Source organism: Arachnia propionica (assembly GCF_003932785.1).
Taxonomy (GTDB): domain Bacteria; phylum Actinomycetota; class Actinomycetes; order Propionibacteriales; family Propionibacteriaceae; genus Arachnia; species Arachnia propionica_B.
This window is the reverse complement of the sequence record NZ_RQYT01000005.1, coordinates 55774-111771: the sequence shown is the minus strand read 5'-3', so window position 1 is coordinate 111771 and position 55998 is coordinate 55774. Positions and strand designations below refer to the sequence as shown.

Here is a 55998-nt window from a genome sequence, read left to right as displayed (position 1 = left end):
GCACCTTCTCCCATGGCCAGATCTCCCAGGCACCATCCTTGAAGACACCGAGCTCGTCCACACCGGCAACCACCCAGCATCCGTCATCCCCCTGGGCGAGGGCGAGAATGTGGGGCTCATCACCGATGAGGGCACGGAGATCTGCTCGGAGCTCCTCGGGGAGCATTTTCCTGGACATGGGCCCCATTGTGCCGTCCAGATGTCTCCAACGGCAGCCCAGGTGTTGTCAATGTAGGGGCAGGTGTTGTCGGTTGTCCCCACTGACCTGTCCGACGGTCTCGAGGGCTGCGAACCTCCCGTCATGGACATCAAACACACGACATTCGCGCAGGATCTGCTGGATCCCGAGGAGGAGGTCGCCCTGTTCCGGTGCCTCGAAGCGGCGACCTACGCCTCACATCTGCTGTCCGGGAACCCGGGACGTTGGAACCGCGAGGAGCTGCAGGCCGCGGTCGAGGCGGGAATGCAGGCCCGACGGCGGCTGTTCTCCGTGAATCTGCGGCTGGTGATGAAGCTGGCCTCCACGGAGGCCCGCAGGTGGCGGGCAGAGCTTGACGACCTGTTCCAGGAGGGCTGTCTCGCCCTTGGCGAAGCCATGGAGCGTTTCGACCACGCCCGGGGCACCCGGTTCAGCACGCTCGTCCACCGCTATGTCACACGGGCAGTGCGACGAAGGGCCCGGCTGACCAGTGTCTCGCGGGATGTCGCCAGGCTGAGGGACGGTTCGAGGGTCAGGGTCCTCTGGACACCACTCGATGTACTCCCCGAGGGCCACGTGGCGGTCGAGGGTGGCCTGGAGCAGGTGGAACGCGTCTCATGGGACGTGCTCGACCTACTGGGGCGTGCCGGGTGGGTGCTCCGGATGCGGTACGGGATCGGGACCGGAAGGGCCCCGTTGACCCGTTCAGCGTTGTCCCAGCAATTGGGCGTATCCCCCTCCACCATCCGACGTCTCGAGGAGAACGGCCTCGCCACGATGCGGGACATGCTCGAGGGCGAACGGTGTCGCCTCCCGGGCATCCCGCACGCGGCCTGATCCCCCACGCTCGCCGGGGTGGGTTCAGCTGCCCGTCACCAGAACCCGCGGCTTCTCAGTCCCGACGGGTCCGCTCGAGGAGATGTCGGCGCTGCATCTCCATCCTGGTGAGTTCGGTGAACATGGCCTCGTGCTCCTCCGGGTACTTCAGCGGATCGGTCCGTTGCAGCCTCGACTTGAGCTCGGAGATGCGTCGTGCCAGGTCGACGATGTGCATGCGGTCGGTGTGTTCGAGGACGTACTCCTCATCCGGCTCCTCACGCAGCAGCGGCTCCACGAAGAGCATCCGCATCAGCGAGGCCAGCTCAGGGGTCGGGGCTGCCTCGACGAGCTCCGTCGCCCAGGTCTCGGAGGGTTCGTGCGGGGCGACGATGCCGAACAGGGCGGCGTAGGCGGGATGGCTGAACTCATCCTGCCGCAGGGAGTTCCACGAGGCGTCGAACGTGAAGGGACGCTGCAGGAGCAGCTTGATGGTGTCGCGTTCCAGCTGCAGACGCGGGTCCGCGGGATCCGGCCACCCCTCCGGGCCGGTCGGGCCGGCCGCGGTTCGGGCGGGGCGGGCGTGACGCTGACCGCGACCGCCGACCTCCCGGCGCACCTCCTCCAGGTCCATGCCCAGCATCGAGGCCAGCTCGCGGAGGTACTCCCCCACCAGCGACCGATCCCTGATGGAACCCAACAGCTTTCCCGCATCCCGGAGCGCACCGAGCCTCCCCTCGGCCCGCTCGAGGTCGTACCCCTTGAGCACGTTCGTCATAACGAACCGGTACAGCGGGATCCGCCGTCCCACCAGTTCCCGTACGGCCGCCTCCCCGTCCCGCAGCCACAGGTCGCAGGGATCGAGGCCGGAGGGCTCGACCGCCACATAGGTCTGGGCGATGAAGTTCTGGTCCCCCTGGAACACCTTGAGGGCAGCCTTCTGCCCCGCCTCGTCGCCGTCGAAGGTGAACACCACCTCCCCATGCAACCCGTCGTGGGTACCGAGAAGCCGCTGCAACCGCCGCGCATGGTCATCGCCGAAGGCCGTACCGCACGAGGCGACCGCCGTGTCGACGCCGGAGATGTGGGCGGCCATGACATCGGTGTATCCCTCGACGACGACGGCCTGGGCACGTTTGCCGATCGCCTGCCTGGCGAGGTCGAGCCCGTAGAGCACCTGAGACTTCTTGTAGACCGGGGTCTCGGGGGTGTTGATGTACTTGGCGGGAAGCCGGTCGTCGTCGTGGATGCGTCGGGCGCCGAAGCCGAGCACGGCGCTGGCCGAGTCCCGAATCGGCCACAGCAGTCGGCCGACGAAGAAGTCACGTCCCCCGTCCCGGATGAGTCCCGCGGCCTTGAGGGTCTCGTCGTCGAATCCCTCGCCCCTCAGGTGGTTGCGGAGCACGAATCCCCCACGTGGCGCGTAGCCCAGCGAGAAGTGCCCCGCATGGTCCCGGTTGAAGCCTCGCTGGTCCAGGAACTGCCGGGCGACGAGCGCATCCGGGGTGCCGAGCTGGGTGGCGAAGAACTGGCAGGCGGCCTCATTGGCCTCGAGCACCCGTTTCCTGAGTCCGGCGGGCTGACCCGGCCCCTGCCCGTCGTCGACGGTGCGTAGGGTCACCCCGAACCGGTCCGCGAGAACCTGGACCGCCTCCACGAAACCGAGGTTCTGCTGTCGCTGCAGGAAGGAGATGACGTCCCCGCCCTCGCCACATCCGAAACAGTGGTAGAAGCCCCGGGCCGGGGAGACGGTGAAACTCGGGGTCTTCTCGTCGTGGAAAGGGCACAGCCCCTTGAAGGAACCGCCACCGGCGGGTCGCAGCGCGACGTAGTCCCTCACGACATCGTCGATCCTGGCCCGCTCCCGGACCAGGGCGATGTCCTCCTCGTGGATCCTCCCGGCCATGCGGCGCAGTCTAGGCCCTGGCGCGAAACCTGCGTCAAGGGCGGGGGCACCGACGGCGATCCGGATCCCGCTCCCGGTGCCGCTCACAGCCATCCGCGTTCCAGGGCCACCCGGGCCGCCTCGACCCGATTGGAGGTTCCCGTCTTGCCGATGGCGCTGGAGAGATGGTTGCGCACCGTCCCCTGGGAGAGATGCAGCCGGGCCGCGAGCTGCGCGATGGGTTCCCCCGTCCGGGCGAGCCTCAGCACGTCCTGTTCTCGCTCGGTCAGCGGGTTGGGTCCGGCGAACAGGAGGTCGTTGGCCAGTGCCGGATCCACGGTCCGCAGCCCCTGCTGGGCGCGTCGGACCGCCTCCGCCAGGGTCCGGGCGGGAGTGGTCTTGACGACGAAACCGATGACGCCCGCGTCGAGTGCCCTGCGCAGGTATCCGGGTCGGTCGAAGGTCGTGACGATGATGGTGCGCACCCCGGGCAGCTCCTCACGGATCCGGGCCGCCGCCTCGATCCCGTCCATCCCGGGCATCTGGATGTCCAGCAGGCACACCTCGGCCCCTGCCGCCCGGGCCGTGGGGACGACCTCGTCGCCCCGGGTGACCTTGGCCACGATCTCGATGTCGGGCTCGAGCTCCAACAGGGCGCCCAGCCCCTCCAGGACCAGCACCTGATCGTCGGCGAGCAGCACCTTCACCACGTGACCCTCACCTCACATCCCCCATGCGGCGGGGAGAGGATCTCGAAGCTCCCCCCGGCGGAGGTCACACGGCTCCTCATCCCGGGAATGCCCCGACCCTCGCCCCCGCCGGGACCGACACCGTCGTCGACGATGCGCAGCGCCGTCGGCGACACATGGATGCGGACCCGACCGGCCCCGGCGTGGCGCAGCACGTTCGTGGTGGCCTCCCGTAGCACCCACCCGAGCACGGGATCCCAGGACTCAGGGATCCGATCGGGCTCCCCCTGCAGCTCCACGGTGATCCCCGCACCCTCCAGGTCGCGGCGCGCCACCTCGAGTTCCCTCGAGACCGGTCGCTGCAGGATCCCGTTGATGCTGAGACGCAGTTCCTCCTGCGCCCTGCCGAGATGCTCCTGGGTGGCCAGCAGTTCCTCTCTGGCCCGGGCAGGATCGGTCTCCAGGAGCCGCTCGGCCAGCTGCACCTTCAACATGGCGACGGTGAGGGTGTGACCGACGAGGTCGTGGACGTCACGGGCGAGTCGTTCCCGATCCTCGCTCAGCAGTTGCTCCTCCCGTTGCTGGGCGGCCTCGATCTCGAGCTCCGTCCCACCGACCCCCACGGCCCCGCTGAGACCCACCAGTGCGGTCGCGCCGAGGGGGATCAGCAGGTGCAGACCCCAGCCGCTCAACCCCAACACGGCGGTCCCGGCGGCCAGGACTCCCAGGGAGGCGATCCCCCGCAGTGGGGGCCACAGCCCCCACACGGTGTAGGCCATCAGGAAGGGGGCCATGCCGAGGGCCAGTCCCAGAGCACCACCCGCCCAGGCGATCGTCGCGGTCAGGAGCAGCAGGAGGAGGCCCCGGACCAGCTGCGCCCGGCGCGACCGGCCCTCCAGGAGGATGCCGAGCTGGATGAAGGAGGAGACGTAGGCCGGGACGAACAGGAGGATTGCCGCGAACCCCAGCCACCGTCGGAACACATCAGGCTGCAGGTTCAGGGTGAGGATGGGAAAGATCAGGAACACCAGCCAGACCGAGGCCATGAGCATCCCCATCCAGCGCCCGAACAGCAGCTTCCTCATCGGCTCGTCACAGCCTCGTGCGGGAACGTCGCTGCCCGAACAGGGCCAGCACGGTGAAGACCAGGCCCCACGCCACGACGTTCGCGATCAGGACCCACACGGAGTCGGTGATGGTCTCGCCCGTCGGTTGCAGCACCTTGCCCTCCAGCTGTGGCCATCTCATCAACCCAACATAGCCGTACATGGGGGTGAATCGGGCGATCTGCAGCATGATCCCCTCCAACGGGTTGAAGACGTTGCCGAAGAAGGCGAGGAAGACGATGGCTCCGGAGGCGATGCCGACGGCGTTCTCCGAGCGCATGAGCAGGGCGGTTCCGAGCCCGTAGAGGGCGAACAGCGCCGAGCCGACCAGACCGATCAACCAGGTGAGCACCCACAGCCACCAGGAGTCGGCCTTGGCGCCGCTGAGGGCACCGACCACGAACACCAGCCCGGAGGCGATGCCCCCCATCGTCACCCCGGTGAGGACCTTCATGGCGATGAACCCCGACGGACGCAGCCGGGTCAGGCCGAGTTGCCGCCCCCAACCCAGCGTCGCCTCGGTGGCGGCCAGGGCCGCCGTGGCCGTCGCGGAGATCACGGCGGCGTAGCCCCCCATGGAGGCCATCACCTGGAAGGCGACGTTGCCGTTGCCGAAGGGCCGTTCGGCGTATTCGGAGGTGCCGAACAGCAGGTACATCATCACCGGAAGGACGAAGGTGAACAACAGGTTGCTCACGTCCCGGAAGCTCCGGGCCAGTTCGATACGGAACCAAGTGAGGTTCATCGGTTCTCCCCTTCGGTGGTGAGGGCCACAAAGGCCTCCTCGAGGCTTGGTGCGGTGACCTGGAGATCACTGCACCCTCGATGCAGCAGTTCCAGCGCCAGCGCATCGGAGTCGGCGACGGTGGCGTGCAGTCGCCCTGCCTCGACCGTGTGATCCTCCCCAAGCAGGGAGGCGATCTCCGTCAGGAGTTCAGTGGCCCCGCTGTCCGGGAGCAGGGCAGTGACCCGGCGACGATTCGTCATCTCCCGGATCTCGCCCGTGGCACCGTCAGCGATCACTCGGCCCCGGTCGATGACAACGGTTCGGTGGGCGAAGTTCTCGGCCTCCTCCATGAGGTGGGTGGCGAACAACACCGTCCGGCCCGCCCCGGCATGGGCGTGCATCGCCTCCCAGAAGTCGCGCCGGGAATTGACGTCGAGTCCCGCCGTCGGCTCGTCAAGGATGAGCAGATCCGGGTCGGTCAGCAGGGCCAGCGCGAATTTGATCCGTTGCTGCTCCCCACCTGAACAGCGGGAGACCCTACGCTTCTCCAACTCCGTCAGGTTCGCCTCCCGCATGACCTCGGTGACGCGGTCCAGGCTGCCCTGGATGGAGGCGATGATGCGGATGGTCTCCCCAACCGTCGTGTCGCTGAGCAGCCCACCGGTCTGCAGCAGAGCCCCGACCGATCCCTTGAGCACGGCCTGGCGAGCCGTTCCCCCGAGCACCGCCACCCGGCCGGAGGTCGGTTGGGTCAGGCCCAGGATCATGTCGATCGTGGTGGTTTTTCCCGCTCCGTTGCGGCCGAGGAAGGCCACCACCTCACCTCGCTCGATCCCCAGATCGACGCCGTCGACGGCCTTCACCTCCCCGCCGGCGGTGTGGAAGTGCTTGCACACTCCCGTCAGTTCAATCGCGTTCATACCTCCATGGTCGAACCGCGGGACCACGCGCACCCAGAGGGATCTGTCACCTCTTCACCATGACATTCGTCACCCCCGCTCAGGCGCCTCGCCCGATGCCGCGGGGCAGTTGCTGCGGATCCCAGCCGAGCAGACGCTCCGCGTGCTCGAAGGCGAACCGATCGGTCATCCCTCCGACATAGGTCACCACACCACGTACGGCGTCGTCCTGGCGGAACTCCGACGGCAGGGCGTCCGGGTGATCCAGGAACCACTCGACCAGGCCCTGCAGGACCTTCACGACGGTGCGGGACTGGGCGACGGACTCCGGGCGGGTGTAGATGCGCTCGTAGTTGAACGCGCGCAGTGCGGCCAGGGCCGCCGCCGTCGCCGAGTCCATGCCGACGACGCCTGTGGTCATCGTCGTGACGATGACGGCCTCGATGAATCGGGCGAGCTGCACCCGTCGTTCGACCCCGACCACCTCCCGCACGACCTCGGGAACCTCGCCCGGGGTGACGATGCCGGCGTCGATGGCGTCCTCGAGGTCGTGGGCGCAGTACGCAATCCGGTCCGCCCAGGAGACGAGTTCCCCCTCGAGGGTGGCGGGTGCCGGGCGCGACCAGGAATGGTTGCGGATCCCGTCGAGGGTCTGGGCGGTGAGGTTGAGACCCGCCAGGACGACGTCGGCTCCCCACGGTCCGTGGTCGTATCCCTCGGGGATGTAGGCGTCGAAGGCGTCCTCGGAGGCGTGCCCGCCCGGGCCGTGCCCGCAGTCGTGCCCGAGCGCCATGGCGTCGGTCAACGCCACGTTGGCCCCGATGCCCCGGGCCATCGCGACGGCGCACTGCGCCACCTCGATGGCGTGGGTGAGCCGGGTTCGCTGGTGGTCGCGGGGGTAGACCACCACCTGGGTCTTGCCCGCGAGGCGCCGGAACGACGCGGAGTGGACGATGCGGTCCCGGTCCCGTTCGAAGCAGGTGCGGAACTCGCAGGGCTCCTCGGCCCGGGCCCGCTCCCCCGCCCCGTGGGAGAAGGTCGCAGCGGGGTTGAGGGTGAGACGTTCCAGCTCCTCGCGTTCCTCCCGACGGCGTTGCGGCGCCGGGGAGACACGGCCCCGGGAGTCGCGATGTGCGGTGACGATGTCGTCACCGTGGCCGTGCATGGTTCTGGCCCATTCCCGGGCCCGTGGCAGTACCTCGTTCATTGCGGATCAAGAGTATGCTCACCCGCTGTGAACCACGGGAACCCGGGCACGGGTTGAGAGAGGGCTGCTGCCGCCTGAAACCGATCGAACCTGATCTGGACGCCATGCCAGCGTAGGAAAGGACACCCTGTGACCGTCACCGTGACGGAGGCCCCTGCCCAGTTGCCCGCTGCCGGGAGGGCGGCGTTGCGTGGTGGTGTGTGGGGCAACTACGTGGATCAACTCCACATCTTCCTGCCCGTGACCGCCCTTGGACCCGCCCTGCCGATCCTCGCCGGCGGTGATGCCGTCGCGGCGACCGTGTCCTTGGTCGTCATGGCGACCTTGTTGGGCAGGCCGGTCGGAGCCATGGTCTTCGGCCGGATCTCTGACCGGGTGGGGCGGACGGTGACGACGAAGATCGCGATCGCCGGTACTGCCGCCTGCACCCTCGGGATCGCCGTGATCCCACCCCACCAGGTCCTGGGTGCCTGGACGATGTGGCTCATCATCGCGCTGCGTTTCCTCGGGGGTGCCTTCCTGGCCGGGGAGTACACCTCCGCGATTCCCTTGGCCATGGAATGGTCCCGACCCCGCCATCGTGGCCTGGCCTCCGGGCTCATCATGTCCATGGCGCCGTGGGCCCAGGCCACCATCGCCTTCGCCACGCTCGGGCTGCTGCTCCTGCTGGGCCCGGACTCCTACGCGGTGTGGGGGTGGCGGGTCTCCTTCGCGGCGGGTGGGGCCGCGTCGCTGGTGATGCTGGCCTACTACACCGCCAAGGTGGCCGATGCCCCGGTCTACCGACGTCACGCTCGTCGCACGGATGTCCCCGCGGGCCTGCGCGAGGTGTTGTTCGGCGGGTGGCGTCGGGCCTTCTGGCAGATGTTCGGTCTCATGACCGGGTTGTGGTTCATGACGAACATGGTGGTCATCGTGCTCGCGAAGCGGCTGGGCACCCAACTCGGGTTCTCACCGGTCGCGGTGTCGCTCGTGATGGGTGGCGCCGCGGTGGCCCAGGCGATCTTCATGGCGGTCTCGGGGCATCTGTCGACGGGCCTGGGCAGGCGGCGTTTCTTCGTCGTCTGGGGACTCGTTGCGGCAACGGCCGGCCCCGTGGTGTGGTGGCTGCTCATGCATTCCTCCGCGTTGGCCGTGGTGGCGGTGCTGGCGGCGTTGCTGCAGGTGGTGACGGTGTGCACGTACGGTCCCATCGGCGCCTATCTCTCGGAGCGGTTCCCGACACGGATCCGGGCGACGGGTTACGGCACCGCGTACTCGTTGTCCATCGTCGTCCCGGCGCTGTATCCCTACTACCTGCCGACCCTGGAGGGCTGGCTCGGCAGGGACACTGCCCCCATGAGCCTGCTCGTGCTGGGCGGACTGCTCGTGGTCGGGTGCGGGATGCTCGGGCCGAGGCTCTCCCCGCAGGAGCTCGACGCGGACGTGGAAGCGGTCGCGGATCGGCAGTCCCGATGATCGTCACGGCTGTTCGACAACGACGTCCCCTCGTCCACTGCATCACCGCCGCGGTCACGATGAACCTGGTGGCCTCCGGGCTGCTGGCATCCGGCGCCCGCCCGATGATGACCGAGACCGACGCCGAGGCCCCGGTCATCACCGGCGGGGCCTCGGCCCTGCTGATCAATCTGGGGACGCTGAGCACGGATGCCATGACGGGCATCCCGGCCACCTACGCGGCGAACCGGGAGCTGGGGCTGCCCGTGGTCCTGGACCCGACGGCGATCGGTCGGGCCCCGGTGAGAACGCGTCTGGCCCGGGATCTGGTGCGGCGGGGAGTGACTGCCGTCAGGTGCAACGCCTCCGAGGTGGCGGCACTGGCCGGCGGTACCGGGGGCAGCGGTCCCGACGCGACCATCCCCGTCGGGGATGTGGCCGAGGCCGCCCGCCAGGTCGCACTGACCCACCGGACGGTCGTCGCCGTCTCCGGCCCGGAGGACCTCATCACGGACGGGTCCAGGACGCTTCGGCTGCCGGGCGGCTCGCCGCTCCAGCCCCTGGTTCCGGGGACGGGTTGTCTCCTCGGTGCGCTCGTGGCGGCTTGCATCGCCGTGTCCCCGGATGACGTGTTCACCGCCACCGCGACCGCCCATGCCTGGCTGGCGGCCGCCGCGGAGCAGGCGCATCCGCTGAGCGCCGGCCCGGGAGAGTTCGCCTGGCGCCTGCTCGACGGACTCCATCTCGTGACCGCCGCGGAGGTCGCTTCCGTGATGGCCCGCATCCGCCCCCACGAGGAGGAGACCCCATGAGAACGCCGATCGACCTGCGGCTGTACGTCATCACCTCGGGTGCCGACCAGTCGGTCCCCGCCAAGGCCGCCGCCGCAGCCGCAGCCGGGGCGGGGGTGGTTCAGGTGCGCGCCAAGGACCTCACGGATCGCGCCCTCCTCGAACTCGTGAGCGCCGTCGCGGAGGCCGTCGCCCGGGCCAACGGCACGACCCGTGTCGTGGTGGACGACTCCGTCGCCGTCGCCAGGGCCGCCATGCTGCGGGGCTGTCACGTGCACGGGGTGCATCTGGGTCAGGACGACCTGCCGGTGCCGGATGCCCGACGCATCCTCGGACCGGACGCGGTCATCGGTCTGACCACCGGCACCCTCGACCTCGTGCGTGACAGCTCACGGGTGGCCGACGACGTCGACTACCTGGGTGCGGGTCCCTTCCGTCTCACCCCCACGAAGGATTCGGGGCGCCCTCCCCTCGGGCTGACGGGATACCCGCCGCTGGTCGCCGCAACCCGGCTCCCGATCGTGGCCATCGGGGACGTGACTCCCGAGGATGTCGGCGACCTGGCCGGGACGGGTGTCGCCGGGGTGGCCATGGTGCGCGCGGTGATGGCGGCTGCCGACCCCGGTGCCGTCGTCCGGGCCTGCCTCTCGAGGTGGGAGGCTCAGCGCTCCTCGTAGGGAACCCATGAGGTGACGCGGTTGCCGACGTACAGCTGCCGTGGACGATGGATCCGTCCGGCGGTGTCGTCGACGATCTCCTTCCAGTGGGCGATCCAACCTGCGGTCCGCCCGATGGCGAACAGCACGGTGAACATGTCGAGCGGGATCCCGATGGCCCTGAGAATGATCCCCGAGTAGAAGTCGACGTTCGGATAGAGACGACGTTGGACGAAGTAGTCGTCGGCCAGGGCGGCCTCCTCGAGTTCCTTCGCGATCTCGAGCAACGGGTCATCGATGCGCATGGACTCCAGCAACTCGTGCGCGGCCACCTTGAGGATCCTGGCGCGCGGATCGACGTTGCGATAGACCCGGTGGCCGAAACCCATGAGGCGACGCCCGAGACGTCGATCCTTGATCTGATCGAGGAACCGGGCGACGGGGATCCCGTCGTCCTGGATCTCCTGCAGCATCTCGATCACCGCCATGTTCGCCCCGCCGTGGGAGGGTCCCCACAGCGCCGCCACCCCGGCCGAGACGGAGGTGAAGAGGTTCGCCCCGGAGGAGGCGACCATGCGCACCGTCGACGTGGAGCAGTTCTGCTCATGGTCGGCATGGAGGACGAAGAAGAGGTTGAGGGCGTTGGCCACCTCCGGGGTGGCCTCGTAGTCCCGGTAAGGCAGCGAGAACATCATGTGCAGGAAGTTCTCCGCGTAGGGAAGGTCGTAGCGCGGGTAGGCCAGGGGCTGCCCGAGGTGCGCCTTGTACGAGGCGGCCGCGATGGTGCGGGTCTTGGCGAGCAGCATGGCCGCGGCCCGACGGAAGTCCGCCTCCTCAGTGATGTGGATTCCGGGGAGGTCGTAGGCCTGGATGGCGTTGATCATCGCGGAGAGGATCGCCATGGGGTGGGCATTGACGGGGAATCCGTCGAAGTGCTTCCTCATGTCACGGTGCAGGGCTGAGTTCTCCGTCAACAGCTGCCGGAACTCCTCCCGCTCCTGGGCATCGGGCAGATCGCCGAAGATGAGCAGTTCCGCCACCTCGATGAAGGAGGAGCGCCCCGCCAGCTCCTCGATCGGCACCCCCCGGTAACGCAACACCCCCTGTTCCCCGTCGATGAAGGTGATGGCGGATCGGCAGGATCCGGTGTTGCCGTACCCGTCGTCCAGGGTGATGAGCCCGGTCGCGGCACGCAGCCCGGAGATGTCGACTGCACGTTCACCCTCCGTGCCGTGGATGATCGGCAGGCGGTACTGGATTCCGTCGAGGGTGAGGGTCACGGTTTCGGTCATGGCGACTCCTGGTTGAACCTCTCGGTCTCGCACCGAGTTCGGTCCGAACACCGTAGCCCTCGATGCCCTGCCCCGCGGGTGACGATCGTCTGGTGGACGAGGCGGGTCACCCGCCGCTGACGTCGTCCTCGGCTGCGCTGAGGTCGAGGTCACAGCCACTGGTGTCGTCGTACCAGCCGTAGGGAAGGATCACCCTGCCCCGTGGGCTTCCCTGACGACCCCTCGGGGTACCCAGTTCGGAGACGGGGAAGGGCTGATCGGCGTCGAGCAGGCCCACCAGGTCGTGGAGCTCCGCCAAGGAGGACACCATCGCGAAACGACGACGCAGCTCGCCGACCGGGTACCCCTTGAAGTACCACGCCATGTGTTTGCGCAGGTCCACCACTCCACGCTCGCCCATGAGGGCGACGAGCAGCTCGGCGTGACGGATGAGCATGGCACCCACCTCCCCCAGCGTCGGTCTGGCCCGGTGGGGTTCCCCTGCGAAGGCCGCGGCGAGGTCGCCGAACAGCCATGGACGCCCGAGGCAGCCCCTGCCGATGACGACGCCGTCACATCCGGTCTCCGCCATCATCCTCAGGGCGTCCTCGGCCTCCCAGAGGTCCCCGTTGCCGAGGACCGGAATGGAGACGGCCTCCTTGAGCTCTGCGATGCGGCTCCAGTCCGCCTGGCCGCCGTAGGCCTGCTGGACGCTACGGGCGTGGAGGGCGATGGCGGCGGCCCCCTCCTGTTCGGCGATGCGTCCGGCATCCAGGAAGGTCTCGTGCTCGTCGTCGATGCCGATGCGTGTCTTGACGGTGACGGGCACCCCGAACTCATCGGCGGCGCTCACCGCAGCCCGGATGATCGACCTCAACCGGTCCCGCTTGTAGGGAAGCACACCGCCTCCGCCCTTGCGGGTGACCTTGGGCACGGGGCACCCGAAGTTGAGGTCGACGTGGTGGACGGCGTGCTCGGTGATGAGGACCCGGGTGGCCTGGGCGACCACGTCGGGGTCCACGCCGTAGAGCTGGACGGACCGGATCTCCTCCGACGGGTCGAAGGTCAGCATGGCGCGGGTCTTGTGGTCACCCACGATGATGCCCCGCGAGGTCATCATCTCGCACACGTAGAGCCCCGCCCCCTGTTCGAGGCACAGGGCACGGTAGGCCGCGTTGGTGATGCCGGCCATGGGCGCGAGCACGACGGGCAGGTCGACCACGACGGCGTCGCGGCGACTCGGCGCATGCAGACGAAGCGGTTCGACCATCATTCCTCCCGGATCGGACCGGGAGATTCTACGCATGGTTGGATGGGGGGCATGAATCCGCTCCTTGCACCCTCGACGTTGCCCTTTCAGCTCCCGGACTACGCCCACCTCGCCGATTCAGACTTCCGGGAGGCAGCCTTGGCCGCCATGCAGGAGCAGCGGGATGCTGTGGAGGATCTCATCGCCGATCCGGACCCCGCGACGGTGGGGAACGTCCTGGTGGCCCTGGAACTGAGCGGGCGGACCCTCGATCGGGTCCTCAGTGCCTTCTGGGTCATGGTGGCGGCCGACGCCACCCCCGAGCGACGCGACATCGAGAGCGAACTCGCTCCCCTGCTGGCCAGCCACTGGGACGCGGTGCGCCTCGACCCGCGGCTGCACACGCGTCTGCTCGAACTGCGGGAACGGGCAGCCTCCGGGGAGGTGGAGCTCGATGAGGAGGACCGATTCCATCTCGATGACCTCATCGAGGACCTGGAACGCTCGGGCATCAACCTGGACGCAACCACCCAGGAACGCCTGAAGGTGCTCAACGCCGAGTTGGCCAGCCTGTCCGTCGACTTCGAACGACTCCTCCTGGACGGGCGTGGGGCAGCCGCCGTCGTCGTCACCGACGCCGCGGAACTGGAGGGGCTGAGCGATGCGGCACGGGAGGCGGCCCGGTCCGCGGCCGCCGAGCGCGGTGTCGACGGGTGGCTGCTGGAACTCACCAACACCACGACGCAACCCATCCTCGCGGAGCTGCGGAACCGCGACCTCCGGCGCCGCGTGCTGGAGGCCTCACTGAGTCGGGGACTCGGCGGGGAGCACGACACCCGCCAGGTGGTGCTGGACATCACGCGTCGCCGCGCCGAGCGGGCCCGGCTGCTCGGACACGAGCATCACGCCTCCTGGGTCGCCGCCCAGGGCTGCGCCGGAACGACGGCGGCCGTGACCGCGCTGCTGCAGCAGGTGGCCCCGGGAGCGGTCGAGCTGGCTCGACGCGAGGCCGAGGATCTCCAGCGTCTCCTGGGGATCGACGAGCCAGGGGCGAGCCTCGAGGCATGGGACTGGCAGTACTACGCCGCGAGGCTGGCTGCGGAGCATGCCGTGGACGAGACCAGGCTCAAGCCCTACCTCGAGTTCGAGCGGGTGCTGGTCAAGGGCGTGTTCGCCGCCGCAACGGGCCTGTACGGGATCACCTTCCACGAGCGCGACGATCTCATCGGCTACACCCCCGAGGCACGGGTGTTCGAGGTGCGTGAGTCCGACGGGACCCCGGTCGGTCTGTTCATCATCGACCCCTTCACCCGCCCCACGAAACGCGGCGGCGCCTGGATGACCTCCATCGTGGAGCAGTCACGCCTCACTTTCGACCTGCCCGTGGTGACGAACACCTGCAACTTCCCGCCGCCCGCCGACGGGGAGCCCGCCCTGCTCTCCTGGGACAACGTCATCACCCTGTTCCACGAGTTCGGTCACGCCCTCCATGGCCTGTTGTCCAACGTGAAGTACCCGTCCCGGGCCGGGACCAGCGTGCCCAGGGACTTCGTCGAATTCCCCTCCCAGGTGAACGAAATGTGGGCGTGGGATGACGGGCTGATCCAACAGTTCGCCCGCCATCACGCCACGGGTGAGGTTCTCCCCCACGATCTCGTGGCCGAACTGCGCGCGTCGCGTTCACAGGGTGAGGGCCACGCAACGCTCGAGACGGTGGCGGCCATGCTGCTCGACCAGGCCTGGCACACCGCCACCACCGACGAACTCCCCACCTCGGTGGACGGGGTGGTTCCCTTCGAGGAGCAGGCCCTGGCGCGTGCCGGTGTCCGCTGCGAGCTCGTCCCGCCCCGGTACCGGACCTGCTACTTCAGCCACGTCTTCGGCAGCATGTACGCGGCCGCCTACTACGGCTACCTGTGGGCCGAGGTGTTGGATGCCGACGCCGTCGCCTGGTTCGAGCAGCAGGGTGGGTTGAACCGGGAGGCCGGGGAGGTCTTCCGCCGCGAACTGCTCGGGCGGGGTGGCTCCATCGCACCGATGCGGTCCTGGCAGCGGTTCCGCGGCTGCGACCCGGACGTCGTCCACCTGCTGCGCCGCAAGGGCCTGGACAGCTGACGGAGTCACCCACGATCCGGGATGGTGTCCAACTCCTGCTCCTCCAGGTAGGCCGACGGCTCGTCAACGGCCGCCAGCAGCACCGGGGTGAGCAGGAGCTTGGCATCGGTCCCTGAGAAGGAACGTCGATAGCTCCCCACGTCCCGCCAACGACTGACCAGGGCCCACAGTGAGCCGTCGTCCAGGTTCCTGACGAGGTCGACGCCAACGCACCCGCTGCACCCCCGCCAGTACTCGGCCACCCGGCGCAGCCCGTCGAGGAGATCCGGGTCCACGTGGCTGAACCGAGAGATGGCGAGCATAGGGGAGACTCTATGCCATCGGTTTGAAAACGATCTGCAGTTCTGTGATAGTCATTCTCATGAAGTCTCGTCTCCTTGCAGTGGCTGCGGCGGCGGCGCTGGCCCTCGCAGCCTGCGCCCCGAGTGGGCAGCCGGAAACCTCCACCACCACGAGCCCCGGGAACACGGCGGCAGCCGAGACGATGGCAGCCTCCGATGGCCTCAACGTCTCCGTCGCCTTCTACCCGATCGAGTTCGCCGCGACGAAGGTCGGCGGCGACAGGATCAAGGTCTCCTCACTGACCACCCCGGGGACCGAACCCCATGACCTGGAACTCACCCCGCAGCAGATCGCAGGGCTCGACGAGGCCGACCTCGTCATCTACCTCGGCGGCTTCCAGCCCGCGGTCGACAAGGCCGTGGCGGGCTCCAAGGCCAAGCACAAACTCGACCTTGCCACCGTCATCAAACTCCACCCCATCGCCGATGACCATGGGCACGACCACGGAGATGACAAGGGTCATGACCACGGTGACGACAAGGACCACGCCACCGAGGAGGGCCACGACCACGCAGATGACAAGGGCCACGACCATGATCACGGCGACTTCGACCCCCACTACTGGCTCGACGCCACGATGATGGCCACCTCGGTCGAGGCGATCGCGAAGGAACTGGGCGAGATCGACGCCGCAAACAAGGACACCTACACCGCAAACGCCAAGACCGCGACCGACGAGCTCACCGCCCTCGACGAGGAGTACAAGCAGGGCCTCGGCTCCTGCACGGTCAAGACCATCATCACCAGCCACGCCGCCTTCGGCTACCTGACGGAGCGCTACGGGCTGGAGCAGATCGGCATCTCGGGCCTGTCCCCGAACGAACAGCCCTCCCCCGCCCGGATCGCCGAGGTCCAGGAGGAGGCCAAGGAGCACGGCGTCACGACGATCTTCTTCGAGACCCTCACCTCGCCGGAGGTCGCCGAGTCCATCGCGGGTGACCTCGGTCTCAAGACCGCTGTCCTCGACCCGCTGGAGGGCGTGACCGACGAGTCGCCGGGCACCGACTACCCGTCCATCATGAAGGCCAACCTCAAGGCGATCCAGGAAGCGAATGGCTGCAGCTGACGGAACCCGCCTCCTGACCGCCGAGGGCCTGTACGTGGCCCTCGGCGGTCTGCCAATTCTCCGCGACATCAGCATCCACGTCGACGCCCGCGAGGCGGTGGCCATCCTCGGCCCCAACGGATCCGGCAAGACCACCCTGCTGCGCACCCTCGTCGGTCTCATCCCGTTCCGTCAGGGAGAGCTGTCCCTCTTCGGTTCCCCCATCCAACGGTTCCGGGACTGGCATCGGATCGGCTACGTACCGCAGCATTCCGCGCTCCACGTGCACAGTGCCACGGTGCTGGAGGTGGTGCTCATGGGTCGACTCGCCCACCACCGTCCATTCGCCTGGTTCACCCGCGAGGATCGCCGAGTGGCACTGCGCGCCCTGGAGACCGTCGGCCTGGCCGACCGCGCCCACTGGCCCTTCGCCCCTCTGTCCGGAGGCCAGAAGCAGCGGGTGCTCGTCGCCCGGGCCCTCAGCACCGGCCCGGACCTGCTGGTCATGGACGAACCGCTGGCGGGGGTGGACCTCACCAGCCAGGCCGCCCTGGCCGAGTTGCTGGGCTCGTTGCGGGACCAAGGAATGGGGTTGGCGATCGTCCTCCACGAGACCGACACGATGGCGAACGTCCTCGACCGGGAGATCCGGCTGTGTGATGGCCGCGTCGTCACCCACATCGACCCGCTGTCCGCGAGTCCCCTACCCACCCCGGGTGTCTCCGGGACAGGCCTGACGGATCCCCTGGGAGGCGACGAATGACCATCTTCAGCCACGCATTCATGCAGCGGGCCATCATCGCGGCCGTGCTGAGCGGGCTCGTGGCCCCGGCCATCGGGATGTACATCGTGCAGCGTCGGCTGTCCCTGCTGGGCGACGGGCTCGGCCACGTCGCCATCATGGGCGTGGGGCTGGCCATGCTCACCGGGTGGGCACCGCTGCCCATGGCCGTCATCACCTGCGTCATCGCGGCGGTCATCGTCGAACTGCTGCGACAGAGCGGGAAAGCCTCCGGCGACCTCGGGCTCGCCGTCCTCTTCTACGGCGGCATCGCCTCCGGCGTCATGATGGCCGGCATTGCGGGAAAGGGTCCGGCCGGGTTGTCGGCCTACCTGTTCGGTTCGTTGACCACGGTGAGCCAGGACGACCTCGTGGTGATCGCCGTCCTCGGGGTGGTGATTCTCCTCTTCGCCCTTGGCCTGTGGCCCCGCCTGTTCGCGATCTGCGCCGACGAGGACTTCGCCCGGGTGCTGGGGCTCCGGGTGAGGCTCCTCAACCTCCTCATCGTCGTCGTCGCCGCCGTCACCGTCACCATTTCCATGCGCACCGTGGGCCTGCTGCTCATCAGCGCCCTCATGGTGATCCCCGTGGCCGCGTCCCAGCAGCTCTTCGTCGGGTTCCGATCCGCTCTCCTCGGGGCGATGGGAATCGGTTTGGCGGCCGCCATGATCGGCACGGTGGGCTCCTACCACCTGGACACCGCGACGGGGGCGACGATCGTGGTCACCGCCATCCTGCTGCTCGGCCTCGCGACCGTGCTGGGCACCGTCATCCAACGCCGCCGACGTCACGTCCCATTCGCCCCTGACCACGGTCAGGGGGAGCACATTCGTGCGGATCATCCGCCCACGGGGCGACCCGCTTCCGGTAGGGTGTCGGTCATCCAGCACGGGGACCACCTCGACGAGATCGTTGGGGTCCACCGGCATGCCCGGCACGGAGACCACTATGACGAGCACTAGCACCCGCAACACCTGGCAGCGCACCGCCATCCGTTCCCTCCTCGCCAACACGGAGGAGTTCCGCACGGCAGCCCAGATCCATGCGGAGTTGCGTCAGGTGGGGGACAAGGTGGGGCTGGCCACGGTGTATCGGGCGTTGCAGTCCATGAGCGACAACGGCGATCTGGACATCGTGCGCACCCCCGAGGGTGAGGCCGCGTACCGGATGTGCTCGAACAGCCACCATCACCACCTCGTGTGCCGGTCCTGCGGCATGGCCGTGGAGATCGCCGGGGAGGCCGTGGAGAACTGGGCCAATGAGGTGGCCCAGGAACACGGTTTCACCGATGCCGGACACAACCTCGAGATCTTCGGGCTCTGCCGGAACTGCACGGACAGCACCACCGTCGCCCGATGACCTCGGACCTGCTGAACCACGTCCAGAACCAGCTGGCCACGATTCGCGACCGGGGACTGTGCGCTGACCCGGTGTACCGGACACGCCTGTCCCGGCCGCCGATCCCTGCCGACGAGATCAGCCACTTCGAGCGGGGGCACGGTGTCAGGCTTCCCTCGGGGTACCGGGACTTCCTCACCACATGTGGGTTGCCCGAGTTCAGTCCGGGACGGGAACTGTTTCTCCCCACTGATCGACACCCGTTGATCCCTTCTAACGGGGGACGCGACGTCATTGACCTCACCGCGGAGTTCCCCTTCACTGACGCATGGGACGACGATGAGGTCCACGACGCCGTGGAGGAGCAGGCCCCGGATCTGGACGACCGGTTGGAACACTACTTCTCGACCTCATGGGTCAGGGGGACGCTGCCCCTGCTTGATCTGGGCTGTGGTGATCTGCTGATCCTCGTGCTGAACGGCCCCGAACGCGGCAACGTCTGGTTCGACGGACGGGCCAACTGGAGCGGGATCTTCCCAAAGACCCTCACCAGGCAGTCCCAGACCTCGACGTCGCAACGACCGCGTCTCACCTTCCTCGAGTTCTACAGCGCCTGGCTCGGCGAGGTCATCGCCGGGGTCCCCCGGGTCGAGCAGTTCGTCTGAGCCGCTCTCAGCCACCCTCCAGGAAGGGCAGGGACCGAAGCGATCGGTCGAGGTTCCAGGCCGCGAAGGCCGCGACGATCCCGTGCGCCCGGTGGCGCAGTCCCGGATCGCTGGCGCACACGTGCTCCCAGTCCCCCGCCAGGAGTGCCCCGATGAGCGCGAGAAGTTCGGGGCTGGCCGACGCCGAGCCCTGGGCCCGACAGGCGGGGCACACCGCTCCGCCGAGTTGCGGGGAGAACCATCGCAGCTCCTCGGTCTGCCCGCATTGGACGCAGGCCTGAACCGTCGTGGCCCAGCCCGCGGCCGCGAGGGCCCGCAGGAGGTAGGAATCGACGATGGCGGTCATCGGCAACCCTCCTCGCCCCAAGGCGATGAGGGCGCCGAGCAGCAGCCGGTATTGGGTCAGCGACGGGGAGCGGTCCTCCGCGACGATCCGGTCGACCGCCTCGACGAGCACCTCCGCGGCGCAGAACCGGTCGTAGTCGGAGCCGAGCATGGGAGGGTGGAGCGACTCCACCTGGGTGACGGTGTCCAACGCACCCCGTCCCGCGGCCAACTGCACGTCGATGTGTCCGAAGGGCTCGAGTCGGGCGCCGAACTTCGACCCGGTCCGCCGCACCCCCTTGGCCACGGCACGAACCTTGCCGTGCTCGCGGGTGAACAACGAGATGATGCGGTCGGCCTCGCCGAGCTTCCAGGTGCGCAGGACGACGGCCTCAGTGCGGTAGGTGCGCATCAAGGCTCACGACTCGTCGTGTTCGTGGGACGACTGGACCTCCACCACGCCCGGGATCTGGGCGAGCGTGTGGATGAGTGGGGTGAACGCACCGCCGTGGCTGTGCAGTTCGATCCGTACCCGTTGCGTCGGGAAGGACACATCCGGCGAGTCGTGGGGCAACACCTTGAGGTGATCCATCATCACGGCGTGGTCGCCGATGGCGGTCATGATGTCGCGCAACACCCCCTTGCCGTCACGATAGGTGATCCACACCGTCTCCACGGTGGAGCGGGCATGGGGCAGGCGACGACGCAGCGGCTGCAGCCCGACCACAGCCACCATGTAGAGCACCGTCCCGGCGATGGCTATGTCGATGGTCCCGGCTCCTGCCGCCATCCCGACCGCCGCCACCAACCAGACGCAGGCCGCCGTCGTCAAACCTCTCACGAAGTCCCGGCGGACGAAGATGAGTCCTGCCCCCATGAACCCGATCCCGGAGACGATCTGGGCCGCCACCCTGGAGCCGTCCACATTGGTGATGGTCAGCCCGGGCAGCAGCCACTCGCCGTGCCGCGAGACCGCGGTGAACAGCGCCGATCCCAGCCCCACCAGGGCACAGGTCCTGATCCCCGCCGGTTTCGAGTTGAACTCCCGTTCCAGCCCGATGGCTGCCGACAGCACGGTGGCCAGGGTCAGCTCAGCGATGACCATCCAGTGCACTGCTGTCCTCCTCGTCCGACCAAGGGAACAGTCTATGGGGCCGGTCCGCTCAGCCCTGACAGAGCGTGGTCTCCAGTGTGTCCTCCAGCTGCTCGAACAACGACATGATCCGTTCCCCGTCGGTCTGATCCTCGACGAGGGAGGGCGGTATCGCCGTGGTCACCAGGGTCATGGCGGTGCCATCGGGTCCGACGGCGTTGACGCTCTGGTAGCCGTGGATGGTGCCACCGTGCCCCCAGGCCTCACCGCAGCCCAGCGGCTTCTTGATGATTCCGAGACCGTACTCCTGGCCACCTTGTCCCATGTCGATGGTGTTCCTCATCTCGGCCAGCGCCTCCTCCGAGACCAGGGAGCCCTCCAGCAGGGCCTGGAAGAAGGTGTTGAGCTCGCCGGGGGTGGAGACCATCGCCCCGGCGGCCCAGGCCCATCCCGGGTCCATCTCCGTGACATCGACCACCTCTCCCGAGGCGTCCCGGTGGTAGCCCTGTGGGTGCGTGCCACGCAGGAAGCGTTCCCCGGGGTTGGGCATGTAGGTGTTGCGCAGCCCGAGGGGTTGCACGATCCGCTGGTCGATCTGCTCGTTCACCGTGCGTCTGGTCACCTTCTCGACGAGCATCCCCAACACGATGTAATTGGTGTTGGTGTAGGTGAACCTGGTACCGGGCTCGAAGGCCGCTGGTTTGGCCAGCGCGATGTCGAGCAGGTCACGGGGCCCGTGGTGGTCCTTGCGGATCTCGATGAAATCCTGCACCTGGGCCACGCTGTCGGTGTACTCGGGCAGCCCCGAGGTGTGCTGGAGCAGCTGCCTCACGGTGATCCGTGCCCCGTCGATGCCCTCACCTCGCAGCAGACCCGGCAGATAGGTCTCCACCGGTTCGTCGAGCTGCACGCTGCCCTCGTCGACCAGTTGCATCACCACCACGGCGACGAAGGTCTTGGTGTTCGACCCGATCCTCACCTGACCGTTCACCGGGGCCGGTGTCCCGTGGTCCCTGTCCCCGGTTCCCACGGCCACCGCCGTGGAACCACCGTGGGCATCCGTGACGGTTCCCAGCACGGCCGGGTACCCCACCTCCAGCAGGTCGGCCAGCCGCGTCCTCAGGGTGTCACTCGGTGGTGATGCCACGCTCGGTACGGCGATCGCCCCGACGCTGAGGGCACCGACGAGCGAGGCCACCACCAGCCGGGACGAGAACTTCTGGTACATCGTGTGATTCATCGTGTTCATGGCCTCAAGCCTTCCCGAGACCTCATCTGGACACCATGGGGCCACCCGGACAACATCCGCTCCGGGTGACCCCACGAGACAGTCACTAGGCTGTGCCCATGGTTCATCGCTCCCCCACCCCCCATCCGTCAGGAGCCAACCCCCCGGTGATTCCTCCTGCCTCGCTGCCACGGCACGTCGCCATCGTCATGGACGGCAACGGACGTTGGGCCAAGCAGCGTGGGTTGAAGCGCACCGAGGGGCATGCCAGAGGTGAGGCCGCACTGCTCGATGTGATCCACGGCGCCATCGAACTGGGGATTCCCTACCTGTCGGTCTACGCGTTCTCCACCGAGAACTGGAAACGTTCTCCCGACGAGGTCCGGTGGCTGATGGGCTTCAACCGTGACGTGATCCACAGGCGGCGCGACGAGTTGCACGCCCTTGGTGTGCGGATCCGTTGGGCCGGACGTCGCCCCAGGTTGTGGGGGTCGGTGATCCGGGAGCTCGAGGAGGCCGAGGCGCTGAGCGACAAGAACTCCGTGCTCACCCTGCAGTTCTGCGTCAACTACGGCGGCCGTGCGGAGATCGTCGATGCAGCCCGTGAGGTCGCCCGGCTGGCCAAGGAGGGAAAGCTCGATCCGGGCCGCCTGACCGAGGAGCGGTTCCGTCGCTTCCTCGACGAGCCGGACATCCCCGACGTCGACCTGTTCCTGCGTTCCTCCGGGGAACAGCGCACGTCCAACTTCCTGCTGTGGCAGTCCGCCTATGCGGAGTTCATCTTCCTGGATCGGCTGTGGCCGGACTTCGACCGCCGGGACCTGTGGGCGGCGGTCGAGCAGTACGTGACGCGGGAGAGGCGCTTCGGGAGCGCCTGACCGGTCACTCAGAAAAGGACGGTGGACAGGCGACGCCTGGCCCGCAGCACCTCCGGCGAGGTGCGACCAACGACCTCGAAGAGTTCGAGCAAACGCACCCGGATCGTTTCCTTCTCCTCCGGCCCCACCTCGGCCGCCAGCCCCAGGAGGCGGTCGAACGCCGCCTCCCCCGCCCCCTGGATGACCTCCAGGTCGGCCGCGTCCAGCTGGGCCGCGACGTCATCGGGACGTTGGGAGGCGGCACTCACGACGGCGGCCCCGTCGAAACCGGTGGACCGGGCCAGCAGAGCCGCCTGGGCCCGTCCCGCGATCACCTCCGGGTCGCCAGGCGTGGCGGCAAGGAGCGCATCGAACTCGGCAACGGCCTGGGCGTAGTCGCCTGCCGCCAGAGCAGCGTCGGCCTTGTCGAACCTGGGGTCGGCCACCGGTTGCGCCGACTGCTCGGCGGGCGAGGCGAGGGCGATCGGCTGGGCGCGTCCCGTCATCCCGTTGGCCACGGCGATCTGGGCGATCTGGTCCAGCATGGCGGCGATGTCCGCGCGCTCTCGGGTGCCCTGGAACAGCGGCGCGAGCTGCCCGCCGATGAGGGCGACGACGGTCGGCACGGCCGCGATGCCGAGGGCCTCGGCGAGTCGCGGCTCGGCATCGATGTTGACCCGGGCGAGCAGGAATCGACCGTCGGCGGCGTTGACGAGTTCCGCCAGCGCCGATGCGACACCCTGACCGCTGGTGTCACGTTCGGAGTGGAACTCCACGATGACCGGATGCTGAACGGACAGGCCGACGAGCTGCTGGAAGCCCGTCTCGGTGACATTCGTGACGTAACTGACCCCGCTGGCAGGGGTCTGACCCGTCTGCGCGGAGGTGAGGGTGGACAGGTCAACCGCGCCTGGGCGGGAGAAGTTCGGGTCGGTCATGTCACCATCTTGTCGGTCCGGGCCGATTCGGACAACCAAGGGTGCGAGGATGGACCCATGGCACACGAGCGCGCGGGCCAGGTGGCCCTGGAATCGGATCTCATCGACGTCGAGGCACTGTTGGCGGCCTATCACGACCTCACCCCCGACCCGGCCAACCCTGACCAGCGGGTCAGTTTCGGGACGTCCGGGCACCGGGGGTCCAGCCTGGACGTGGCATTCAACGATCTGCACATCGCGGCGACGACCCAGGCCATCGTCGAGTACCGCACCGGTCAGGGCATCACGGGTCCACTGTTCATCGGCAAGGACACCCATGCCCTGTCCGACCCCGCATGGCGCACAGCGATCGAGGTCCTCGTCGCCAACGGCGTCGCGACCCACGCGGAGCGGGAGGACGAGTACACCCCGACCCCGGCGGTGTCGCGGGCGATCATCCGGCACAACCGGCGGCATCCCGACCACCCGGCCGACGGCATCGTCGTCACCCCGTCCCACAACCCGCCCCGCGACGGCGGCTTCAAGTACAACCCGCCGACGGGCGGTCCGGCCGACACCGACGCCACCAGTTGGATCGCCGCCCGGGCCAACGAACTGATGGCTGCCCCGGCCGGAATCCGCCGGGTGGCGTACGCCACTGCAGCAGCAGAGGTCCTGCGCTACGACTACCGCACCCCCTACTGCGAGGAACTGGCTTCCGCCGTCGACCTGGAGGCCATCGCATCGGCCGGGGTCCGGATCGGCGCGGACCCGATGGGCGGGGCCTCCGTGCAGTACTGGGAGTACCTCGCCGAGCACACCGCACTGGATCTCACCGTCGTCAATCCGGCGGTCGACCCCACGTGGCGGTTCATGACCCTCGACACCGACGGCAAGATCCGCATGGACTGCTCCTCCCCCAACGCGATGGCATCACTCATCGCCAATCGCGACCGTTTCGACATCGCGACGGGCAATGACGCCGACTCCGATCGGCATGGGATCGTCACCCCCGATGCCGGGCTCATGAATCCCAACGCGTTCCTCGCCGTGGCGATCGACCACCTGTTCTCCCACCGTCCGGGCTGGAACGCCGAGGCAGGCGTGGGCAAGACCCTCGTGTCGAGTTCCATCATCGACAAGGTGGCGGCACGCCTGGGTCGCCCGCTCGTGGAGGTCCCCGTGGGCTTCAAGTGGTTCGTGCCGGGTCTCACCGATGGCTCGCTCGGTTTCGGTGGCGAGGAATCCGCCGGCGCCTCCTTCCTCGACCGTTCAGGGAGCACCTGGACCACCGACAAGGACGGCCTCCTCCTCGCGTTGCTCGCCAGTGAGATCACGGCCGTCACGGGCAGTTCCCCGAGCCAGCTCTACGCCCGGCTCGAGGCCGACTTCGGGACGTCCTGCTACGCCCGTGTCGACGCCGACGCCGACCGCCAGCAGAAGGCGAGGCTGGCGGCTCTCTCCCCCGACGACGTGACCGCGACGCAACTTGCCGGGGAGCCCATCACCGCGATCCTCACCACCGCCCCCGGTAACGGTGCCCCGATCGGGGGTATCAAGGTCACCACCGAGTCCGGCTGGTTCGCCGCCCGCCCGTCGGGGACGGAGGACAAGTACAAGATCTACGCCGAGTCGCTGCGTGACGCCTCGCACCTCGAACGGATCCAGGCAGAGGCCCGACAGGTCGTGGACACCGCTCTGGGCAGCTGAACCCGTAGGGCCGCGGGGCTCAGGTTCCCGCGGCCTCCTCGGCGTCCTCCTCCTTCATCTCCATCTTCTTGCGGAGGCCGGAACGCTGGATGACCTCCTGGATCTTGAGGTCACGCTTGGCCGGGGCGGCGACGAAACGGATCTCTCGCAGCCCCTGGGCCTGGGCCGCGGACTCGAAGACCAGATGACCGTAGTCGAAGATCTTGCCCCAGAAGGGTTGCTCCAGGGAGATGTCGAGGATCCGCGTCATGGGCATCGTGGCCAGATGCGTGTTGAAGACCCCGTGGATCCGGAACACCCGCATGTTGGTGATGACGAACCGATCCATGTGGGCGACGTGGGCCTTCCACATCCCGTAGCTGAGCACCCCCAGCCCGAACATCATGGGGATCCAGAACAGCCCACCCACGTAGATCATGAGTATGAACATCGGGATGCTGGAGGCCATGAGCAGTGCCCACGGCAGCACCACCACCCAGTGCTTCTGGACCTGATCGATCACCTGCTCCCCCTCCCTCTTCAGCAGGTGACGCTCCAGGTCGGGCTCGAGGATCCCCGCGATGAGCCCCACGGCCACACCTAGCTGGCGAGCTGCGTGAAGAAACGCGCGATCGACTCGAACGCGCCGAAGAACGCCCGAACCGCGTTCGCGGCATCCTCCGGGCGAGTGAACAGGTAGAAGACCACGAAGGCAACGCCAAGTACGACAAGTACCTTCTTGACCCAGCCAACCATGATGCCTCCAGGTCTCAGGGGGGAAGAGGGCTGCAACCAATGCGTACCAGTGTGCCTGATTCCCCGCCCAATCAGTCAATCGACGCGCCGCCAGACCTTCGGGTGACCCCACGGCAAACCCGTCACCCGGGGGTGGAAGAATGACATGCCATGGAGAATCAAGACCTGTTCATCTGCATCGATCACGTCGGCCTCGCGGTCCCGGACCTCGACGAGGCCATCAAGTTCCACACCGAGACGCTCGGCTGGCGGGAACTGCACCGCGAGGTCAACGAGGAGCAGGGCGTGGCGGAGGCCATGATCGGCACCGGCACCCAGGGTGAGGAGAACGCGAAGATCCAGCTGCTCGCCCCGCTCAACGACGAGTCCACCATCGCGAAGTGGCTGGGCCGCAACGGCGGGCCGGGCATCCAGCAGCTCGCCTACCGGGTGCATGACATCGACCACGTCTGCGCTGTCCTGCGCGAGCGTGGGCTGCGCCTGCTCTACCCGGAGCCGAAGCGCGGCACCGCCAACTCCCGGATCAACTTCGTCCACCCGAAGGATGCCGGCGGGGTGCTCCTCGAGCTCGTCGAGCCCGCGAAGGATGCCGCCCACTGAGGCTGCTCGCAGGTGCGGCCGGTGGATCCGTGGATCCGCCGGCCGTGTCGTTCCCACCTCGGGGTAGGCTCAGTACCGTTCGTTCCAAGCCAGGAGAGACACATGACCGACGCCCGTACCGATCACGAGGATTCCACCGGGCTGAACCTGTTCGATGACCACCCCGGCACCTCGACGGGGTTCCCCACCGCGATGCTCGGCTACGACCGCCAGGCCGTCGATCAGTACGTGCGTGAGACGGAGAACCGAATCGTCGAGCTGAAGGTCCAGCTGAGGGAGCAGAAGCTCACCACCAATCATGTGCAGGAGCAGGTCGGCTCCACCGATTTCGGCAGGCTCGGGGCACACACCCGGAGTCTGCTCGAGGCGGCGGAGGCCCAGGCCGCCGAACTCGTCAGGCTCGCGGAGGGCGAGGCGGAGCGGATCCGCACCGAGGCCCGCCGAGCTGCCGCGGAGGCCCGGGAAACCGCCCAGCAGGAGGCCGACGACGTCCGTCTCACCGGGCTGGCCAGCCTGAGGAAGCTTCGTCAGGAACAGGCCGAGGCCGGCCAAGCCGCCCTCGAGGCCGCTCGACGGGACGCCAACCTCATCCGGGTCGAGGCCGAGGCCCGGGCCAAGTCGCTCATCGAGGAGACCGAGACCCGTGTCGCCGCCCAGAGCGAGGCCGCCCGCGTGGAGGCCGCCCGGGTGCGTCAGGAGGCCGAGCGGGACGCGGTGGCGACCAGACTCGCCGTGGAGCAGGACACCGCTGAGGCCCTGCGCAAGCAGCAGGACGCCGCCGACGCCGCCGAGACCACCGCCACCGCGCACCTGGAGAAGGCCCGTCGACTCGCCGACGAGGCGGTCAAGCAGCTCGAGACGGCCCGCCTGGAGTGCCTGACACTGCGGGAGAACGCGATTGAGGAGGCGGAGCAGCTGCGCGTCGCCGTCACCCGGGAGTGTGAGGAGAGCCTCGCAACGATGCGTCAGGAGCTGAGCGATCGCCGCGAGGAGATCGAGGAGAAGATGTCCTGGCGCAAGGAGCAGCTGGAGCGGGAGATCGCCGCCCTGACCGCGCGGAAGGCCTCGATCGTCGCCTCCATGCAGAACCTGCGTGCCATCGCCGCCGAGGCCGCCCAGGGTGAGGACGAGGAGACCACACAGCACGAACGCGAGGACGAGAAGACGGCGCCACAGCCACGGGACAACGAGAAGGCCAAGTGACGACCCCGGCACCAGTGCCTGCCCCGGACCCCGAGGAACCCCTCACCGACGGCGGGCACGACTCCCCCGTCGACCCACCGGCTGTCCGGCCCGAGAGCGCGGCACCGGTGAAGCGTCGCCGCGGCTTCTTCGGACGCCGGCGGGCCAAACGCGAGGACGCGGAGCGTCAGGGGAGGCTGAGTTCCTGGGGCAGTCGGGCCAAGGGGCACCTCGAGGGATTCATCGGCGACGCCAGCCGAAACGCCAAGCAGTTGCTGACGCCCACGCCTGAGGAACGACCCACCCCGGTTCCACCCATCATCGTCAACAACGACTCGTCGAGGCTGCTCTCCCACTCCCCGTTCAGCATCGGCTTCCTCGGAGCCCTGGGGGTCCTGGTCGCGATCGGGCTCATCAGCGCCGCCGCCCGGGTGCAGCATGTGCTGGTTCTGGTCGTGCTCTCCCTGTTCCTGGCCCTGGGCCTCAGCCCCGCTGTGGAGTTCTTCACCCGACGACGGGTGCCACGCCCCGTGGCGGTGTTCATCGTCACCCTCGCACTGTTCGCGGTGCTGGTTCTCGGCCTCACCGCGATCGTCCCCGTCCTCACGGAACAGGTCCAGTCCCTCACCATCAGGGCCCCCTACTGGCTGGAGGCCCTCAACACCAACGAGCAGATCGCCCGGTGGAACCGTGAGTACGACATCATCGACAAGGCGCAGAAGTACATCACCTCGGGTGAGATCGTCCAGAACCTGTTCGGCGGGATCTGGGGTGCGGGTGTCCTGCTGGCGAACCTGATCTTCTCGCTCATCATCACCCTGGTCCTGACGATCTACTTCCTGGCGTCGCTGCCGCTCATCAAGGAGGCCATCTACAAGATGGCCCCTGGCTCACGACGGGAGCGGGCCAAGTACCTCGCCGACGAGATCTTCCGCGGCATCTCCGGCTACATCACGGGCATGTTCCTCATCGTGACGGTGGCGTCGGTGTGCTCGTTCATCTTCATGAACATCGTGGGGCTGGGTTCCTACTCCCTGGCCCTCGCCTTCGTCGTCGCCATCTTCTGCTTCATCCCCCTGGTCGGGTCGTCGATGGCGATGATCGCCGTCGCCCTGGTGGGTTTCGGCACCTCACCGACGATCGGCATCGCCACGATCATCTACTTCCTCATCTACCAGCAGTTCGACGCCTACGTCCTCTACCCCACCGTGATGAAGCACGCGGTGAAGGTCCCCGGCGCCCTCGTCGTCCTCTCCGCCGTCATCGGCGGCCTGCTGCTCGGCGTGATCGGCGCCCTCATCGCCATCCCGACGGCTGCTGCGATCCTCCTGCTGTACCGGGAGGTCCTGCAACCCCATCTCGACGCCTCCTGAGGCTGAGGGTAGGTTTGGCCTGTGCGTCTCGTGATTGCCCAGTGCCAGGTGGACTATGCAGGTCGGCTCAGCGCCCACCTCCCGATGGCGAAGCGACTCATCATGGTCAAATCGGATGGCTCCGTGTCCGTCCATGCCGATGACCGGGCCTACAAGCCACTGAACTGGATGAGCGCCCCCTGCACCCTGCAGGTGGTGGAGCCGGACGAGGTCGCGACCGCAGCGGGGGCGACGCAACTGTGGATCGTGCGCTCCAAGGAGGGGGACACCCTCAGGATCGCCATCGGCGAGGTGCACCTGGACGAGGAACAGGCCTTCGGCGTCGATCCTGGCCTCCAGAAGGATGGGGTCGAGGCTCACCTCCAGGCTCTCCTCGCCGAACACCCGGCTACCTTCGGTGAGGGCTGGAAACTGGTCAAGCGCGAGTACTACACCGCCATCGGTCCCGTGGATCTGCTCCTGCGCGATCCCGATGGGCTCCACGTCGCCGTGGAGGTCAAGCGTCGCGGGGAGATCGACGGCGTCGAGCAGCTCACCCGCTACCTGGAACTGATGAATCGGGACCCCCAACTGGCCCCCGTGCGCGGGGTGCTGGCCGCCCAGCAGATCAAACCGCAGGCCGCCACATTGGCAGCCGATCGGGGCATCTCCTGCCAGTTGCTCGACTACGATGCCCTGCGCGGCATGGACAACGCCGAGGAACGGCTGTTCTGATGGCTCGCCGCGTCTCGAAGCACCTGCGTCCACCCCGCCCGCTGGACACCTCCCGCCACGCCCACAGGGAGCAGAAGTCAGCGGGCTCCTTCCTGGTCCGCAGCGTGCCCGCTGACCGCGCGGAGAAGCGCTACACCTGCCCCGGTTGCTCGACGATCATCCCGGTCGGGATGGCCCACGTCGTGGCCTGGCCCGAGGAGCCCGGGCTGGGTTTCAGCTCAGGCCTCGAGCAGCGTCGACACTGGCACTCTCACTGTTGGAGGTCGCAGCGATGATCCATTCCACGACGGTCGGGTCCGGCCCCATCCAGGTGGTGTTCCTGCACGGCCTGTTCGGGCAGGGGAAGAACTTCACGAGGATCGCCTCCGCCTTGTCGGATCTCGCCACGTGTCACCTGCTGGACCTTCCGAACCACGGTTCGTCCTCGTGGACGATTGACTTCTCCTTGGACGGGCAGACCTACCACATCGCCTCGTGGATCGCCGACACCTTCACCGAACCCGTCGCGGTCATCGGACATTCCCTGGGAGGAAAGCTCGGGATGCGGCTGGCCCTCCGGCACCCGGAGGCCGTCCAGCGGCTGCTGGTCTCCGACATCTCCCCCGCGCGCAGTGAGGGGCCGGCCAGTTTCGCACCCCTGGTGGCGGCGATGCGGGGGCTGGATCTGGACGATCTGCCCAGCCGCACGACCGCCAGCGAACGGCTCAGCCCGCACATCCCCGACCCGGGCGTCAGGGGGTTCCTCCTGCAGAATCTCCGCAAGCTGGGCAACGGCTGGACGTGGGCGGCGAACCTCGACCTCCTCGGTGACTCGCTCAGCAGCATCGCCGGATGGCCACCCACCGAGGCGGTCTACGAGGGACCCGTGTGGTGGGTCTCCGGCGGCCGGTCACCCTACGTTCAGCCCGAGCACCACGCACCCATGAAGGCCCTGTTCCCGCGGGTCGTCCACGTCAGGCTCAAGCGCGCCGGACACTGGATCCACGCGGATGAGCCCGACGCCTTCATCTCGATCTGCCGAGAGTTCCTGACGAACTGATCGGATCGAGGCCCCGGTCAATCCATCGTGACCGAGGTGATCGACGCGTCCGCGATGGGGGTGGTCCGGTCCGCAGCGTCGACGCCCTGGGCGGCGATTCCTCGCACGACCTCGAGCCCGGCGTCGTCGATCGTCCCGAACACGGCGTAGCTCGGTGGCAGCGGCGTGTCGTCCCAGACGATGAAGAACTGGGAGCCCCCCGTGTCCGGGGACCCGGTGTTGGCCATGGCGACCGTCCCCGACGGGTAGTTGACGACCTCGTCGCTCAGTTTCTCCAGGTCAGTGGTCCTCGGGGAGAGCTCATCAGGGATGGTGTATCCCGGCCCGCCCGTGCCGGTCGCCGACGGATCGCCACACTGCAGGACGAAGATCCCGTGATCGACCAGACGGTGGCAGCTCGTGCCATCGAACCAGCCCTGCTGGGCGAGGGACACGAAAGAGTTCACCGTGCAGGGGGCGGCTGCCCGATCCATCGTGATCTCGACCTCCCCGGCCGCCATGTGGAGAGTCACCCTGGTCTCACCGCTGTTGACGACGTCGGTCTCCGACGGCGGATCCACCGGCTTCGCAGGCTCCCCCGCGGGCGGGTAGGAGCACATCGAGGCCCGGGTGGCGGTGCCGGTGTCGTTCTCCTTCTTGGCGGAGTCGTTGGCGTTCGAACAGGCCACCAACCCGATCGTCAGACCCACAGCACAGACAACGCGACAGAAACCCATACCGAATACCTTATCCCGGCCACCTTTCAGATCAACGAAGACACTCAGAACACTGGCCCTACCGCCTCCGACGACCCGGCCCATTCTCCCAGGCGCCCTTCACGCGGGAAGCGGCGGAGACACACCACCGAATCACGTGGATCGACACGAAGCCTCCAGATGGCTCGCCAGAACTTCCTCACCCCCTTACCAGGTTCCGACCAGCTCAAGACGGCTGAGAGATCTGGACTGCACCATGGCTCCACCATCGAGTCCTTACGCTGAGATGAAGGCTGCCAGCCCACATCATGGTTGGCCGTGTCACAACGAAGCATCTCTCGATTCTTCCAAGTATCCGCCCCGGCTTTCTTGTCGGAAGGGGTCGTTCCACAATCCAATAGTTTCACGACATGATCAATCGTCTTCAAGCGCCCACCCTTAAAGAAGGTTGGCTCGAAAAGAACCCAACCACACTTGTCGAGCGCAGTGCGGAGCTGATACCGGATCACTCGGGGCAGCTTGTCGATGAGACCTGAATACCCATCAGACGTTTTCTTCCTCGAGAGAGAATGACCATAGCACAGCGTGTTGGCAATCGCCTGAGTTATGGAGCGTATCGGAGTGGCAGAAACCAAGGCCGGCCATCTACGCAAATCAACGAACTCAAACTCATCAGGAAGTTGGACGTCGTAGCGATAAATTCGCTTAGACACAACATCATCCAATGTTATGCTCGGAAGTCGATCGAATACTTCAAAGACGCAGCCCGAGATGCTTTCAGCCAGATACATGGCGCCAAAATATTCTCCCCCATTGACATTCCTCGAGTGCGCACCCGGATCGAAGCGGCCAGGCGGATACCAAGGCTCATCCAAGAAGTCTCTTTCCGCCAAAGTCCGCTCTCGATATCCCTGCAACTTCCCAAGAGAGGCTTCGAAGACAGCAGCATTCGCCCACATGTTGGGGTGAAGGTAACCAAAAGAGGAAAGCCGATACAATTTCCTCAGAGCACCGGGCTTCAAACGCGCACAGTTCGACTGCAGATACTCGGGCATGGCATCATCACTGTGAAGAAGAGCCCGCGCATCAGCCAGCCAAGCGTCAACCCACAGACCCTTTTGCGAAAGAGCCTCACGGAAGAGCAGGCCGCGATACCCTAAGTTGGGCGAAAAGATTTCGCCCTCCCGATCACTGGTTTCCCCGACTCGGCGCAGAAGTGAACTGAACCAAAGCGCCGCCACCCATCCCGTCATCGCGCGAGAAGAACCGATCATCGCCTCGCTGACATCACGACGCAAAAAGGGATATTCCTCGTCCGTGAAGCGAACTCCAAACTTCCCAGAAGCCTCCAACCCACCTTCTCGCCGGACGAATAATCCCTCTCGAAGACAAACCGGAGCGAACTGAAAACTTGGATATCTCTTGACCCCTTGCCAATCGAGAACTTCAACGACACGACCCGTGTTGACAAGGTGATTCAGTTCCGACTCGGTCAAGCGCGCCCATGCCCCTCCCGAGCGAAACTCCCAGCATTGCCCAACAACCTGTTCAGCGGTGTAAAGGGAGTCTTGGGCGCCGAATGGACTGTAAGTCAAAATGAACTTTGAAGACCCGGAACTCCTCAGACCTTTCTCGACACCAGACACCTTTCTCAGTCTCTTGGGCAACGAATCCAGAACTTTCCTGACAACTTCTTGCGCCACGTCCCCAATCGCGAGCCGATGGGAAATAAATGGAGCGGGAGTCTCCAACTCGGACAAAAAAACTAACGAAGCATGAGTCAAGGCGTGCCACACGTCATTCAGTAGATCCAAGAAAGAGACGGCAAGCCCCTCCTGCGAGCAATTGGTCTCGAGCCGATCTCGAGATGCAAATCGACGGGGCACTGGAGGGCCAGCCAAGCGGCTTTGCCAGTCATCCCAGACATCATTCGAGAACTCTTTTCGCAATTCAGATTCATCGTAAACATCAAAAACATCGTGCCTACGGATAAGTCTCAAGGAGCCAAGATCCTCCGGAAGCTTCTTCTGAGCCCCTGGACTTGAGGACGGGCTGGATTCACCATCTTCCAACAGAGGATGGAGCACTGCGAGGAGCGTATCCAAGGCCAAGTAAGCTCTTTTCAGTCGCCGGAACTCTCGAAATGACCATTCTCCATTGAATTCGCTGACGCTTCTTCCAGAAACACGCCAAGCCTTCAGATCGTCACTTGCCGTGGTCTTACCTGGCCGCATCGACTTGTCAACCCCATCTCCGCTGGCGCCTTTGGTCACGTCCGATGAGACACTGAAGTCCTGCTCATCTTCATTGCGTGATCCGGAATTGAAATAGTTTAGCAATTCTCCCGCGTATTCAACCTCAGTCGCTGATTTCTTTGACGTCACCGCGGGACAGGGCAAGCTTGAATAACTCAACCTAGCGTCTTCAATGTAGCGCTTGAGCTTCTTCACATCATCGGGATCGCGATGCCCGGAATTCGCGCGACATATACAGGCCGGGACAGCGGCAAGAACTCGAAGCAGGCAGCGTAGCGTCACACTCGGATGAGAAACCTGCTTGCCGCCCGTCGGGGACGGTATCCAAGTGACACGATCGCCATCGTCATCATTGGAGAAATCAGGAGCGAAATAATCTCGCACCCGAGACTCGCCCCGCACCTGATGTTGCTTCCCCTGGGCCTGATTATCACAAGTTCCATTCTTCAGAGAATAATCACCCTCAACCTCAGGATCTGAATCCTCTGGGACAGAATTCTTTTTCTCTGCCCAGCAGTCTCGGAACGGATAGGCATGGGCACTATGGCCCTTTCTCGACACCCCTGCCAACGTGAACGATTCCGCAACAACACTGATCCTACCGCCCGTGAGGGTTCTATTCTGGATCTCGGCAGTTATTTCTCCGGCACGGAAACACCTCTCGATCAAGATTTCTTCTGACGATCCATCCTCCAAAGTTGTTGAGTAAGTATCGAGCCTGTACACCGGAGGCTGGCCGCCAGAATCCCCTTCTCCTTTGCGAACTGCCTGCTGATCGGGAACGAGTTTTCCCCAGTCAGTGAGAACATCCAACGCCGCGGATACGACAAAGAGCGGATCAGCACGTTCTGGAAGATTTATTTTATTTCCTGTCCCTCTAGGCTCATCAAGACTAATTTTGAACTTCTTGTTGATTTCCGACAAACTGAGCCTTCGCCAATCTCGATTCTCAACCTCGCCCCCATCCGCATGATTGATTACGCCTAGCGAGACATCGTTGCGCCTTTCTCGTGTTGTGTCACGAATCTGTTTATCCACAATACCGACGACATCATCTCCCAGGCAGAATATTTCATCAGGCCGAAGACCCTCGGCATTATTGCCCGCTCTCTTCATTCTTGCCACCTTCCTCACTATCATCGTTACTGTAAACCTCTTCTAGCCATTTATTCAGGCACTTCAAAGATTTTCGTCTAACCGCATATAGACCCTTGCCAAGAACGAGTGACGCAAACTTTGTGTCAACGATCTCATCAGTGCGCGGGCTGATGCCCGTATCTCTCCTGATGCCCCTCCATATCTGCCCCAGCAAACTCCATGAGTACATGTACTCCAGATAGCCAAACAGTTGTCCCATCTGATGGTAGGTGCACTGCTCAGGCAATAGCCCAACTTCCATCTCGTTGGACCCAACCCAAATTTGCTTAAGCTTGGCAATCTGTTTCGCTCTTATTCCCTTGAGCATGGGCTTGACCATCAGCCTCACCCTGTAATCACCATCTGGCGATATCGGCGACTGAACGAAAACTCGAAGTTTCACGATGTCACACCACTCCCTGAAGGAGCCAGCCCGCAGTTTTCCCTCTGACCCTTGGTACTCATCGAGTATAGGGCAAGCGTCCAACGTATACGTTCTGACTCTCTCATCGATGGCAACACTGCTAGTGACTTCGAAGACGTCCCAAAGGCTCATCCAATCGCACAGCTTCGCATACTGCTCTCTGTTGAGTCGCAGGGATTGCGATATCGGAAAATCCGTGAAATAAGGGATCAGCGCACGAGCGAAGACTCGCGAGTATGCTCTGATCATACCAACACCATCATCTCCTCCAACTCTGACGAAGTGCTCAGCATCAAGCGAGTTCTCCTGGAGGTTCACCAAGGCCCTTGTACTGAATTCCTTCTCATGGGATTCGAGATCGTTCCACCCAAGATGGCAACGGAAGTTCTCGGCGCGACGGTTGAGCTGTTGCCCTCTCCGCGACAAGTCATCCAGAAGATAGAGCTTAGTCGAGCTTGGCACTTTCCCCGGTTTTTTCTTGGAGAAGAGAGTATGCAGAGTTTTCAGGTTGGGTTCGAGGAAGATGAATCGATCACTCAGCACGTTGAAGTACTGAGACAGATCCACCCCGGCCTCCACCAGCACTTGGTAGAGACAGACCATTTTTCGCGCAGTGAGGACCAGGAATGGTTTCCTGGACTGCGAGGGACGTGACTGCACGTCCGCACTTGCGCCGCCGCTTCCTTCCGAACCTTCATCTGCCCGAGTGACAACTTCCTCCACCAATTCTTCCAGCCCACATAGCATCCTGAGAGGAAAATAGTCCGAAGGAAATGGCAGTGCTGCCAGACATTTCCTGGCGACTTGAGCACTCTGATGATATGGACCCGTCCCACTGGAATCCTCCGCCGCTTTGGCGGCGATTCTGAGGCGCTCTTGCCCTGTGAATCTCTGATATCCCCATGTACGAAGCTCATTGTGTTGAAAGCGGCGTTGCTTGGTCATCCTTGATCCTCCTGCCTCGGACACTACCCCGAGACTTCACGCAACGTCAACCCTTCGGATGACACACATGGAGATTGGGCTCTCCTCTTCCGGCTTGGTCTCAAGCCTCACAGCCCTAAGCTGGCTGTATGGTGAACCTGACCCGGATCTACACCCGCACTGGTGACGCGGGGACCACCCGTCTGTCCGACAACGCCGAGGTCCCCAAGACGGACCTCAGGGTCGAGGCCTACGGCGCCGTCGACGAGACCAACGCCTGCATCGCGCTGGCCATGTCCCACGGGGGGTTGCCGCCGCGGGTCGTCGAGATGCTCGACCTCATCCGCAACGAACTCTTCGACGTCGGCGCCGACCTCAGCACCCCTCAGCATCCCGATCCGCAGTGGCCCCCGCTGCGGATCGAGCAGTCCTCGATCGACCGGCTGGAGGCATGGTGTGACGAACTGGGCGAGGACCTGCCGAACCTTCGCTCGTTCATCCTGCCCGGGGGCTCCCCCACCGTCGCGGGGCTCCACGTGGCGCGGACGGTCTGTCGTCGGGCCGAGCGCATCGCCTGGCGTGCCGTGGAGCACCACGGGACCGAGGCCTCGACCGAGAAGGGGTGTGGTGGCATCAACCTGCTCGCCGTCACCTACCTCAATCGGCTCAGCGACCTGTTGTTCACCATGTGCCGTGTGGGGGCCGGCCCCGACGGAGACGTGCTCTGGGTGCCCGGGACGGACCGCGAGGCGCCGACACGGTCCCGGTCACAGGGGTGAGTCACCGCTTCCCGGGACGTAATGGCTGCCGGGAGGGGCGGACTCCAACCAGGCCATGAGGGCCATGACGTTCTCCAGGTCCATGGCGAGATTGTGCTCATGCCCCGTCACCCGGTCCCCCAGCCTCACCACCCAGGAGCCGTCGAAGAGAGCCACCTGCTCCACGCCGCTGGGGGCACGACGCTGCAACCACACCGTCGTGGCCCGTTGGAACGACCGCGAGGGCCGCAACGACAAGGAGAAGGCCCGGTACCAGTCGAGCCGGTCATCGCGGTACCGTCCGAACCCGAGGGCCCAGCCCTCGGCGTCCTGCCCCTCCTTGATCCGGTGGGCACAATCGAAAAGACCGCCTTGGCTGGAGAGCCAACGGCGGCGGGCGTAGAGCAGGATGAGCGGGGCCAGCAGGACGACGATCACAGCGATGACCACCATGACCGTCAACCAACCCATGGACACAAGATAGCGGCATCACAGAGATCTGACGACTCGAGGGGCGGGTCGCGCGCGGCGAACCCACCCCTCGGATGTCATCCCAGTCCTCTCATCGGCTCCCGTTGGAGACCCTCTCCCCCGCCCGGATCTGGGCGTTGAGGATGTGGAGGCGGTGGATCTGCTCGTCGGTGGCCTCGCCCTCATTGCGCAGACGACGCAGCTCGTGAGCCTCGTTCTGGGCAGCCTCGAGGGAGATCTCCTCGGCGAGGTGCGCAATCTGGCTGAGCACCCGCACGTGACCGTGGGCCACGGCGATGAACCCACCGTCGATCGCCAGGATCTCCGTGCGACCATCCGCCGAGACGATCTCCACCATGCACGGGACGAGCGTCGCCATGAGCGGCTCGTGCCCGGGCAGGATGCCGATGTCCCCGCGCGTGGTGCGCGCGATCACGTTGACGACGTCACCCTCCCAGACCATGCGGTCCGCGGCGACGACCTCCAGCTTCAGCGGCGAGCGGTCCACTGTCACAGATCCTTCTGCATCTTGTTCCAGTTCGCCATGACATCCTCCATGCCGCCCACGTTGAAGAACGCCTGCTCGGCGATGTGGTCGACGTCGCCGCGACAGATCATCGAGAAGCCCTCGATGGTGTCGGCCAGCGGCACGGTGGAGCCCGGGATGTTGGTGAACTTCTCGGCCATGTAGGTGTTCTGGCTGAGGAACTGCTGGATGCGGCGGGCGCGGTTGACGATGATCTTGTCCTCCTCGGACAGCTCATCGATACCGAGGATCGCGATGATGTCCTGGAGTTCCTTGTTGCGCTGGAGGATCTGCTTCACACGCACCGCGGTGTCGTAGTGCTCCTGCCCGATGTACTGCGGGTCGAGGATGCGCGACGACGAGGAGAGCGGATCGACGGCCGGGTACAGGCCGCGCGAGGCGATCTCACGACTGAGCTCCGTCGTGGCGTCCAGGTGGGCGAACGTCGTCGCCGGGGCGGGGTCCGTGTAGTCATCGGCAGGCACGTAGATCGCCTGCATCGAGGTGATCGAGTGACCCTTGGTCGAGGTGATGCGCTCCTGGAGCTGACCCATCTCGTCGGCCAGGTTCGGCTGGTAGCCCACGGCCGAGGGCATGCGCCCCAGCAGGGTCGACACCTCGGAACCGGCCTGGGTGAACCGGAAGATGTTGTCGATGAACAGCAGCACGTCCTGGTTCTGCACGTCCCGGAAGTACTCCGCCATCGTCAGCGCGGACAGCGCCACCCGCAGACGGGTGCCCGGGGGCTCGTCCATCTGGCCGAAGACGAGAGCGGTGTCCTTGAGAACGCCCGCCTCCTCCATCTCATTGATGAGGTCGTTGCCCTCGCGGGTGCGCTCCCCCACGCCGGCGAACACCGAGGTGCCACCGAAGTTGTGGGCGATGCGGTAGATCATCTCCTGGATCAGAACGGTCTTGCCGACACCGGCGCCACCGAACAGCCCGATCTTGCCGCCCTTGACGTAGGGGGTGAGCAGGTCGAGCACCTTGATACCGGTTTCGAGCATCTCGGTGCGGGACTCGAGGGCGTCGAACTCCGGTGCGGGCCGGTGGATGGGCCAACGCTCGGTGATCTCGATGCTGGCCGGGTCGACGTTGAGCACGTCGCCCGTCACGTTCCACACGTGCCCCTTGGTGATGTCACCAACAGGCACCGAGATCGGTGCACCGGTGTCCCGCACCTCGGCACCACGACGCATGCCGTCCGTCGGCTTCAGGGCGATGGCGCGCACGAGGTTGTCCCCGACGTGGAGGGCGGTCTCCATCGTCATGGTGCGCTTCTCCCCCATGACCTCGGTCTCGACGAGGAGGGCGTTGCCGATCTCCGGGATCTGGTCAGCCGCGAACTCAACATCCACGACCGGACCGATGACCCGGGCGACGCGGCCCACACCCGCGACGGTCGGGGTATCTGCAGTGGCAGTCATTTCTTTCCTCATTCGTTATTCGGCTGACTCGGACAGCGCCGCGGCGCCACCGACGATTTCAGTGATTTCCTGGGTGATCTCCGCCTGGCGGGCCGCGTTGGCCTCGCGGGTCAGGCGCTCGATGAGCTGCTGGGCGTTGTCGGTGGCCGACTTCATGGCACGCTGACGGCTCGCCAGCTCGGAGGCACTCGACTGGAGCAGGGCCGTGTAGATGCGATTCGCGACATACATCGGGAGGACCTGATTGAGGACCTTCTCCACGGAGGGCTCGAAGTCGTAGTACGGCAGGTACTCGTCGTCGTCGGTCACCGGGTCATCGGATTCCTCCACCACGAGGGGCAGGAGCCGCACCGCCTGCGCCTGCTGCGTGAGCATGGACACGAACCGGGTGCTGACGACGTGGATCTGGTCGACGCCGCCCTCCTCGTAGGGGGTCAGGAACCTCTCGATGAGGACGTCGGCGATCTCCTTGGCATGACGGTACTCAGGCGCGATCGAGAACCCGGTCCAGCTCCGTTCGATGTCGCGGTGGCGGAACTCGAAGTAGCCCACACCCTTGTTGCCCGTGATGTACTGGACCACTTCCTGGCCCTCGTCGGCGAGCTTGGTGTTCAGCTGCTCCGCGGCCCGGATCACGTTGGCGGAGTAGGCCCCGGCGAGGCCCCGGTCGCCCGTGATGAGCAGCATCGCCGAGCGACGGGCCGGGGTCACGTCCGTGAGGAGCGGGTGCTCGATGACATCCGAGTAGGTCGCGAGCGCGGACACCGCATGCGTCAGGGCGTTCGTGTACGGCATGGCGGCGCGCGCCACCTGCTGTGCCTTGACGATGCGGGAGGCCGCGATCAGCTCCATGGCGCGGGTGATCTTCTTCGTGGTGGCGACGGAGTTCCGTCGCTGCCTGAGTTCCCGCAGGCTGCTACCCATGAGTCATCAACTCCGCTTCTTGCGGACGATCGTCTCCTGGCCGATCTCTGCCTCGTCCATCGGGGTGTGTTCCTCGCGCCCGAGGAGCAGCCCCTCGGAGGTGCGGAAGACCTTCTTGAACTCGGCCAGCGCCTTCTCCGACGCCTCCTTGAGGTCATCACCGAAGAGCTTGGTCTCGGCGACGGTCTGGAGGACCTGGCTGCTGTGACGCAGGTAGTCGAGGAACTCCTGCTCGAAGCGAAGGACGTCCTGCACCGGCACGTCGTCGAAGTGGCCCTCGGTGCCCGCCCACACGGAGATCACCTGGTCCTCGACCGGGTAGGGCGCGTACTGCCCCTGCTTGAGCAGCTCCACGAGACGGGCGCCCCGGTCCAGCTGCTGGCGGGAGGCCGCATCCAGATCGGAGGCGAACATCGCGAAGGCCTGCATGTCGCGGTACTGGGCGAGGTTGATCTTGAGCGAGCCGGACACCGACTTCATCGCCTTCACCTGAGCGGCACCACCCACACGGGACACCGAGATGCCGACGTCGATGGCGGGACGCTGGTTGGCGTTGAAGAGATCCGACTGGAGGAAGATCTGACCGTCGGTGATGGAGATGACGTTCGTCGGGATGTACGCGGAGACGTCGTTGGCCTTCGTCTCGATGATCGGCAGACCGGTCATCGACCCACCACCGAGCTCGTCGGAGAGCTTCGCGCAGCGCTCCAGCAGGCGGGAGTGGAGGTAGAAGACGTCACCGGGGTAGGCCTCACGGCCCGGGGGACGACGCAGCAGCAGCGACATGGCGCGGTAAGCCTCGGCCTGCTTGGTGAGGTCGTCGAAGACGATGAGGACGTGCTTGCCCTGGTACATCCAGTGCTGACCGATGGCCGAGCCGGTGTAGGGGGCGATGTACTTGTAGCCGGCCGGGTCGGAGGCGGGGGCGTGCACGATGGTGGTGTACTCCATGGCCCCAGCGGCCTCCAGCGTGCCACGCACCTCGGCGACGGTGGAGCCCTTCTGACCGACGGCGACGTAGATGCAGCGCACCTGCTTGGTCGGGTCGCCGCTCTCCCAGTTCGCCTTCTGGTTGATGATCGTGTCGATGGCGATCGCCGTCTTGCCGGTCTTGCGGTCACCGATGATGAGCTGTCGCTGGCCGCGCCCGATCGGGGTCATGGCGTCGATGGCCTTGATGCCGGTCTGCAGCGGCTCACGGACCTCCTGGCGATCCATGACGCCGGCCGCCTGGAGCTCCAGGGCCCGGCGGCCCTCGAGGTCCTTGATCTCGCCCAGACCGTCGATCGGGTTGCCCATGGCGTCAACGACGCGTCCCAGGTAGCCGTCGCCGACGGGGACGGAGAGCACCTCGCCGGTGCCGTGGACCACGGAGCCCTCGTCGATGCCCTCGGAGTCACCGAGGACGACGACGCCGATCTCGCGTTCGTCGAGGTTCAGGGCGATGCCCATGGTGCCGTTCGCGAAACGCAGCAGCTCATTCGCCATCGCCGAGGGAAGACCCTCGACACGCGCGATACCGTCGCCGGAGGTGACGACGACGCCAACCTCGGTCTTGCTGGCGGCCGCGGGCTGGTACGACGAGACGAACTCGTCGAGCGCGCTACGGATCTCGTCCGGACTGATGGTGAGTTCAGCCATTGCGTCCTACTTTCGCTTCTCGCTTGGGAGTTTTCAGTTCAGTTGCCGGCGGGCATCCTCGAGCCGCCCGGCGATGGTGGATTCGTACACGTCGGAGCCGAGGGTGACGCTCATGCCGCCGAGGACGGCCGGGTCGATCTCGAACTGGAGGAAGACCTTGCCCCCCACCTGCGCCTCGAGGGCCTTGCGGAGCCGTTCGGTACGCGCCGCATCGAGTGGGCGGGCGACGACGATCCTCGCGATCCGTTCCCGGGCCAGTTCGGCCGCCAGGGACAGGTAGTGCCCCAGGGTCAGGGCGACGGTCCGTTTCCGGGCCGCCGCCGCACGGCTCGCCAGCACCGAGGTGGTGCCGGAGGCCTTCCCGGTGAGCAGCCGCGCGATGAGGGCGCGACGATCGTCGAGTGTCCGGCCCCGGTTGCGCAGGGCATCGGCCAGTTCGGGCGAGCCGTTGATGGTCCCGGCGAACTGGTTGAGCTCCTCCTGGACGCGCTCCAGTTCGCCGGCCTCACGGGCGTTGCGCAGCAGACCGCGGACACCCTGCCGCTCAATGGCCTCCATGAGCGTGCGACCGCTCGGCCATGGCTGGGCGACGATCTCGACCACGAGGGCGAGCGCCGACGCGGACAGCCGCCCGTCGAACAGCCTGCGCGCGAGGGCCTGCCGGTCCTTGGGGGTGGCCGACGGATCCGACAACGACCTCCGGAGTGGAGGCTGGGCCTCGAGCAGGTCGACGACGGCGAACAGCTCTTCCGCGGCCCGCACGTCCACACGGGTGGCGTCAGCGACGGTGTCGAAGGAGCTGAGTGCGGCGTCGTGCGACTTCATCGGGCGCTTCCTGCCGCTTCGAGTTCAGCGAGGAAACGGTCGACCGTGCGGTTGGCACGTGCATCGTCGGTGAGGGACTCGCCGACGATCCTGCCGGCCAGCGTGGTGGCCAGGCCGCCGATCTCACCCTTCAGCTCGCTCATGAGCTGGGAGCGCTCGGCCTCGAGCTGGGCACGACCGGCGGCGAGGATCCTGTCGGATTCCTTGACCGCCTTCTCCCTGGCCTCGGCCAACAGCTGGGCACTGGCGTTCTTGGCCTCCTCGCGGATACGAGCGGCCTCCTCGCGGGCGGAGTCGAGCTGGTCGTTGTACTCGGCGAGAGCCGCCTCCGCCTTGGCCTCGGCCTGCTCGGCGCGACGGAGCCCGCCCTCGATGCGCTGGTAACGCTCCTCGTACAGCTTCTCGAAGGCCGGAACCACGGCCTTCCGCATGACGAGGAACACCAGCAGCATCAGGATGATGCCGACGACGACCTCGGAGAGGTGATGGGGCAGAAGGGGTCCGAGATCGATCCCGGACTCGAGCAACGCCCCTGCTACGGGGACCACGCTGATCCTTACTTCAGGACGAAGGCGAGGGCGATGGCGATGATGGCGAGCGCCTCAACCACGGCGAAGCCGATGAAGGCGGTGCTCATCATGGCGCCACGGGCCTCAGGCTGACGGGCGGTGCCGTTGATGACGGACGCGAAGATCCACGCCACGCCAAGGGCCGGGGCGATGGTCGCGATGGCGTAGCCGATCATGTTGAGCGAGCCGTTGATTTCCAGGAGGGTCAGCATGATGTTCCTTTCGGATGGCTCCTGAACCGGGATTGGCCAGGAGTCGGATTGCGGGTCAGTGCGCCTCGGAGATCGAGGTGGACACGTACTGGGCGGTGAGGACTGTGAAGATGTAGGCCTGGAGGGCCCCGATGAACAGCTCGAGGAAGAGGATGGCGAAGCTGAAGGCCACCGACACCCCACCCGAGATGTTGAAGAACAGGTTGTTCTGGTAGGTCAGCAGGAACGACCCACCGACGACGAAGACGAGCACGACGAGGTGGCCCGCGAACATGTTGGCGAACAGACGCAGGGCCAGCGTGATGGGCCGCGTGATGAAGGTGGCGAGGAACTCCAGCGGGATGATGAGCGGCAGCAGGTAGGGCGGGACCCCCTCGGGGATGAGGGCCTTCTTCAGGAAGCCCATCCCGAACTTCTGGAAGCCCGCGCCGACGTAGACGCACCAGGACAGGAAGGCCAGCCCGTAGGCGAAGCCGACGTTGCTGAAGGTCGGGAGCATGAACAGGAAGAACTCGCCGAACCAGTTGTTGACCAGCAGGAACGAGAACAGCCCCAGCAGGTAGGGCAGGAAGCGCCTGTAGTCGGAGTGGAGGATGTCGCGGGCGATGCCGTTGCGCACGAAGTCGTAGAGGTACTCCGCGAAGAACTGCCGCTTCGTGGGCTTGAGCTGGAGCCTGCGGGAGGCGAACCACCACAGCGCGATCACGAGCAACGCCCCGATGACCGCCTGCCAGAAGGGCTTGTTCATCCAGATGGGGGTGCCGGGGATGACCGGGGTGTCGAAGATGAAGTCGTTGACACTCGGAGGGGTGTACCCACCGTCAGGGCCGCTCTCCAGCGGAAGATGCCAAGGGATCACGCGCCGCTCCCGTATCTCTTGATGATCATGTAGATGCTGGTCACGAGCCCCAGGATGAGGCCGAGTGGCAGCAACCACGAAGTCTTCCAGTAGTGATCTCCCAGCCAGCCGAGCCCTCCGTAGAAGAGCAGTCCGGCGAGGATGTAACTGAGCACGACCATGCCGTCTTCGGTGCTGCCACGCTGCGCGGACTTGTCCTCGGTCTCTGGTCTGCTGCCCATGTCGGGAGTGAGCCTAGCGGAAAATCCCGCCGGTCTCACACCCGGGCGTGGGCGCCCCTCACTCGTCGTGGGCATCGTAGATCGGGACCCGTTGTCGGGCGGCGGTGACGACCACTCCGGTGGTCCAGGCCAGGACGGTGGCGATGACCGCGGCAGCCAACCAGCCGGGGTCGATCGCCGGCCCGATGGCGGGATGTCCCAAGAGGTACCACAGCCCCGCTCCGATGCCCGTCACCCGCAGTGCGTAACTGGCCAGCACGAGTCCGAGCCCCTGCACCGGATCGAGTTCGCAGGCCACCACCTCGATGGCCTGCCCGACGGAGAAGAAGATGACGACGGCGGCGAAACCGAGGAGAGCCCCCATGAGCGCCTCGGATCCCGCCGTGAGCGCCAGCCCACACACGGCCAACCCCAGTGCGTGGCCCGACACGAGACCGCCGATCATCATCTGTCTGGCCCGTCGCGTCGCCCCGGTGACCCGACGTTCACGAGGCATGGGCGTCCGCCTTCGTCACTCGGTGGGACACGAAGGTGACCACGAGCAACAGCGTCGTGGCGACCGCCAGCCCCCACCACGTCGCCGGATGGTTCAGCAGCACCGTGCAAACGAGGCCACCGGCGACGATCGCGGTCCAGGCGTAGAGGATGAGAACCGCCCCGCGATGGCTGTAGCCCCGGGCCATGAGACGGTGGTGCAGGTGCTGCTTGTCGGCCACGAACCAGTGCTGGCCGCGGGCCGTGCGTCGGATGTAGGCGAGGACCAGGTCCACCATGGGCAGGAACAGGGTGGCGAAGGGCAGGAGGATGGGCAGCACGGCCGGCCACACGTCGCCCGGCTTGTCACTGAGGGCGCTCGGATCAACCTGTCCCGTGAACGAGACGGCACTCATCGCCATGAGGAACCCCAACAGCATCGCCCCCGAGTCGCCCATGAACATCCGGGCGGGCTGGAAGTTGTGTCCGAGGAAGCCGATGCAGACGCCCACCGTGGCCGCTGTGAGGAGGCTCGCCGTCGTGGCGCGGCTGAGTTCCTGCTCGTAGGCGAGCACATACGAGTAGGCGAAGAACGCCCCCGCCCCGATCGCGACGACCCCGGCGGCCAGCCCGTCGAGACCGTCGACGAAGTTGACGGCATTGGCGCACAGGGCGATGAAGAAGACCGTGATGAGGATCGACGTCGCGTCGTCCAGGCTGAACACGGCGTTCGGCAACGGGATCCAGAAGATGCGCACACCACCGAGAACGGCGATCCCCGCGGCCAGCACCTGGCCGCCGAACTTGACCAGGGCGGGCAGGTCGTACTTGTCGTCGAGCACCCCGACGAGGCAGATCACCCCGCCGGCGAGAAGAACCACCCCCGCGTCATATCCGACGTTGGCGAAGCGCGAGAGGAAGGGCATCTGGACGGCGAGCAACAGGCTGACGGCCAGTCCACCCAGCATCGCGATCCCACCGAAGTACGGTACGGGGCGGGTGTGCACGTCGCGGGTGCGGACCTGCGCGATGACGTCCCATCGCACGGCCAGCTGTCGGCACAGACCGGCCAGCAGGTAGGTCGATGCCGCTGCGACGAGGAGGACGAGGAGGTACTCGCGCATCAGACGACCTGGATGTCCGGGAGGAGTTCCCGGAGGTCCTCGACGCTGATGGCCCCCTCGCGGAGCACCCGACCCTGTTCCTCCACGGTGAAGTCGACGATGGTCGATGCCGCTCCCCCGGCCGCCTCTCCCCCGTCGAGGTAGACCGCGACGGCATCCTGCAGCATTGCCCTGGCCTCCTCGGCGGTGGTGGCGGCGGGCGAGCCCGAGATGTTGGCTGAGCTGACGGCGAGCGGTCCCGTCCGACGCAGCAGGTCCCGGGCGTCGTCATGGGCCGGGACGCGGACCGCGACGGTGCCCTCGGCGTCGCCGAGGTCCAGGGTGAGGGCGCGTTGCGCCTCGAGGATGATGGTCAGGGCGCCTGGCCAGAAGCGTTCGATGAGCGTCGTGGCGGCCTCGGGGATCCCTGCGGTCAGCGCCGGGAGCATGGTGGACTCGGCGATGAGGACCGGGACCGGCATGTCCCTGCCCCGCTGCTTCGCCTCGAGGAGCCGACCCACGGCCTCGGGGTTGAACGCCCCCGCACCGATCCCGTAGACGGTGTCCGTCGGCAACACGACGCACTCACCACGAAGCACTGCTTCACGAGCCGCCTCGAGGGCGGAAGCCTTGTCGGTTGCGAGGGAGAACATCTGGGACCCGGTTTCGTTCACCCGCCCATCCTGCCACGTCTGGTGAGGCAGTGACGGGGTCGGCCCGCGAGGTCCGTCACGACGCGTGGCGACTCGAACTGCGGCGGCGCGAACAACGTCGCCATGGCCTCGCCATGGGATTCATCATGCTCGAGGGCGAGCAGGCCGCCGGGGCGGAGCAGGCGCAACGCCACCCGGCGCACCACCCGGATGGCATCGAGGCCGTCGGGGCCCGAGAACACGGCCTCCTCCGGGTCTGAGGCGATCTCGCGCGGGAGGCTGTCCTTGAGCCCCTCCGGGACGTAGGGCGGGTTGACCACGACGACGTCGACCCGGCCGTCGAGGTCGTGGAACGCCTCGGCCATGTCACCGAGGCGGATGTCGACGTCGAGCCCGGCGAGGTTGCGCTGCAGCCACGGCCACGCCGCCTCGGACCTCTCGACGGCGTGCAGGAGAAGACCACCGCGTTCCGTCGCGAGACTCCTCGTGATGGCGCCCGAGCCGGCGCAGAGCTCGACGACCCGCTGCCCCTCGGGCCGGGAGGAGAGCTCGTCGAGCACCAGATCGACGAGCAGTTCGGTCTCGGGTCGGGGAATGAAGACTCCGGGACCGACCGCCACCTCGCCGTAGCGGAAGGCAGCGGCTCCCGTGATGTGCTGCACCGGCTCCCCGGCCATCCTCCGTGCAACCAACGTGTCGATCGCCGAACGTCGCCCGTCGTCCACGGAGTGCAGCACCAGCGCTGCGCCGTCGCAGTCGAGGGCGTGACACACCAGCCAGCGGGCATCCGCCATGGGGCTCGTCACCTGCGCCAGTGCCAGCTGCTCCGCGACCTCCAGCACCACGTCCCAGGCCCGCATCACGCCGTTCACCGGGCGGTGCCGAGCCGCTCGGCCAGGTCGGCCTCGGCCAGAGCGTCGAGGACAGGGGTGAGCGCCCCCTGGAGCACGAGGTCGAGATTGTGGGCCTTGAAGCCGATCCGGTGGTCGGCGAAGCGGTTCTCGGGGAAGTTGTAGGTCCGGATCCGCTCGGAGCGGTCCACAGTGCGCACTTGGGATCTGCGGGCCTGCGACGCCGCCTCGGCGGCCTGAGCCTCTGCGATCGCGGCGAGACGGGAACGCAGCATCCGCATCGCCTGTTCCCTGTTCTGGAGTTGGGAGCGTTCGTTCTGGCAGCTCACCACCACCCCCGAGGGCAGATGGGTGATCCGCACGGCGGAGTCCGTCGTGTTGACCCCCTGTCCGCCCGGACCGGAGGCCCGGAAGACGTCGATCCTGAGGTCCTGGTCGTTGATCTCGATTTCCTCCGCCTCGACGTCCGGGGAGACGAGGACCCCTGCGGCGGAGGTGTGGATGCGTCCCTGTGTCTCCGTCACGGGGACCCGTTGCACGCGGTGCACCCCACCCTCGAATTTGAGGCGCCCGTACGGCCCCACCCCTTCGACGGCCACTCCCTTCACCGCGATGGTGACGGTCTTGAACCCCCCGAGATCGGTGTTCTGGGCGTCCATCACCTCGACGCCCCAGCCCACCGATTCGGCATAGCGCTGATACATCCGCAGCAGGTCCCCCGCGAACAGCGCGGACTCCTCGCCGCCCTCCCCGGACTTGATCTCGAGGATGGCATCGGCGTCGTCGTTGGGATCCCTCGGGGCCAGTAGGCGGGTCAGCCTGGCCGTCACCTCGTCGAGGCGCTCCTGCAACTCGGCCACCTCATCGTGGAAGCCGTCATCCAGCTGGGCCAGTTCCTTGGCGGCCTCAAGGTCCGCGGCGATGCTGCGATGCGCTGCGAGTGTCTCGACGATCGGGCGCAACGACGCGTAACGCCGACCGACCCGGCGCATCAGCACCGGGTCGGTATGCGTGGCGGGATCCGCCAGCTGGGATTCCAACCGGTCGAACTCCTCGACCAGCGGCAGAGCGGACTCAAACACCGGGTGGAGTCACTTCTTCTTGGCGTACATCCGCTCGAAGCGGGCCACGCGGCCACCGGTGTCGAGGATCTTCTGCTTGCCGGTGTAGAACGGGTGGCACTCGGCGCACACATCGGCGCTCAGCGACCCCTTCGTGGCGGTGCTGCGGGTGCTGAAGGTGTTGCCGCAGGTGCAGTGCACCGTGGTCTCGACGTAATCGGGATGGATTCCCTGCTTCATGGTCTTCTCCTGTTCGTGGTTTCCCCGGGTCGCCCTCACGCGAACGTGATGCGGGCGTGAACCGGCACAAAAGACAATTCTGCCAGCGGGAGGGCTGGGAACCAAACGGTCAGCCGTCCTGGGCAGGCGTGGTCTTGAGGACGCTGAGCAGGAACTCGTGATTGTTCTGCGTCTTGCGCATCCTCGCCAGCAGCGTCTCCAACGCGGCCTGGTCGTCCAGGCCGGAGAGGGCACGACGCAACTTCCAGATGATGTTGAGCTCGTCACGGCCGAGGAGGAGGTCCTCGCGGCGCGTCCCCGAGGCGTCCACGTCGATCGCGGGGAAGATCCGCTTGTCCGCCAGCTGGCGGGCCAGACGCAACTCCATGTTGCCGGTGCCCTTGAACTCCTCGAAGATGACCTCGTCCATGCGCGACCCCGTCTCGATGAGGGCCGTGGCGAGGATCGTCAGCGAACCGCCGTTCTCGATGTTGCGGGCGGCGCCGAAGAACTTCTTCGGCGGGTACAGGGCGGCGGAGTCGACGCCACCGGACAGGATGCGCCCGGAGGCGGGAGCGGCCAGGTTGTAGGCGCGTCCGAGCCGCGTGATGCCGTCGAGCAGCACCACGACGTCATGGCCCAGTTCCACGAGACGCTTGGCGCGTTCGATGGCGAGTTCCGCGACGACGGTGTGGTCCTCCGCGGGACGGTCAAAGGTCGAGGCGATGACCTCTCCGGAGACGGTCCGCTGGAAGTCGGTGACCTCCTCGGGCCGCTCGTCCACGAGGACGACCATGAGGTGCACCTCGGGATTGTTGGCGGCGATGGCATTGGCGATGTTCTGCATCACCATGGTCTTGCCCGCCTTGGGCGGGGAGACGATGAGGCCACGCTGGCCCTTGCCGATGGGGGCCACGAGGTCGATGACCCTGCCGGTCAGTTGCGTGCCGACCGTCTCCAACCGCAGCTTCTCCTGCGGGTAGAGCGGGGTGAGCTTGGCGAACTCGGGCCGATTCCTCGCCTTCTCGGGCTCATCGCCGTTGATGGAGTCGATGCGCACCAGGGGGTTGTACTTCTCCTTGCGCTCACCCTCCCGGGGCGTGCGGATCGCGCCGACGATGACATCGCCGCGGCGCAGTCCGTAGCGGCGCACCATCGGAAGGGGCAGGTACGCGTCGTTGGGTCCCGGCAGGTAGCCAGTGGTGCGCACGAAGGCGTAGTTGTCGAGGATGTCGACGATGCCCGACACGGCTGCCAGGACGTCGTCCTCGGAAACCGTCGGTTCGGCATCCAACCGATCCAGGCCGGAGGAGCCCCGATTCCGTCGGTTCTGACGGTCCCGGCTGCGTCGGCGACGGCTGCGGCGTCCCCCGTCCTGCTCCTCCTCGAAGCGGCTGGCCCCCGCGCTGGCCGGGGGCAGGCTCGGGGTGTTGGTTGGCTGACCCAGTGCCATCGCGAGCCGCTCACCCACCTCCTCGTTGGTGGCCTCCTGCGAGGCCTTGTCACGATCCTTGTTGCGGTCGCGACGACGACGATTCCGCCCACCCTCGTGCGGGGCGTCGCCCGCGGGGCGATCCTCGCGAGGAGCCGCGGGCTGTTCCGCCCGGGGCTGGGGAAGTTCAGGCTGCTCCGCCTTCTTCTCCCCGACCTTCGGCTCCTCGGTGCGCCTCGGGCGTTCGGTGGGGGCCTTGCGGGATGGGCGCGCATTGGCGGTGATGGCGTCGATGAGGTCGCCCTTGCGCATGCCTGAAACGCCCTTGAGTCCCAGCTCGGAGGCCATCTTCTTGAGCTCAGGGAGCTTCAGGCCCGACAGGGAGTTGGTTCCGGATTCGGTCACGGAATGCCTTTCCAAGATTCTGGAAACCGGGAGGATGCGAACCACTGGTCCCGGTTGCTGTGAGGTCCCCGCGCGACTCATTGGCGGCGCATGCTGGCACGCCGGCGCAGTGGTGACTGCTGCGTAGCCTACCACAGGGCGCGTCCCTGCTCAGAAATCCCGCGAAATCAACTCCAGCCCGTGACCGATCCCGAGGTCGCGCCGGATGAACCCGTCGTGCCGGACAGTGCTGGTCGGCCCCAGTTGTTCGGGCAGTCCAATCGCCAGAACGGTCGGACCCGCGCCCGAGATGACGGCGGGCACACCCTCGGCCCGCAACCGCGACATCAGATCCCACGACTCGGGCATCAGCCCCGCACGGTACTGCTGGTGGAGCCGATCCTCCGTGGCCGCGAGCAGCAGGTCTGGACGAAGTTCCAACGCCTTCGGCAAGGACGCGGCAGCAATAGCCTGCGCCACCGCGTCAGATCGGGGCACGGCCTCCGGGAGCACCGAACGCGCCCCGGCGGTTGGCACCTCGAACTCCGGGACGAAGACGACGCAACGCAGTCCGGCCGCCGGGTCCAGGTGGAGGAGTTCCACGTCCTCGTCATGGATCCAGGCCAGGATCGCTCCCCCGTGCACGGCGGCCCCCGCATTGTCGGGATGGCCCTCCAGGAGGGAGGCGAGGCGAGCGAGTTCCACCGGGTCGGGGGCCTCCCCCGGACGGGCGATACCGTGCGCGAGTGCGCATCCGGCGGCGATCGCCGCGGCGGAGGAACCGAGGCCCCGCGAATGTGGGATGGTGTTGTGGGCGGCGAGCCGCATTCCGGACGGCATCGTCACCCCCCATTGCCGCAGGCAGTGCTCGATCGTCGCGATGACCAGGTGGGAGCTGTCCCGGGGCACCGACTCGGCACCCTCCCCCGTCACCTCGATGACGAGGCCGGGGGCGTCGAGGGTCTCGAGGGTCAACTCGTCGTACCAGTCCACCGCGAGCCCGATGCAGTCGAAACCCGAGCCGAGGTTCGCGGTGGTGGCGGGCACGCGGACGCTGAGGATCACGTTCCCTCGATGCGCATGTAGTTGATCGCCTCCGCGACGAAGGACGCCTCGCGGAGCTCCGCGATGACCGCCTGCAGGTCGGACTCCCTCGCCTGGTGGGTCATGAAGTTCAGACTCGCCGTGAAGCCGTCCGTGCGCCCCAGGCCCTCGAGGTACGACTGCTGACACGTCTGGAGCGAGACGTTGTGGTTGCCGAAGATGGTCGCGCACTTGGCGAGGACACCGGGCTTGTCCTCCACCTGGAATCGGATGTAGTAGCAGCTGGTCGCCTCCCCGATGGGGGCGACCTCACGCTTCGTGTACCCGGTGCTGAGGTGACTGGCGGTCCCCCTGACCCGGTTGCGCGCCACCGTCACGACGTCACCCATCACCGCTGATGCGGTGGGGGCGCCGCCCGCTCCCTGTCCGAGGAACATGAGCTGCCCCGCCTCCACCGACTCCACGAAGATCGCGTTGTACGCTCCGGAGACGGCCGCCAGCGGATGGGTCTTGGGGACCATCGCCGGGTGCACCTTGACGATGACCCGGTCATCATCGGTGAGTTTCGCCACCGCGAGCAGCTTGATGACGCAGCCCATGAGGTCCGCTGCGACGATGTCCGCCTGGGACACCCGGGAGATGCCCTCGCAGAAGACCTCGGAACGTTGGATCGAGGTGTGGAAGGCCAGACCCGCGAGGATCGCCGCCTTGGCCGCGGCATCGTGGCCCTCCACGTCCGCGGTGGGATCGGCCTCGGCGAAACCGAGCTGCTGGGCCTGGGCGAGGGCCTCGTCGAAACTCACGTGCTGGGTGGTCATCTGGTCGAGCACGTAGTTCGTCGTCCCGTTGACGATTCCCATGACGGTCCGAATCTCATCGCCCACGAGGGATTCGCGCAGCGGACGGATGATGGGGATCGCCCCCGCGACGGCGGCCTCGTAATAGAGATCGACCCCGTTTGCCATGGCGGTGGCGCTGAGCCCAGCGAACTGCTCGGCCAGCAGCGCCTTGTTCGCGGTGATGACGGAGGCCCCTGCGTTCATGGCCTCCGTCAGCAGGGTGGCGGCGGGCTCGATCCCACCGATCACCTCGATGACGAGGTCGAGGTCACCGCGTTGCACGAGGGCGTGCACGTCGGTCGTGAACAACGACGGGTCGATGCCCGGTCGCTGGGTGTCCGCGCGTCGCACCCCGATGCCGACGAGTTCGAGAGGGCGGCCGATCCGCTGTCGCAGCGTCTCCGCCTCGCTCGTGAGGATCCGCGCCACCTGGGATCCGACCACACCCGCTCCGAGCAACGCCACCTTGAGGGGCGCTGTGTCCTCCCCCATGTTCACTCCCCTACGTCCAGACGCATCATGTCATCGAGGGTCTCGCGACGCAGCAGGGTGCTGACCCGCCCCTCGTTCACCGCCACGAGGGGCGGTTTCGGAAGCTGATTGTAGTTGCTGGCCATGGAGCGGCAGTACGCCCCGGCCCCGGGCACTGCGATGAGGTCGCCGGGGGCGAGGTCCCGTGGCAGGAAGACGTCCCGGATGAGGATGTCGCCGCCCTCACAGTGCTTGCCGACGACCCGGGTCAGGACCGGCTCGGCGTCGGTCGTGCGATTCGCGAGGGCGCACGAGTACTCGGCGGCGTACAGGGCGGGCCTGATGTTGTCACTCATGCCCCCGTCTACGGAGACGTAGGTGCGGCTGCGCCCGTTGTCGAGTTCCACGACCTTCACCGTGCCCACCTCATAGAGTGCGATCCCGGCCGGCCCGCAGATGGCGCGTCCCGGTTCGATGCTGAGCTGGGGGCACGGGATCTGGAAGGCACGGCACTCGTGGTCGAGGATCTCCCGGAAGGCGTCGGCCAGCTCGCCGGTGGTCTTCGGCGAATCCGCCTCCGTGTAGGCGATGCCGAAACCGCCGCCCAGGTCGAGTTCCGCCAGTTGCACCCCGGTGGCGGTGCGGAACTGCTCGGCAAGTCGGAGGGTGCGCCGGATCGCGACCTCGAAGCCGTGGGTCTCGAAGATCTGGGATCCGATGTGGGAGTGGATGCCGCGGAGATCCATGTGGGGCGAGGACTGGCAGCGGACCAGGCCCGCGAGGGCGTGCCCCCCCAGGATGGACAGGCCGAACTTCTGGTCCTCGTGGGCCGTGGCGATGTACTCGTGGGTGTGCGCCTCCACACCGGTGGTGACCCGCACCAGGACCTTCGCGACCGTGCCGAGCTCGGCACAGATCGTCTCGATCCGATCGATCTCGTTGAAGGAGTCCACGATGATGCGCCCAACCCCCTGCTCGAGAGCGTGGCGCAGTTCGTCGAGGGACTTGTTGTTGCCGTGGAAACCGAGCCGCTCCGCGGGCATCCCGCCCTCGAGCGCGATCCGCATCTCCCCCATCGTGGTCACGTCGAGCCCCAAACCCTCCTCGGCGACCCAGCGGGCGACGGTTCTCGTCAGCAACGCCTTCCCGGCGTAGTAGACGTTCCACCCGGCGAAACTGTCCCGGAAGGCCCGGGCCCGGGCACGGAAGTCCTGCTCGTCGAGAACGTAGACGGGAGTTCCCTGCTGTCGTGCGATCTCCGTGAGCGGGATCCCCCCGACGACGATCCTCCCCTCCGGGTCCCGTTCGGTGCCCCTTGGCCACAGCGCCGTCTGCAGTGCGTTGAGGTCCGTGGGCACCGTGAGCCACTGGGGTCCGCCCTGGGCGACATCCGCGTGGATCGACCCGGCGATGTGGGTGTGAGTCATGGCCCCCAAGCCTGCCAGAGGGAACGACCGGACACGCCACGGGTTCATCAGGTGGCACTTCTCGCCGAGTTTGCTACCCTTTCTCAGGTCGCGATGCTTCGTGACGAGTTCAGCCCCCGTAGCTCAGGGGATAGAGCACCGCCCTCCGGAGGCGGGAGCCGAGGTTCGAATCCTCGCGGGGGCGCTGGACGGCCGGGTGATCCGGCGCAGCTATCTGCCAGGGGGGTCGGGTTTGACGGAGGCCGCGCCACCCCGCCCGCTGGACATCCGGCGAGCGAAGTGGGCCATTGTCCTCACCACGCTCTTCCTGGCCACCCGGGCACTCAACGTCTGGTTCTGGCGCATCCCCTCCGTCGATTTCGTCCAGAACGATGTCTCCTACTACGGCTACTGGCTGTGGTGCCTCCTTGGTGACGGTGCCGGTGACGCCAACTGTCAGGCGGCGCTGGCCAACGGTGGGGTCATGGCGGAGTATCCGCTGCCCGCGGTCTGGTTCCTCCAATTCGTCTACACCCTGGGGGCTCCCGTCCCCGGGTGGCTCCCCTGGTTCCTCCTCCTCGCCGCGATCGCGACCCTCTCGGCGTACGTCACGCTCCTGACACGCGGCCGCCGTCGCGCAGCCCGCTTCAGCGCGGCCGGGGGGGCACTGGCGACGATCATCGTGTGGTTCCTGGTCGCGCTACCGGGACGCTCGCAGGCCTTCGTCACCTGGACCCCGCTGTTCGCGTGCACCATGCTGGCGCTGGATGCCGTCGTGGCGATCCTCCTCTTCCGCCACGGTTCGGTGAGGGCCTGCCTGTTCTGGGTCCTCTACATCGGGGCGTGCGGCCCCATCGTGTGGTTCCGCTTCGACATCCTGACCGCTGCGGCCGTGGCCCTCGCCTGTCTGTGGGTCGTGCGCCACCCCCGCGTCTCGGGCGCCCTCGTCGGCCTGGGGGCAGGCATCAAGCTGTGGCCGGCCCTGCTCATCCTGCCGATGTCCACCCCGTCCCCCCTGCGTCCCGGTCCCTCGCGATCCCGGCTGCTCGGTTTCGTCGTGATGGGGGCCGTGCTGGGGGGACTCTCCCTCCTCGTCGGCGGTTGGGCCCGGTCGGTCTCCCCCCTGTCCTGGCAGTCGGCCCGCGGCCTGCAGATGGAGTCCGTCCCCGCCACCCCGATCCACGTCCTGCGCACGTGGACGAG

At 66.6% G+C, this 55998-nt stretch carries 59 protein-coding genes and 1 tRNA gene (2 of these 60 cut by a window edge); 21 read left to right on the top strand and 39 right to left on the bottom strand.

Features of this window, described 5'->3' with window-relative positions:
• Positions 1-178, bottom strand: partial view of a hypothetical protein gene (locus tag EII35_RS04195; protein ID WP_125227205.1) — the 5' portion only. The gene continues 314 nt to the left of window position 1, outside the view; the window shows 178 of its 492 coding nt (coding positions 1-178); the start codon lies at positions 176-178; its stop codon lies off the left edge, out of view.
• Between the two features lie 123 nt (positions 179-301).
• On the opposite strand from EII35_RS04195, the gene EII35_RS04190 reads away from it, so the two are divergent.
• A complete protein-coding gene (locus EII35_RS04190) occupies positions 302-1036 on the top strand; it encodes a sigma-70 family RNA polymerase sigma factor (RefSeq protein ID WP_125227204.1) in 735 nt (244 codons plus the stop codon).
• A 55-nt stretch (positions 1037-1091) separates the two neighbouring features.
• On the opposite strand, the gene dnaG is transcribed toward EII35_RS04190, so the two are convergent.
• The 6 genes from dnaG to EII35_RS04160 form a co-directional block, all read right to left on the bottom strand.
• Positions 1092-2921 (bottom strand): DNA primase, encoded by a 1830-nt coding sequence (gene dnaG, locus EII35_RS04185; RefSeq protein WP_125227203.1) that lies wholly within the window; start codon positions 2919-2921, stop codon positions 1092-1094.
• Positions 2922-3004: 83 nt separating this feature from the next.
• Positions 3005-3610: a response regulator transcription factor gene (locus EII35_RS04180; protein ID WP_125227202.1), complete on the bottom strand. Its 606-nt coding sequence runs from the start codon at positions 3608-3610 to the stop codon at positions 3005-3007.
• Complete coding sequence (locus EII35_RS04175; protein WP_125227201.1) at positions 3604-4674, bottom strand: sensor histidine kinase; 1071 nt, start codon at positions 4672-4674, stop codon at positions 3604-3606. Before EII35_RS04175 ends, EII35_RS04180 begins: the two co-directional genes overlap by 7 nt.
• A gap of 7 nt (positions 4675-4681) precedes the next feature.
• Entirely contained in the window at positions 4682-5440 is a 759-nt protein-coding gene (locus EII35_RS04170) for an ABC transporter permease (protein ID WP_125227200.1), read from the bottom strand.
• A complete protein-coding gene (locus tag EII35_RS04165; protein ID WP_125227199.1) occupies positions 5437-6342 on the bottom strand; it encodes an ABC transporter ATP-binding protein in 906 nt (301 codons plus the stop codon). The genes EII35_RS04170 and EII35_RS04165 overlap by 4 nt, the downstream gene beginning before the upstream one ends.
• Positions 6343-6421: 79 nt before the next feature.
• A complete protein-coding gene (locus tag EII35_RS04160) occupies positions 6422-7528 on the bottom strand; it encodes an HD domain-containing protein (RefSeq protein ID WP_125227198.1) in 1107 nt (368 codons plus the stop codon).
• A 129-nt stretch (positions 7529-7657) separates the two neighbouring features.
• Between EII35_RS04160 and EII35_RS04155 the strand changes: the two genes are divergently transcribed.
• The 3 genes from EII35_RS04155 to EII35_RS04145 are packed head-to-tail and all read left to right on the top strand — an operon-like array spanning position 7658 to position 10433.
• Positions 7658-8986, top strand: a complete 1329-nt coding sequence (locus EII35_RS04155) for an MFS transporter (protein WP_260465002.1) — start codon at positions 7658-7660, stop codon at positions 8984-8986.
• Entirely contained in the window at positions 8983-9777 is a 795-nt protein-coding gene (gene thiM, locus EII35_RS04150; protein WP_125227197.1) for a hydroxyethylthiazole kinase, read from the top strand. Before EII35_RS04155 ends, thiM begins: the two co-directional genes overlap by 4 nt.
• Positions 9774-10433, top strand: coding sequence for a thiamine phosphate synthase (locus EII35_RS04145; protein ID WP_125227196.1), 660 nt, complete (start codon positions 9774-9776; stop codon positions 10431-10433). The genes thiM and EII35_RS04145 overlap by 4 nt, the downstream gene beginning before the upstream one ends.
• Here the strand turns inward: EII35_RS04145 and EII35_RS04140 are convergent.
• Both EII35_RS04140 and dusB read right to left on the bottom strand, forming a co-directional pair.
• Positions 10418-11704, bottom strand: coding sequence for a citrate synthase (locus EII35_RS04140; protein WP_125227195.1), 1287 nt, complete (start codon positions 11702-11704; stop codon positions 10418-10420). The two genes, EII35_RS04145 and EII35_RS04140, sit on opposite strands and share 16 nt — an antisense overlap.
• Before the next feature lie 106 nt (positions 11705-11810).
• Positions 11811-12989, bottom strand: coding sequence for a tRNA dihydrouridine synthase DusB (gene dusB, locus EII35_RS04135; protein ID WP_395858219.1), 1179 nt, complete (start codon positions 12987-12989; stop codon positions 11811-11813).
• Positions 12990-13004: 15 nt separating this feature from the next.
• On the opposite strand from dusB, the gene EII35_RS04130 reads away from it, so the two are divergent.
• On the top strand, positions 13005-15047 hold the full coding sequence (locus EII35_RS04130) for a M3 family metallopeptidase (protein ID WP_221739672.1): 2043 nt from the start codon (positions 13005-13007) through the stop codon (positions 15045-15047).
• Positions 15048-15052: 5 nt separating this feature from the next.
• Here the strand turns inward: EII35_RS04130 and EII35_RS04125 are convergent, their stop codons facing one another.
• On the bottom strand, positions 15053-15349 hold the full coding sequence (locus tag EII35_RS04125; protein ID WP_125227193.1) for an antibiotic biosynthesis monooxygenase: 297 nt from the start codon (positions 15347-15349) through the stop codon (positions 15053-15055).
• A 59-nt stretch (positions 15350-15408) separates the two neighbouring features.
• Here EII35_RS04125 and EII35_RS04120 point away from each other — a divergent pair, with 59 nt between their 5' ends.
• From EII35_RS04120 to EII35_RS04100, 5 genes are read left to right on the top strand one after another with little or no spacing between them, the layout of a single operon-like run.
• Positions 15409-16455, top strand: a complete 1047-nt coding sequence (locus EII35_RS04120) for a metal ABC transporter substrate-binding protein (protein ID WP_125227192.1) — start codon at positions 15409-15411, stop codon at positions 16453-16455.
• Positions 16442-17197, top strand: a complete 756-nt coding sequence (locus EII35_RS04115) for a metal ABC transporter ATP-binding protein (protein ID WP_260465001.1) — start codon at positions 16442-16444, stop codon at positions 17195-17197. Before EII35_RS04120 ends, EII35_RS04115 begins: the two co-directional genes overlap by 14 nt.
• Complete coding sequence (locus EII35_RS04110; protein WP_125227191.1) at positions 17194-18177, top strand: metal ABC transporter permease; 984 nt, start codon at positions 17194-17196, stop codon at positions 18175-18177. Before EII35_RS04115 ends, EII35_RS04110 begins: the two co-directional genes overlap by 4 nt.
• Positions 18164-18574 carry a Fur family transcriptional regulator gene (locus tag EII35_RS04105; protein WP_185744155.1) on the top strand — a complete coding sequence of 137 codons (411 nt, stop codon included), beginning with the start codon at positions 18164-18166 and terminating at the stop codon, positions 18572-18574. The genes EII35_RS04110 and EII35_RS04105 overlap by 14 nt, the downstream gene beginning before the upstream one ends.
• Positions 18571-19218: an SMI1/KNR4 family protein gene (locus EII35_RS04100; protein WP_125227189.1), complete on the top strand. Its 648-nt coding sequence runs from the start codon at positions 18571-18573 to the stop codon at positions 19216-19218. The genes EII35_RS04105 and EII35_RS04100 overlap by 4 nt, the downstream gene beginning before the upstream one ends.
• Positions 19219-19225: 7 nt before the next feature.
• Here EII35_RS04100 and recO read toward each other — a convergent pair whose 3' ends face one another.
• From recO to EII35_RS04085, 3 genes are read right to left on the bottom strand one after another with little or no spacing between them, the layout of a single operon-like run.
• On the bottom strand, positions 19226-19954 hold the full coding sequence (gene recO, locus EII35_RS04095) for a DNA repair protein RecO (RefSeq protein WP_125227188.1): 729 nt from the start codon (positions 19952-19954) through the stop codon (positions 19226-19228).
• Positions 19955-19960: 6 nt separating this feature from the next.
• Complete coding sequence (locus EII35_RS04090; RefSeq protein ID WP_125227237.1) at positions 19961-20647, bottom strand: MgtC/SapB family protein; 687 nt, start codon at positions 20645-20647, stop codon at positions 19961-19963.
• 58 nt (positions 20648-20705) lie between these two features.
• The gene (locus tag EII35_RS04085) at positions 20706-21884 is read right to left on the bottom strand and encodes a serine hydrolase domain-containing protein (RefSeq protein ID WP_221739670.1); all 1179 of its coding nucleotides are present in this window, start codon (positions 21882-21884) and stop codon (positions 20706-20708) included.
• A gap of 98 nt (positions 21885-21982) precedes the next feature.
• Here EII35_RS04085 and EII35_RS04080 point away from each other — a divergent pair, with 98 nt between their 5' ends.
• A complete protein-coding gene (locus EII35_RS04080; protein ID WP_125227187.1) occupies positions 21983-22741 on the top strand; it encodes an isoprenyl transferase in 759 nt (252 codons plus the stop codon).
• A gap of 8 nt (positions 22742-22749) precedes the next feature.
• Here EII35_RS04080 and EII35_RS04075 read toward each other — a convergent pair whose 3' ends face one another.
• Positions 22750-23658, bottom strand: a complete 909-nt coding sequence (locus EII35_RS04075; RefSeq protein WP_125227186.1) for a tetratricopeptide repeat protein — start codon at positions 23656-23658, stop codon at positions 22750-22752.
• 57 nt (positions 23659-23715) lie between these two features.
• On the opposite strand from EII35_RS04075, the gene pgm reads away from it, so the two are divergent.
• Positions 23716-25347, top strand: a complete 1632-nt coding sequence (gene pgm, locus EII35_RS04070) for a phosphoglucomutase (alpha-D-glucose-1,6-bisphosphate-dependent) (RefSeq protein WP_125227185.1) — start codon at positions 23716-23718, stop codon at positions 25345-25347.
• Between the two features lie 19 nt (positions 25348-25366).
• On the opposite strand, the gene EII35_RS04065 is transcribed toward pgm, so the two are convergent.
• On the bottom strand, positions 25367-25918 hold the full coding sequence (locus tag EII35_RS04065; protein ID WP_125227184.1) for a PH domain-containing protein: 552 nt from the start codon (positions 25916-25918) through the stop codon (positions 25367-25369).
• An 8-nt stretch (positions 25919-25926) separates the two neighbouring features.
• Entirely contained in the window at positions 25927-26082 is a 156-nt protein-coding gene (locus EII35_RS15830; RefSeq protein WP_185744154.1) for a hypothetical protein, read from the bottom strand.
• Positions 26083-26232: 150 nt separating this feature from the next.
• Between EII35_RS15830 and mce the strand changes: the two genes are divergently transcribed.
• The 6 genes from mce (at position 26233) to EII35_RS04035 (ending at position 30990) form a co-directional block, all read left to right on the top strand.
• Positions 26233-26682 (top strand): methylmalonyl-CoA epimerase, encoded by a 450-nt coding sequence (gene mce / locus EII35_RS04060; RefSeq protein WP_125227183.1) that lies wholly within the window; start codon positions 26233-26235, stop codon positions 26680-26682.
• A 102-nt stretch (positions 26683-26784) separates the two neighbouring features.
• Positions 26785-27885 (top strand): coiled-coil domain-containing protein, encoded by a 1101-nt coding sequence (locus EII35_RS04055; RefSeq protein WP_125227182.1) that lies wholly within the window; start codon positions 26785-26787, stop codon positions 27883-27885.
• On the top strand, positions 27882-29237 hold the full coding sequence (locus tag EII35_RS04050; protein WP_125227181.1) for an AI-2E family transporter: 1356 nt from the start codon (positions 27882-27884) through the stop codon (positions 29235-29237). Before EII35_RS04055 ends, EII35_RS04050 begins: the two co-directional genes overlap by 4 nt.
• A gap of 21 nt (positions 29238-29258) precedes the next feature.
• The gene (nucS, locus tag EII35_RS04045; RefSeq protein WP_125227180.1) at positions 29259-29951 is read left to right on the top strand and encodes an endonuclease NucS; all 693 of its coding nucleotides are present in this window, start codon (positions 29259-29261) and stop codon (positions 29949-29951) included.
• Positions 29951-30226, top strand: a complete 276-nt coding sequence (locus tag EII35_RS04040) for a hypothetical protein (RefSeq protein ID WP_125227179.1) — start codon at positions 29951-29953, stop codon at positions 30224-30226. Before nucS ends, EII35_RS04040 begins: the two co-directional genes overlap by 1 nt.
• Positions 30223-30990 (top strand): alpha/beta fold hydrolase, encoded by a 768-nt coding sequence (locus tag EII35_RS04035; protein WP_125227178.1) that lies wholly within the window; start codon positions 30223-30225, stop codon positions 30988-30990. Before EII35_RS04040 ends, EII35_RS04035 begins: the two co-directional genes overlap by 4 nt.
• A 17-nt stretch (positions 30991-31007) precedes the next feature.
• On the opposite strand, the gene EII35_RS04030 is transcribed toward EII35_RS04035, so the two are convergent.
• The 3 genes from EII35_RS04030 to EII35_RS04020 all read right to left on the bottom strand — a co-directional run bounded on the left by EII35_RS04030 (position 31008) and on the right by EII35_RS04020 (position 36446).
• Positions 31008-31658, bottom strand: coding sequence for a peptidylprolyl isomerase (locus EII35_RS04030; protein WP_260465000.1), 651 nt, complete (start codon positions 31656-31658; stop codon positions 31008-31010).
• Between the two features lie 92 nt (positions 31659-31750).
• Positions 31751-35056, bottom strand: a complete 3306-nt coding sequence (locus EII35_RS04025) for an RES family NAD+ phosphorylase (protein ID WP_125227176.1) — start codon at positions 35054-35056, stop codon at positions 31751-31753.
• On the bottom strand, positions 35037-36446 hold the full coding sequence (locus EII35_RS04020) for a hypothetical protein (RefSeq protein ID WP_125227175.1): 1410 nt from the start codon (positions 36444-36446) through the stop codon (positions 35037-35039). The genes EII35_RS04025 and EII35_RS04020 overlap by 20 nt, the downstream gene beginning before the upstream one ends.
• Positions 36447-36574: 128 nt before the next feature.
• Between EII35_RS04020 and EII35_RS04015 the strand changes: the two genes are divergently transcribed.
• Positions 36575-37204: a cob(I)yrinic acid a,c-diamide adenosyltransferase gene (locus EII35_RS04015; RefSeq protein ID WP_125227174.1), complete on the top strand. Its 630-nt coding sequence runs from the start codon at positions 36575-36577 to the stop codon at positions 37202-37204.
• Here EII35_RS04015 and EII35_RS04010 read toward each other — a convergent pair.
• From EII35_RS04010 to lysA, 20 genes are all read right to left on the bottom strand, one after another.
• Positions 37193-37654 (bottom strand): DUF2550 domain-containing protein, encoded by a 462-nt coding sequence (locus EII35_RS04010; RefSeq protein WP_125227173.1) that lies wholly within the window; start codon positions 37652-37654, stop codon positions 37193-37195. The two genes, EII35_RS04015 and EII35_RS04010, sit on opposite strands and share 12 nt — an antisense overlap.
• Positions 37655-37745: 91 nt before the next feature.
• Entirely contained in the window at positions 37746-38162 is a 417-nt protein-coding gene (locus tag EII35_RS04005; RefSeq protein WP_125227172.1) for a F0F1 ATP synthase subunit epsilon, read from the bottom strand.
• Between the two features lie 2 nt (positions 38163-38164).
• Positions 38165-39607: a F0F1 ATP synthase subunit beta gene (gene atpD / locus EII35_RS04000; protein ID WP_125227171.1), complete on the bottom strand. Its 1443-nt coding sequence runs from the start codon at positions 39605-39607 to the stop codon at positions 38165-38167.
• A gap of 15 nt (positions 39608-39622) precedes the next feature.
• Positions 39623-40531 carry a F0F1 ATP synthase subunit gamma gene (locus EII35_RS03995; RefSeq protein ID WP_125227170.1) on the bottom strand — a complete coding sequence of 303 codons (909 nt, stop codon included), beginning with the start codon at positions 40529-40531 and terminating at the stop codon, positions 39623-39625.
• Positions 40532-40537: 6 nt separating this feature from the next.
• Positions 40538-42172 carry a F0F1 ATP synthase subunit alpha gene (gene atpA, locus EII35_RS03990; protein WP_125227169.1) on the bottom strand — a complete coding sequence of 545 codons (1635 nt, stop codon included), beginning with the start codon at positions 42170-42172 and terminating at the stop codon, positions 40538-40540.
• 33 nt (positions 42173-42205) lie between these two features.
• A complete protein-coding gene (locus EII35_RS03985) occupies positions 42206-42997 on the bottom strand; it encodes a F0F1 ATP synthase subunit delta (protein ID WP_125227168.1) in 792 nt (263 codons plus the stop codon).
• Positions 42994-43545, bottom strand: a complete 552-nt coding sequence (locus EII35_RS03980) for a F0F1 ATP synthase subunit B (protein WP_125227167.1) — start codon at positions 43543-43545, stop codon at positions 42994-42996. Before EII35_RS03980 ends, EII35_RS03985 begins: the two co-directional genes overlap by 4 nt.
• Positions 43546-43553: 8 nt before the next feature.
• Entirely contained in the window at positions 43554-43778 is a 225-nt protein-coding gene (gene atpE / locus EII35_RS03975) for an ATP synthase F0 subunit C (RefSeq protein WP_125227166.1), read from the bottom strand.
• Positions 43779-43833: 55 nt separating this feature from the next.
• Positions 43834-44637, bottom strand: a complete 804-nt coding sequence (atpB, locus tag EII35_RS03970) for a F0F1 ATP synthase subunit A (RefSeq protein ID WP_260464999.1) — start codon at positions 44635-44637, stop codon at positions 43834-43836.
• On the bottom strand, positions 44634-44858 hold the full coding sequence (locus EII35_RS03965; protein WP_125227165.1) for a hypothetical protein: 225 nt from the start codon (positions 44856-44858) through the stop codon (positions 44634-44636). The genes atpB and EII35_RS03965 overlap by 4 nt, the downstream gene beginning before the upstream one ends.
• 58 nt (positions 44859-44916) lie before the next feature.
• Positions 44917-45354, bottom strand: coding sequence for a hypothetical protein (locus tag EII35_RS03960; RefSeq protein WP_125227164.1), 438 nt, complete (start codon positions 45352-45354; stop codon positions 44917-44919).
• Positions 45344-46456, bottom strand: a complete 1113-nt coding sequence (locus EII35_RS03955; RefSeq protein WP_125227163.1) for an MraY family glycosyltransferase — start codon at positions 46454-46456, stop codon at positions 45344-45346. The genes EII35_RS03960 and EII35_RS03955 overlap by 11 nt, the downstream gene beginning before the upstream one ends.
• On the bottom strand, positions 46456-47109 hold the full coding sequence (locus EII35_RS03950) for an L-threonylcarbamoyladenylate synthase (protein ID WP_125227162.1): 654 nt from the start codon (positions 47107-47109) through the stop codon (positions 46456-46458). Before EII35_RS03950 ends, EII35_RS03955 begins: the two co-directional genes overlap by 1 nt.
• Positions 47106-47948 carry a peptide chain release factor N(5)-glutamine methyltransferase gene (gene prmC, locus EII35_RS03945; RefSeq protein ID WP_125227234.1) on the bottom strand — a complete coding sequence of 281 codons (843 nt, stop codon included), beginning with the start codon at positions 47946-47948 and terminating at the stop codon, positions 47106-47108. The genes EII35_RS03950 and prmC overlap by 4 nt, the downstream gene beginning before the upstream one ends.
• A gap of 8 nt (positions 47949-47956) precedes the next feature.
• Positions 47957-49021 carry a peptide chain release factor 1 gene (gene prfA / locus EII35_RS03940; protein ID WP_125227161.1) on the bottom strand — a complete coding sequence of 355 codons (1065 nt, stop codon included), beginning with the start codon at positions 49019-49021 and terminating at the stop codon, positions 47957-47959.
• Positions 49022-49030: 9 nt separating this feature from the next.
• Positions 49031-49240: a 50S ribosomal protein L31 gene (rpmE, locus tag EII35_RS03935; RefSeq protein WP_125227160.1), complete on the bottom strand. Its 210-nt coding sequence runs from the start codon at positions 49238-49240 to the stop codon at positions 49031-49033.
• A 109-nt stretch (positions 49241-49349) separates the two neighbouring features.
• Positions 49350-50999, bottom strand: a complete 1650-nt coding sequence (gene rho, locus EII35_RS03930; protein WP_464115350.1) for a transcription termination factor Rho — start codon at positions 50997-50999, stop codon at positions 49350-49352.
• Positions 51000-51206: 207 nt separating this feature from the next.
• Positions 51207-52100 (bottom strand): homoserine kinase, encoded by an 894-nt coding sequence (thrB, locus tag EII35_RS03925; RefSeq protein WP_125227158.1) that lies wholly within the window; start codon positions 52098-52100, stop codon positions 51207-51209.
• Positions 52097-53410 (bottom strand): homoserine dehydrogenase, encoded by a 1314-nt coding sequence (locus tag EII35_RS03920; protein WP_125227157.1) that lies wholly within the window; start codon positions 53408-53410, stop codon positions 52097-52099. Before EII35_RS03920 ends, thrB begins: the two co-directional genes overlap by 4 nt.
• Positions 53411-53412: 2 nt before the next feature.
• Positions 53413-54816, bottom strand: coding sequence for a diaminopimelate decarboxylase (lysA, locus tag EII35_RS03915; RefSeq protein WP_125227156.1), 1404 nt, complete (start codon positions 54814-54816; stop codon positions 53413-53415).
• 112 nt (positions 54817-54928) lie between these two features.
• On the opposite strand from lysA, the gene EII35_RS03910 reads away from it, so the two are divergent.
• Positions 54929-55000, top strand: a tRNA-Arg gene (locus EII35_RS03910).
• Between the two features lie 12 nt (positions 55001-55012).
• On the top strand, positions 55013-55998 hold the 5' portion of the coding sequence (locus EII35_RS03905; RefSeq protein WP_125227155.1) for a glycosyltransferase 87 family protein. 589 nt of this gene lie beyond the right edge of the window; the window shows 986 of its 1575 coding nt (coding positions 1-986); the start codon lies at positions 55013-55015; its stop codon lies off the right edge, out of view.

Coding starts and splice junctions, on each gene's coding strand:
- EII35_RS04120 (WP_125227192.1), top strand. CDS start 15,409: ATGAAGTCTCGTCTCCTTGCAGTGGCTGCGGCGGCGGCGCTGGCCCTC.
- EII35_RS04140 (WP_125227195.1), bottom strand. CDS start 11,704: ATGACCGAAACCGTGACCCTCACCCTCGACGGAATCCAGTACCGCCTG.
- EII35_RS04020 (WP_125227175.1), bottom strand. CDS start 36,446: ATGACCAAGCAACGCCGCTTTCAACACAATGAGCTTCGTACATGGGGA.
- EII35_RS15830 (WP_185744154.1), bottom strand. CDS start 26,082: ATGGTTGGCTGGGTCAAGAAGGTACTTGTCGTACTTGGCGTTGCCTTC.
- EII35_RS04080 (WP_125227187.1), top strand. CDS start 21,983: ATGGTTCATCGCTCCCCCACCCCCCATCCGTCAGGAGCCAACCCCCCG.
- EII35_RS04085 (WP_221739670.1), bottom strand. CDS start 21,884: ATGAACACGATGAATCACACGATGTACCAGAAGTTCTCGTCCCGGCTG.
- EII35_RS04165 (WP_125227199.1), bottom strand. CDS start 6,342: ATGAACGCGATTGAACTGACGGGAGTGTGCAAGCACTTCCACACCGCC.
- EII35_RS04040 (WP_125227179.1), top strand. CDS start 29,951: ATGGCTCGCCGCGTCTCGAAGCACCTGCGTCCACCCCGCCCGCTGGAC.
- atpE (WP_125227166.1), bottom strand. CDS start 43,778: ATGCTGACCCTCCTGGAAATCAACGGCTCGCTCAACATGATCGGCTAC.
- atpA (WP_125227169.1), bottom strand. CDS start 42,172: ATGGCTGAACTCACCATCAGTCCGGACGAGATCCGTAGCGCGCTCGAC.
- mce (WP_125227183.1), top strand. CDS start 26,233: ATGGAGAATCAAGACCTGTTCATCTGCATCGATCACGTCGGCCTCGCG.
- atpD (WP_125227171.1), bottom strand. CDS start 39,607: ATGACTGCCACTGCAGATACCCCGACCGTCGCGGGTGTGGGCCGCGTC.
- EII35_RS04115 (WP_260465001.1), top strand. CDS start 16,442: ATGGCTGCAGCTGACGGAACCCGCCTCCTGACCGCCGAGGGCCTGTAC.
- EII35_RS03960 (WP_125227164.1), bottom strand. CDS start 45,354: ATGCCTCGTGAACGTCGGGTCACCGGGGCGACGCGACGGGCCAGACAG.
- EII35_RS04090 (WP_125227237.1), bottom strand. CDS start 20,647: ATGGTCATCGCTGAGCTGACCCTGGCCACCGTGCTGTCGGCAGCCATC.
- EII35_RS04010 (WP_125227173.1), bottom strand. CDS start 37,654: ATGGGTTGGTTGACGGTCATGGTGGTCATCGCTGTGATCGTCGTCCTG.
- EII35_RS04130 (WP_221739672.1), top strand. CDS start 13,005: ATGAATCCGCTCCTTGCACCCTCGACGTTGCCCTTTCAGCTCCCGGAC.
- EII35_RS04035 (WP_125227178.1), top strand. CDS start 30,223: ATGATCCATTCCACGACGGTCGGGTCCGGCCCCATCCAGGTGGTGTTC.
- EII35_RS03965 (WP_125227165.1), bottom strand. CDS start 44,858: ATGGGCAGCAGACCAGAGACCGAGGACAAGTCCGCGCAGCGTGGCAGC.
- EII35_RS04160 (WP_125227198.1), bottom strand. CDS start 7,528: ATGAACGAGGTACTGCCACGGGCCCGGGAATGGGCCAGAACCATGCAC.
- EII35_RS04055 (WP_125227182.1), top strand. CDS start 26,785: ATGACCGACGCCCGTACCGATCACGAGGATTCCACCGGGCTGAACCTG.
- rho (WP_464115350.1), bottom strand. CDS start 50,999: ATGGCCTCCGAGCTGGGACTCAAGGGCGTTTCAGGCATGCGCAAGGGC.
- recO (WP_125227188.1), bottom strand. CDS start 19,954: ATGCGCACCTACCGCACTGAGGCCGTCGTCCTGCGCACCTGGAAGCTC.
- rpmE (WP_125227160.1), bottom strand. CDS start 49,240: ATGAAGCAGGGAATCCATCCCGATTACGTCGAGACCACGGTGCACTGC.
- EII35_RS03955 (WP_125227163.1), bottom strand. CDS start 46,456: ATGCGCGAGTACCTCCTCGTCCTCCTCGTCGCAGCGGCATCGACCTAC.
- EII35_RS03985 (WP_125227168.1), bottom strand. CDS start 42,997: ATGAAGTCGCACGACGCCGCACTCAGCTCCTTCGACACCGTCGCTGAC.
- EII35_RS04075 (WP_125227186.1), bottom strand. CDS start 23,658: ATGACCGACCCGAACTTCTCCCGCCCAGGCGCGGTTGACCTGTCCACC.
- lysA (WP_125227156.1), bottom strand. CDS start 54,816: ATGACTCACACCCACATCGCCGGGTCGATCCACGCGGATGTCGCCCAG.
- EII35_RS04170 (WP_125227200.1), bottom strand. CDS start 5,440: ATGAACCTCACTTGGTTCCGTATCGAACTGGCCCGGAGCTTCCGGGAC.
- EII35_RS04145 (WP_125227196.1), top strand. CDS start 9,774: ATGAGAACGCCGATCGACCTGCGGCTGTACGTCATCACCTCGGGTGCC.
- dusB (WP_395858219.1), bottom strand. CDS start 12,989: ATGCGTAGAATCTCCCGGTCCGATCCGGGAGGAATGATGGTCGAACCG.
- dnaG (WP_125227203.1), bottom strand. CDS start 2,921: ATGGCCGGGAGGATCCACGAGGAGGACATCGCCCTGGTCCGGGAGCGG.
- EII35_RS04025 (WP_125227176.1), bottom strand. CDS start 35,056: ATGAAGAGAGCGGGCAATAATGCCGAGGGTCTTCGGCCTGATGAAATA.
- EII35_RS03995 (WP_125227170.1), bottom strand. CDS start 40,531: ATGGGTAGCAGCCTGCGGGAACTCAGGCAGCGACGGAACTCCGTCGCC.
- prmC (WP_125227234.1), bottom strand. CDS start 47,948: ATGCGGGCCTGGGACGTGGTGCTGGAGGTCGCGGAGCAGCTGGCACTG.
- EII35_RS04015 (WP_125227174.1), top strand. CDS start 36,575: ATGGTGAACCTGACCCGGATCTACACCCGCACTGGTGACGCGGGGACC.
- EII35_RS04105 (WP_185744155.1), top strand. CDS start 18,164: ATGACGAGCACTAGCACCCGCAACACCTGGCAGCGCACCGCCATCCGT.
- EII35_RS03920 (WP_125227157.1), bottom strand. CDS start 53,410: ATGGGGGAGGACACAGCGCCCCTCAAGGTGGCGTTGCTCGGAGCGGGT.
- thiM (WP_125227197.1), top strand. CDS start 8,983: ATGATCGTCACGGCTGTTCGACAACGACGTCCCCTCGTCCACTGCATC.
- EII35_RS04125 (WP_125227193.1), bottom strand. CDS start 15,349: ATGCTCGCCATCTCTCGGTTCAGCCACGTGGACCCGGATCTCCTCGAC.
- EII35_RS04175 (WP_125227201.1), bottom strand. CDS start 4,674: ATGAGGAAGCTGCTGTTCGGGCGCTGGATGGGGATGCTCATGGCCTCG.
- pgm (WP_125227185.1), top strand. CDS start 23,716: ATGGCACACGAGCGCGCGGGCCAGGTGGCCCTGGAATCGGATCTCATC.
- EII35_RS04190 (WP_125227204.1), top strand. CDS start 302: ATGGACATCAAACACACGACATTCGCGCAGGATCTGCTGGATCCCGAG.
- EII35_RS04100 (WP_125227189.1), top strand. CDS start 18,571: ATGACCTCGGACCTGCTGAACCACGTCCAGAACCAGCTGGCCACGATT.
- EII35_RS04110 (WP_125227191.1), top strand. CDS start 17,194: ATGACCATCTTCAGCCACGCATTCATGCAGCGGGCCATCATCGCGGCC.